Source organism: Pseudomonas sp. B6(2017), from assembly GCF_002112765.1.
GTDB lineage: Bacteria > Pseudomonadota > Gammaproteobacteria > Pseudomonadales > Pseudomonadaceae > Aquipseudomonas > Aquipseudomonas piscis.
Genome location: NZ_NEIQ01000027.1, coordinates 1 through 55,549 on the forward strand (window position 1 = coordinate 1; position 55,549 = coordinate 55,549).

Sequence of the window (55,549 nt, forward strand, 5' to 3'; positions counted from 1 at the left end):
CCGGCGCTCGGCGCCTTCAACCAGTGGGTCAAGGGCACGCCCCTGGAATCCTGGCAGCGGCGGCATGTGGACGAGATCGCCACGAGCTTGATGGAGGCCACGGCGCAGCACTTGCAGGCGCTGCTGATGCTATCCAGCCCTCAGGAAGCCATCCGATGAGCTGAGCGGGACATACCGGCAAAGGCTGTCCGCCACCCATGTCATCTCGCTGTAGCGCAGGAGCCGGCTGGCTCCTGCCAACGGTTTCAGCCGCCGGCCCCGGATCCGAGGCCGGCGCCATCGATCCAGTCATTCGCTCACTGCGCGCCTGTCGCCCGGGTGCTGGCGACGCTGGTCGAGCGCAGGCGAGCACCGGCCAACATTCGACGATCAACATAAAAGCTGCTCCAGCTCATGGCGCTCGAGTGCGCGATTGGCTTCAATAGCGGGCTGCGTCGCCTTGCCGGCTGCATGGCTTGCAAGGGCATGGATGAATAACAAGAACGGAACACTTCGAAAGGACCCTGCATGTTGCTCTCCCGCTATCTGTCCGGCCTGTCCAACTTGCTGCACTACCGCCGTGAATGGTTGCGCGCCGACCTGCGGGCCGGTTTGTCGGTGGCGGCGATCCAGATTCCCATCGCCATCGCCTATGCCCAGATCGTCGGGCTGCCTGCGCAGTACGGGCTCTATGCCTGCGTGCTGCCGATGATCGTCTATGCCCTGGTCGGCAGCTCGCGGCAGTTGATGGTCGGCCCCGATGCCGCCACCTGCGCCATGCTCGGCGGGGCCGTGGCGCCCCTGGCCATGGGCGACCTGCAGCGCACCGTCGAGTTGTCGATGATCGTCACCGTGCTGGTGGGGCTGATGCTGATCGCTGCGGGGATCGCCCGTGCCGGGTTCATCGCCAGCTTCTTCTCGCGGCCGATCCTCATCGGCTACCTGAACGGCATCGGCCTGAGCCTGATCGCCGGGCAAATGGGCAAGGTGGTGGGCTTCAAGATCGAAGGCGAGGGCTTCATCCTCGGGCTGATGGATTTTCTCCAGCGCCTGGGCGAGATCCACTGGCTGACCCTGGCCATCGGCTTGGCCAGCCTGGGCCTGCTGATCGGCTTGCCGCGACGCTATCCACGGGTGCCGGCGGCGCTGGTGACGGTGGCGGTGTTCACCTTGCTGGCCGGGGTCTTCGGTCTCGACCAGTTCGGCGTGGCGGTCTTGGGCCATGTGCCTGCCGGCATCCCCGAGCTGTCCTGGCCCAGCACCACCCTGGAGGAGAGCAAGAGCCTGCTGCGCGACGCCCTGGGTATCGCCACGGTGAGTTTCTGCAGCGCCATGCTCACCGCCCGCAGCTTTGCCGCACGCCATGGCTATGCGATCAATGCCAACCATGAGTTCATCGCCCTGGGCATGAGCAACCTGGCGGCGGGGGCCTCCCAGGGCTTCGCCATCAGCGGCGCGGATTCGCGCACCGCGGTCAACGACATGGTTGGAGGCAAGAGCCAGTTGGTGGGCATCATCGCCGCCGTGGCGATCGCCCTGATCTTGCTGTTCTTCACCGCGCCCATGGCCTGGATCCCGCAGCCGGCCCTGGGCGCGGTCCTGCTGATGGCCGGTTGGGGCCTGATCGATGTGAAATCCCTCGGGCAGATCCACAAGCTCAGCCGCTTCGAGTTCTGGCTGTGCCTGCTGACTACGGTGAGCGTGCTGGGCCTTGGGGTATTGCCGGGGATCATGTTCGCCGTGACCCTGGCCATCCTGCGCCTGCTGTACAGCATCTACCAGCCCACCGACGCGGTGCTGGGCTGGATGCCAGGCATCGAAGGCCAGGTCGATATCAGCAAGTACCCGCAGGCCCGGACTGTGCCCGGGCTGGTGGTGTATCGCTTTGACGACGCGATCCTGTTCTTCAACGCCGACTACTTCAAGATGCGCCTGCTGGAGAACATCGGGCGCGACGGCAAGCCCGAGGTGGTGTTGTTCGATGCCGAGGCGGTCACCAATATCGATGTCAGCGGCATCGCGGTGCTGCGGGAAATCCGCGACACCCTGGCCGCCCAGGGCATTCACTTCGCCATCGCCCGTGCCCGCGGCACCTTCCTGAAGATGCTGGAGCGCTCGGGGATGAGTGCGGAGATGGACGAGCAGCTGCTGTTCGGCTCGGTACGTGCGGGGATCAGGAGCTACCGGATCTGGCGCAACAGCATGCGCGGCAAGCAGTGAGGCGGGGCGGGCGACCCTGGTCATAAGCCCTTCGGCACCAGCCCTGCACTCATTCGCTGCGACTGCGGTCGTGACACTCCGGCCTTCATGGGCGGTTGCATCGCAATCATGAGTGAGCAGTCCCTCTGGGTTACCGAAGTGGTTGACGAGCGCGGCGGTTAACGACTCAATGCGCCCCCGGAGCGTATCGACAGAACATGGACCTGCACCTGATGACCGAGTGGCAACGACTGTACGAAGAACACGAGAGCCAGCTGGATCGCCTCTACGAGGATGTCCTGGAGGGCAGGCTGGAGCGATTGCGGGCCTTTGCCCAACAGTATCCGCAGTTGCTGGAGCTGCCACGCTATGGCTCCGCCGGGGATATCGGCCTGCTGCATATGGCCGCCAGCGAAGGCCAGGCCGAGGTTTGCCAACTACTGCTCGAGCTGGGTCTGGAGGTGGATCGGCCGGTGGAGGTCTGCGGCCAGGAAACGGCGCTGGGGCTGGCGGCCAGCGAAGGGAGCCTGCCGACCTGCACTGTGTTGCTCGACGCCGGCGCCAGTGCCAATGGCCTGCCATTGAGCATCTGCCCGCCACTTTACGCGGCCGCGCTGGCTGGCCATGACCAGGTGGTCGCACTGCTTCTGGCGCGGGGCGCCGCGGTCAACCAATTGCATCGGCGCTTCAACAACACCGCCCTGGATGCCGCGCGCACCTGGGGCCACCCGGCGGTTGCAGGGCTGCTGCAAGCCAATGGCGCACAGAGCATCCTGGATATCGATGTCCAGGACGTCGATGGGCCAGGGCAGGCGATCGCGACCTTCGTCCACAACAGCGCCGGCTGGGTGCTGCCGGCGCTGTTCGGTCCGCCCAGCGCGGACCCTCGGTTTTCGCTGCATATCAGCCTGCTCACCAAGGGTCGCTACAAGCTGTTGTTCACAATTGGCCTGTACCGCACCACTCCCATGACCGAGCTGTTCGTCTGCCTACCCGAGGACTGGGCGCTTCCCCAGCATGGTCTGGCGCAGCAGCCAGCCTGGTGCTTCCCGGTGCAGCTACTGGCTCGCCTGGCGCGCCAGAGCCTGGAACACCAGGCCTTGGGCGAGGGGATGCTGGTGCTGCGTGATGATCCCGGCTACGCAGACCTGGCGTGGCCCGATTCGGTGGATGCGATGCTGGTTGTAGACAAGCCCTGGGACCCGGCATCCGCGGCCGAGGAGATTGCCGACGATGACGGGGTGGAGCTGTTGTTGCTGGTCCCGGTGAAGTTCACTGCCAAGGGCAGGCCCACCGGCGAGGCCCTGGATGCCCTGGTCGCCCGTAAGCGCAAGGCGAGCTGGAAGGTCCTGGCGCTCAAGTCCCCGGCCTGATACCCGGGGGAGGGAAGTGGCAGCCCCCGCCGGCCCATGGGCGCCGACGGGGACAGTAATGGGTCCAGAGGACGTTACTGGGTGATGGTCAGGCTGCCGGTGGCCTGGACCGAGCCATACCGAATGCGCGAATAGACCGGATCGCTGTAGCTGAAGTCCATGACGGTGCCCATGGAGCCAAGGTGTATGGCCTGGCAGCTGAAGTTCACTGCCACTTGCCCGCCATAGGGCGTGACGCCAATGGCGACCTGGGTCGGCCCGGTCCATTGGATACTGCAGCCCAGCGTGCTGCCTCCGGCGCTGGTGTTATAGCCTCGGCAATTCAAGCTGGCGTTGCCGTTGCTGGTGCTGGGCAAGCCAGCCCACTTGGCGATGGCCAGGTTGGCCGAGCAGGAGGTGTTGATGCTGTTGGCCCCCGGAGCAAGCTTGTAGACCCCGGAAGGCGGCGCGAGGGTGGCGGTGACAGGAGTCAGCGGCAGTGGCGAGAACGTTGCGGCGGCCTGGTTTTCAACCACCGTCGTCCTCGACGGAGCAAGCTTGCACACCACTACGGCGCCGACGTCGTCGGACTTCTTCAGTTCACCCAGGGCGGTAATGTCAGAGCCGCCCCTGGACTCGCAGAAGAGTTTTCGCAGCTGGGCTTTTTCTTCGATATCGGCCGTGGATGAGGCCTGGGCCAGGGGGGCGAGTGCCAGGCCGATGACTCCTGCCAGCAACAGGCGTGAAAGATTCATGATCGATTCCTTATCGATGTTAAGACCGGGCGAAGGGTATGCCCGGCCTGTCGCCGATTTAATGACAAAAGCTCGGGTGCGAGCCTGGACTAAGCTGGATCGCAGTTGCGCTGGCGCCTTGAGCCCATCGCTGAAAACCCACCCCACAATGCGAGGAAGGCTACATGCCGCACATCGAGGTAATCCTGGTGGATGACAACGACAGGGAGGTGGGCTTCATGGAGAAGCTGGCCGCCCACAAGGTCGGGGCGCGCCACCGGGCGGTATCGGTCTATGTGTTCAACAGCCGCAATGAACTGCTGCTGCAAAGGCGCGCAGCGCGCAAATATCATTGCGGCGGTCTATGGAGCAACACCTGTTGCGGGCACCCGCTGCCAGGCGAGAGCACCGATCATGCGGCGCAAAGACGCCTGGAAGAGGAGATGGGCTTGACCTGCCCGGTGACCAAGCGCTTCGAGCTCGGTTACTTTCTCCATTTGCCGGGAGGCTTGATCGAGCACGAATACGGGCACCTGTACTTTGCCCGTTGCGATGTTGAGCCCGTCTTGAATCCCGACGAAGCGGACGCCTGTGCATATCGCTCCCTCGAGGACATTCGCCAGGATATCCAGGCACATCCGGACGACTACACGCCCTGGTTCAAGTTCACCTTCCCCGAGGTCATGAACCTCGAGATCTAGTGCCCGCTACTGCTGGCGCAGCGCTTTGTGCGGGCATGGGCACGCCCGCAGATGCCCGCTTCAGCGACAGGGTTGCGCGGTCGTGGCGCGGATCCCGGCCGTGATGAAGGAGATCAGGTAGTTGGTCTTCACCTCGATATCCATGGCCTTGACCTCGCCAGCGGAGATCCGCTCGATGCGCTCGTCGAACACGCTCATGACCAGGGCGCCGACAGCGAAGTGATAGGCCCAATGCGCCGCGGCCGCATCAAGCCAGGTTCCCTACATACAGCTCATTGAAGACCACATCGTCGTCCAGATCGGAAAAGCGATCGAAGTCGTCGATCTCATCCGGCATTGCGTAGTAGGCAAGGTAATTTCTATCCAGGACCAGATAACCGCCCACAAGCTCCTGCCTTTTGGATCGTGCCTTGATTTCGCCTGCCGTTATCCCGGGGTAGAACCTTTTATCAAACCGCCCCGTATAAGGAGGCTCGCAGCATAAGGAGACGATATTGCCGGCCTCGTTGGCGGAAAATGAGATGGCTCCGCCGTCGATCCTGTAGCAGGTGTACTTCATCCCGAAGTTATCGAAATCAAAGGCCTGCACATCGAACTCATCCAGGATGTTCCAGACGATATCGTCTGCGTTGTCTCCCAGGCAGATACCGCCAATCGACTTCCCAGGGACTATCTCGAGATCCAGGCCGATCACCCTGTCACCTTCGCCATTCGCACGCCCGTGAATATCGTACTTAGTCGCCATCGGCCACTAGGACCTCGTCTTCCCTGATGGCGTTCTTCAGCAAGCGCACAAACTCGACAGTCTTGTCTTCACTGCGCCCCTGCAGATGATCAACCAGTATTTGTTGATGGGCGGGGTAGATCTGCGTTGTCCCGTAGGGGTCTATATAGATTCCGGTTTTCTGCTCAAGGTCCAGAAAGGCAGGTTCCAGAAACTTGATGTCCCGGTCATGGATGGACAAAGAGGGTTTGTTGCCTTGGTTATCGACCAAGTATGAAAAATCCAGCACAGGCAGCTCATTCAAAGTGTGGTGGGTAAGGTGCCGAATTGCCGGCTGGGCAAATAGAGCTTTACCCTCTCGGAGGCTCTGGATCGGCCAGTTGATATCGCCGGAGCATGGTAGAATCCGCCGCCCAAAAGTGCGAGCCCCGCGAAATCGGGCGCCCAAAACTGAGGCGACGCGCTAAAGGTTGGCCATGCCGAACCTGGACCGGCAGTGATAAAAATAGCAGTGAGCGCTAGAGCATATGAAAGGACTGCAAGAGCGATGGAGCGACGGCCAGTTGATCGGCCTGGACATCATGTATCGCCAGCCCGGGGTTATCGAGCCCATAGCGATCGACTCGGTTGAAAACACCGAACTTCCCCATACCTATGGCAGGGCCTACAGCCTTTCACGGGAAGCAAGGACCACGCCGGGTGAGTTGCCTGGTGAAGATGACGATGTATGGGCGCAAGTCCAGGTAAACCATAAGTTGTCTTTGAGCAACGGCCAGGTCGTTCTATGCGGCGAGGGCGAAATGGGCAACGAAGGTTTTATCGCCAGGACCGATGCACGCAATCATTTGGAGTGGTTCCTGTTCTCGACCACAGCCAATCCATTCGTGGCGATCAAGCAAGAAGGCGACCTGGTTTACGTTCAGTCCACGCACAACTTTTGTGTCGTCTTGAACCTGTTGGACGATGACGTGCTCATCGTCAACGAAAGCGTTTTTCAAGTTGCCCGATAGCAGTTGCAGGGCCCCAATCACAGTGGCGACTGCAACTGAAAAGGACTTCATACCTGACCGAGGGAAATGCAAAATAAAAATGAAAAGATCATTCATCGCTTCACTGGCTGTTCTAGCGTTGATCCAAGCACCGTTATCCTTCGCCGATAATGCCAACGGCAAAAACCTCTACCTGCAGCGATGTGCCGTGTGCCATGGACCGGATATCAAGGGGACGGGACCGTTGGCCAATAAAAGCAATCCGCCTACCCCGGACCTCACGACATCCGCCTTCAAGAAACGCCTGAACGATTACCCGGGCGTTATCGTTTCCTCGGTGATACTGCGACCAAACGGCGACCTGATCCCAAGAACCTTGCGCGAGAACGGCGTGAAGATTGCGCCCTATGCCTGGAAGGTCCAGGACTTTCGTGATTTGCACCAGTACATGACCGGGGTGATCGCGAAAACTCGCTGACCTGGCCCAGCTCAACGTATCGCAGGGCTTGACCAGGTGCCGCCATCTGCTGTTGAATGCGCGCCCTCAAGCCCCTGCAACCTTTCTCCCAAGTGGTGAAGCCAGTGCCCTACGCCAGCCAACACGCCTGATACCGACGACGGTCCATCGTGCCTGATGGCTGCCCGCGCTTTTGCGCGGCGCCTCCTCATCGCTGTGCCTGCCTGATCCTGTCGTCGGTTTTTCCCTATTCCCAAGGAGAAACCCATGAACATGGATATTCGTGCCGACGCGCACTCCCTAGAACTGCTCAAGTACCCCCGTACCCCCCACCTGGAAAGCTCACGCCTGCAGGATGGCGACACTGACGCCGGACAGGTTCGTTATGCCTCCCTGGCTGGCCAATGGCTGGTGGTGGAAGAAAAACTCGACGGTGCCAACGCCGGCATCAGCTTTACCGAGGGCGGCGAACTGCGCCTGCAATCCCGTGGCCACTACCTCACTGGTGGCGGACGCGAGCGCCAGTTCAATTTGTTCAAGCAGTGGGCCGCGGCCCACGAACACTGGCTGCTGGAGCGCCTGGAAGATCGCTTCGTACTGTACGGCGAGTGGCTGCACAAGAAGCACTCGGTGTTCTACGACCACTTGCCCCATTACTTTTGCGAGTTCGATGTGTGGGATCGCAGCACGGGGTTGTTCTTGTCTACGGCCGCACGCCGCAAGCTGCTCCAGGACGGCCCCGTGCTGTCGGTACCGGTGCTGTACGAAGGCCCGGCACCACGCCGGCAGGCCGAGCTGATGGCGCTGGTTAGCGATTCGCTGGCCAAGACTGCCCATTGGCGCGAGGCATTCGAGCAAGTGGTACGCCGTGAAGGCCTCGACCTGGCCCGGGCCTGGCGCCAGTGCGACCGCTCCAGTCGCATGGAAGGCTTGTACCTGAAGCTCGAGGACGCACAACAAACCCTCGGCCGCTTGAAGTGGGTGCGCCAGGATTTCGTCCAGGCCATCCTCGATGCCGACCAGCACCATGCCAATCAACCGTTCATTCCCAATCAACTGGCCGCCGGCGTCGACCTCTACGCGCCGCGCCTGTCCATGGACTGGTACGGCTCCTGCCGTGGCTACTGAAGGAGCCTTTCGAAATGGATATTCATCCACTGCAACACCTGGTGCCCGAGCCTGGGCACGCCATGGACAGTGCCGCCTGCCTGGCGGCCATCCCGGCCCTGGCGCGCCTGGCCGACACCCCGCAGGACCCGACCTACCACGCCGAGGGCGATGTGTGGATTCACACCCGCATGGTGGTCGAAGCGCTACTGGCCCAGCCGGCCTACCAGCAGGCCAGCGCCGAGCAGCGCTTCGTGCTGTTCTTCGCCACCTTGCTGCATGACATCGCCAAGCCCGATACCACGGTGATCGACCCCGAGACCGGGCGTATCGGCCAACCCGGACACTCGCGTCGGGGAGCGGTGGATGCCCGGCTGCTGTTGTGGCGCGCCGCTGTGCCGTTCGAGCTGCGCGAGCAGATCTGCCGCATCATCGCCGTGCACCAGGTGCCGTTCTTCGCCCTGCAAGGCGATCGCAGCGGGCGCAGCACGGAGTTCCTGCTCCACAAGCTGTCCTGGGAGCTGCCGGTGTGGATGCTCTGCGCGGTGGCCGAGGCCGACATGCAAGGTCGTGATTACGTTGGCAAGGCCGATGTCTTGAGTGCCATTGAACTGTGGCGTGAACTGGCGGCCGAGGAGGGCTGCCTGCAGGGGCCGCGCGCCTTCGCCGACGACTACACGCGCATCCAGTACCTGCGTGGCGCCCGGGTGCACCCCGACTATCCGCTGCATGCACCGCAAGGCTCGCAAGTGCTGATGCTTTCCGGCTTGCCGGCCAGCGGCAAGGACACCTGGGCCGCGCGACATCATCCGGACCTGCCGGTGGTCTCGTTCGACGATGCGCGCCAGGCCCTGGGCCTGCGCCACGGGCAGAACGAAGGCGCCGCCGCGCACTACGCCATCGACCGGGCCAAGGCCTTGTTGCGAGAGCAGCGGCCATTCATATGGAACTCGACGCACCTGTCGGCGCAGATGCGCAATCGCACCCTGGACTTGCTGTACGGCTACGGTGCAGAGGTGGAGATCGTCTACCTGGAAAGCCCGGAGAGCGAGATCATGCGGCGCAACCAGCAGCGCGACACCTCGCTGCGCAACGCGGATATCCGCCGCATGCTATTCAAATGGGAGGTGCCGCTGCCGACCGAGGCGCACCGGGTGAGTTACCAGGCGCTGACCAGGTGATGCCGGAGGAGGGCGGTGGAGGCCAGGGGGATGTAGAGAGTGGCGCCCTTGCATGATTACGCTGGCCAACCCCATGGCCAGGTGGAGCAAGGCAAGGGCGCAGCGGGTTGGCCCAGGTTAGTTCTGCCAGCACTGCGCGTAGCGCTCACACACCCCGTAGCGCTTGTCCAGGTCGGCCATCCGGGTCCAGTGATCGGCCATCGTTTCTTTTTGCAATTGCTCATCGAGCCGACGGTAGTACTGCAACATCGCGTTGTTGGTAGCCAGCGCCTGGGTGACATCGGTGGCCTGGGTGTCTGGCACCAGTGCCTTGATGGCTGGTGTATCCAAGCGCGAGAGGCGTGTGCGGTACTCGGCCTTGTAGTGCTCGAGCGCGCTGGCCTTTACCCCTTGAGCCTGCTTCAGGTAAGTCGCTACGTTCTGCCGAAATTGGCTCCAATAAGCATCCGGCAGGTCCAGGTTCATCTGCCGCTTGCGCTTGTCCACCACCAGGTCGGCGGCTTCGTTCTGGCTGCTCTCGCTCAAGGCCGGCCCGGGCTTCATCTCGCTGATGATGCTCTGCGAGACAATCTGCTCGATCATTTCGTCACGCTCGACGGTGGCCGGCAGGCCCTTTACGGGCGCAGGGAAGAGGGCGTTGGCGCCCAGGCAGCTTGCCAGGCCTTTGTTCACCAGAGGGACAGGGGAGCGCACCACTTGGCCCTGCGCTTGGTGCAGGCGCTTGAGCGATGTCACGCACTGACTGCCGGCACGACTGAAGGTGAGTTCATATTCAGCGCCACTTTGCGGCGTGAAGGTGAAGGCCATGCCACATACCGAGCCGGTGCCCTGGGTATTGAGGTGCAGCATCCGCTCTTTGTTCGGGGCCAAGCGGATTTCCAGGTAGGGCGTCTTCTGGGAGGCAGGAGGTATCGACATGTTCGCTCGCCGGCGAGAATCGGCGAGGAACAAGTTATTGAGAATCCCCGTGGTTTGCCCGTCACAGTTCTGCTCATCGAATACTCCCAGCGTGGCGCTGCTCATGTCGCTGATAAAACGAAGCTTGGCGGCGTCTGCTTCGGTTGCATCCGGATAAGTGCCCGATAAACTGCAGCCGCTCAAGAGCAAGGCGAAGGCCATGGCACCCGATACACGGCCGGTGAAAATACTACTCATAGTGGGGTGTCATCCTTAACGCTTGATTTGAAAGGGGCAGCATCATAATGGGAAAGCCACATTTTGTTTCAATGGATCGAGTATCGAATGCGCAAGACAAGTCAGTTGTTGGTAGTTGGAGTTACAGCCTTGATGAGTGCCTGTTCGGCATTACCGCCTGAAATGGCCCTGGATTCCAAAGTCTATTGCGCCGAAAACGCAGGCCTTGTCCTGGGTGCGCTGATCGAGGGCGGGCCCTACGGCACCTGGATCAGTTTTCGTGACGTGAATAGCGGCAAGACCTACGGCTGGGCTCCCAAGGACTATTACTCGGCATGGTTGCCTGCAGGTACCTATGAAGTGAATGACCTGGGTTCACGCCGCGGCCTCATGGGCCCCTATTCGAAACCCCTGCGTTTTACCGTGGCCAACGGCCAACTCAACTACCTGGGCGAGATGACGTATGGCTGCCCGGTCGCGGCCCACCCAGCTGCCGTCTATGGGGTCAAGAACTGCGGCTTCCTTGCACTGGGAACCTGCACGGTGGACCGTCCCAGCATTGCCATATGTGTAACGGACAGGCAGGAACAGGCCGTTCGAACCTTCGTCAAGCAGCACCCGCAATACTCCCGGCTTCCGGTCAGGCCGACCGTGATGTCGACGCAGCAGCCGTAACGACGGCCAACTCGCTTGGGCATCGATGGCGGGTAGGGCAGGGAGCAGGTCGTGATCTTTTCGGCATTGCTCGCCTTATGCCTTAAGATGCCCGGTTGCCGAAAGAACCGTCATGGCCATAACCGCCATGAAGGGCTTTCATCCTTTACGAACAAGTGTGGTGAAGATGAACAAGCCTTTCATTTCGCTGTGCCCTGAAATCACTCGGGCACATGCGCTGACGTTGAAAGATTGGTTGGAAGATGAGCGCGTTACCTGTTACTTGAGCGATTCACGTGATGTTTCCCGTTCCATCGAACACGTCATCGATCGGACCCAACTGCCGATCCTGACCCATCTATTCAACCGGGACGGCCGGTTCTTCATGGCCTATGACCGCCATGACGCCCCGGTGGGTTTTGTCCGACTCGTCAAGACCGGCTCCAATTGCGAGATAGTCCTGGTCATCGGAGACAGCGACAAATGGGGCCGGAACCTTGGCGCCCGGACCATCCGCGAGGGCATGAAGCTGGCCTTTCTCGATATGCGGGCCGAAAAGCTCATCGCCAAGATCCACCCGGACAACTCGCGCTCACTGAAAGCCTTCGTGCGCAGCGGCTTTGTGCTTGAGAACGAAACGCCGGCATTGAAATCATTTTCCATGACGGCGGGGCGCTATCTGCAGTTCTTGCGCGAGGGGGCCGCTGGCGACTCCACGGGGATCTACATCACCGAAATCGACAAGGCCAGGCTCGAGAGCCTGATCGTCTTCGAGCAGGGCCTGGCCGTGGTTGAACTCGAACATGAGCTTGGACGGGCCATTGTCGTCAAGCCGCAGCATGTGGCGCGCAATGTCGTCACGATGAATTCCAGGGCCTTGCTGCACCTGGATGACGAAGAAATCGAAGTGGCCCTGGTCTACCCTGACGACGCGGACAGCAGCGCCGGCAAGCATTCCGTGTGTTCCGACATCGGCGCCGCCATCCTGGGTTATCAGGAGGGCGATGCCATCGACTGGCGTATTTCTGATCGGACCCGCCGGATCGAGATCAGGAAGGTGCTTTACCAGCCAGAGGCCGCAGGCGATTTCCACCTGTAGTTGCGGCCCAGTGTTCGTCCATCAGGCGCCAAGCCCCTCCATAAAAGAGGCCGCGCCTGATGCTGGCCATCCTTAGCACCCGGGCGAACCAGTACACGAGCGATCTGGAGTCGAGCCTCTTCAGCCAGGCCCGGTGTCGATCAGGCTTCAGAGTTTTTGCAGTGGCTGGATAAGCTGGAAGCGCTGGCGATACTCATCCGTCACCTGGCGCGCCTCGCTGTTGCCGGTGATCACGCGAGGGGTGATGAGCACGATCAGTTCCGACCGGTCGTCATTGCGGATGGTCGTACCGAACAACCACTTCAGCCCCGGCACCTTGCCCAGATACGGCACGCTGCGATCGGCCTCTGCCTGGTTTTGCTTGATCAGGCCTCCCAGCAGGACAGTCTGGCCGCTTTGCACGGCGACTTGGGTAGACACCGCGCGGGTCGAGATGGTGGGGTTGGCCGGTGGCGTCGCCGTGGTCCCGGTTCCGCCGCTGGCGGGAGTCGTGGCGTCGCTGACCTGTTGCTGAATGTCCATGTACACCAAGCCGCCGGGGTTGATGCGTGGCACCACATTGAGGATCACCCCGGTCTGCACGTACTGCACGGAGCTGGTCTGGATGGCGCCGACCCCGGTATTGATGGTGGTCTGGCTGATCGGGATGTTGTTGCCCACCTGGATCCGCGCTTGCTGGTTGTTCATCACCACCAGCGATGGCGCCGACAGCACCTTGGTGTTGCCGCTGGTTTCCAGCGCTCGCAAGGCCACCTGGAAGTTGTTGCTGACAAAGGAGTAGAACAGCGAAGCCGATCTCACCTCGACGCCGCCTCCGCCCAATGCACCCTGGCTGCCCGTGGTGTTCTGCACGCCAGGAGTGGTCGAGTTGCCCGCCAGGTTCCCCAGGTACCATTGCACGCCTTGCTCCAGGGAGCCGGTCAGGCTGACTTCCAGAATGCGTGTTTCGATCTGCACTTGCAGGGGGGGATTGTCCAGACGCTGTATCGCCGACTCGATTTCAGCCCATTGCGCCGGCCGGCTGCGTACCAACAGTTGGTTGCTGCTTTTCTGGGCCGTGATGCGCACTGAATTGTCGAATGTCTCGTTGCTCGTGGCGTTTTCGGCCTGCTCCTGGTCCTCGCTGCTGGCCTCGAACTCTTCTTCCGGCTGTGCCGCGTTGGTGCCTTCGGCGTTGCCGTTACCACCGATCCCATTGATCCCCGATGGCAGGCCTGAAACATTGCCGCTGCCGTCATTGCCAGTGCCGTAACCATTGCTCGACAGGGTGACCGTACGCAGGCCGGGTGCTACCTGGGCGGCCGGCTCGTCGGTGATTTTCGCATTGCCGTAAATCTGTCGCAGGTACTTGGCAAGGTCGGTGGCCTTCATGTTGCGCACGTCGTACACATACATTTGCGGTTCATTGCCGCCGCCCTGGTCAATGGCTTCGATCCAGCGCCCGACATCACTGAGGTACTGCGGCTGAGAAGAGATCACCACGATGGAGTTGGTGCGCTCGATCGGCAGGAAACGCAACATCCCGGCCAGCGGTGTCGCGCTTTGCGCTCCGAACAAATGCTCAAGCTCGGGCATCAACTTGCTGACGTTGGCGTGCTTGAGCCCGAAGACGCTGACGGACATGCCCTTGAGCCAGTTGACATCGAAGGTGTCGATGGTCTGCTGATAGTTGTTCAGTTCATCGGGAGTGCCCGCCATGATCAGCAGGTTGCGGGCGGCGTCGACCTGCACGAAGGCATTTTCCCGGGCCATGGGTTGCAAGAGCTTTTGCATTTGCGGTGCGGAAATATAGTTGAGCAGAAAGAACCGCGCCGTCATGCCGCTGCCAGGTTGTGGCAATGCCAGCTGCGGCGCGAGCCGGCCGGCGAGCGCCGTGTTCGCCGGCAGCACAACGTAGCTGTCGTTCTGCCGGATGATGGCGTTCCTGGTCAGTGCCAACAGGGTTTCCAGGATCGAGAAAGCCTGGCTCTTGTCGACGGGCCTGGAGGTCGAGAAGGTGACGTCGCCCACCACACCCGGGGCGATGCTGTAGTTCTCCTTCAGCACATCACCGAGGATGGTGTTGGCCACGGCCTGGATCGAGACATTGGCGAAGTTGAAGGTGACGCCTGGCTCTTGGGATGCCCTAGCGGCATGGGGCAGCGCTGACGGTTTCTTATTGATGAAGTGCTGGTTGCCCTGGACAACCCGGGTCGTGGTCGGCGGTGTGATGATCGCCAGTGGCGGTGCTTTCGGCGCCGGGATCGGCAGCGGCGCGCGATCAGTACCGGTGCCGGACAAGGCCTCTTTGATCAACCTGTCGTCCCGTGCGCTGTCGGTGGCCGGTGTCGTACAACCACAGAGCGCCATCGCGCCGGCCAAGCCCGTGTAGATGAATCGTTTTCTCACAGATCGCTGTCCTTGGGAGTGTCAGGCAAAGAGGGGAGAGCCGGTGTGTTCTGCGGCACTTTCAATAGCAGCAGCTTCAACGTTTGGGTGTTGGCACCCTGGGTCAACGAGACGTGTGTCGGTTCGATCCGCTCGACTCGCCAGCCATTGGGCAGTTGTTGCTGTTCGAGGGCCGCCAGCTGTTGCCCGTCGCTGGTCTTGAAGAAGGCCTTGCGCAGGGCTCCGGAAGCGATGACGCCGGTCAGGCTCAGGCCATTGAGCGACGCTGGCGCCGTCTCGGTGGCTGGGGAGGGTGACGGGTCAGGCTGCCTATGGGCGTTGAACAGTGGTTTTTTCCAGGTGTATTCATGCGCTGCCAACGCTACGGGCATGGGCTCGGCAGTGCCGGCGGCTTTCACCGGGGCAGCCGATGGATCGAGTGGAGGGAGCCACTGAACCTCGGTGCCAAAGCCGTTGAGCAAGATCAGGAGCAACCCCAGCAGGCCCAGTACGGCTGCACTCAGCCAACGAAGCGAGGGCGGGAAGCGCGTCATGGCGTCGCTCCTTTTGGCGTTGGGTTTTGCAGGTAAGCGCTGATCAGCAGTTGCGCGGCCAAGCGATTTGCGCTGGCAAGCTGGCCCCGGCTTTTCTCGATCCGCAAGGACTCGATGAACAGCGAGACTTTGCCGTTTTCCAGGCGGTGCAGCAGGCCGGCCAATGGCTCGATGGCGCATTCGAGGTTGATCCGCACACTGACTTGCCGATAAGGCCCTTGCTGGGTGACCGGCACCGGAATTCGATTGGCCAGCGTGCAGCCACTGCCCACCGTGGCGAATACCTGCAAATCGGCGGCGATCAACTGCATCAGTTGTGCGGTGGCCGTGCCCATGTCGGAATCGGCCAGCAGGTTTTCATTGCCCACGGATGAGCGCCCGATCTGAGCCAGCGAGTTCTCCAGCGCAGGCCGTTGGCCGGACAATGCCACGTAGCGTTGCTGGTTGTGGCGTAGCAGCGCCATCTCATCGGCAATGGCCAACAAAGGCTGGCTGAACCAAACATGCAAGGTCAGAAAATACCCCCCGACCAGGCTCAAAGCGGCCAAGGCCAGGGCCAGGGCGCGCTGGCTAGCGGGAGTTGGTCGCAGGCGCATGGCTGGCCTCCGCTTTGCGTAGGGTGGCGAGCATGCTGAAGCGGTCCAGGCCGGTGACAAGGTCTGGCTGGATGGCGCCCTGGAAATTGATGCCTTCCAGGCTGCGGCAGGCTTTCATGGCACTGATCAGGGCGCTGGCCTGGCTGCTTTGGCCGGTCAGGCTGACCTGGCCGTCCGGGTTGATATTCAGGGACTCCAGGGTGGTGTTCAGCGGGATGCATTGGCTCAACTCATCGAGCAGCGCCGCCATCGAGGTGGTTTGTGCCCGGCGTTCCACGACATAGCGTTGAGCGTTGAGGGTGTCGTCGATCTGCTGATTGAGCGCCTGGACCTGTTGCGTTTGCCGTTGCAGGGCCTTGACCTGCTGCCGCATGTCTTCAAGGGCCTGCTGACGGTTGTGCAGCCAGAGCTGCAGGCCGGCCAGCGCCAGGACCAGGGCGACCAGCGCAAGGGCCGGAGCTGGCCGCATCAGCGAGCGGCGTCTGCGGGTGCGGCGATGGGGTGCCAGCAAGTCGACGTGCAACCGTGTGCCGTGCTCATCCAGTACATCAACCGCCATGATCGAATGACCAGCCTGTTGCGCCTGATCGAGCAGCGTATCCAGCCGCTCACGCCTGACCACGGCCAGGCGAATGCGAATCAGCGAGTCGTGGGCAGAGGGCAGGCGGACACAGTCGAAATAGACCTGGCTGGCCTTGAACGGGGTGTACTTGTCCATCTCGTACGACAGCATGGAGCTGAGGTCCTGGGCCACCGCCGCCGGCAGGGACACTTCATGGAGCAAGCGCTGGTGCGGCAGCAGGATCAGGACCGCTGCAGCAGATGTCGATGGCGCGAGGGCTGGTTGCAGTTGCTCAACGTCCCCGGTCCAGAAATGGTCGTCCCGGGAAAACAGCAACGGTTGTTTTTTCTCGGGGTTGATCCTGGCTCGCCAGGAGGCGGGCAGGCAGGCCAGGAGCTCTGCCCGCCACCAGGCAAGGAATCCAGGCAGCGGCGACCCTCGCCAGCGCAGCAGTAGCCAGCGGATCAGCGGCTGTAGCCGGTCAGCCAGGGGCTGGATCAGCAGATTCATTCTTTCCAGCGCAGCACCCGATACGGTCGTTGACCGCTTCCTTGTGGTGAAAGAAAAACCACGGCCTCCAGGGAAGCCGAAACCTGATTCTCCAGCGTCGCCAGGACTCGCACATTGACCACCGATTCGGGGCCCCGCTGCAGCGCGACCTTTGGCCGTGACAGTTTGAGCAAGGCCAGCAGTTCGGGGCTGGCTGCATCCACATCCGGCACCGTGAGGCCGGACCAGAGCGTGAGGTGCGGTAGCAAGCGCTCGTACAGGCGCGGCTGCATGCCGGGTAACTGCTGCAACTGTTCGAGCGCTTTGAGGGGGCCGGCACTGCGCTGTTGGCCCAGGCTTTCACTCCATTGCCGAGCCTGCCCGGAGGTTGCGCCGAGGCCATGGGCCAGGCGCGCGAAACTGTCCAGCGCGGCAAAATTCAGATCCAGTTTGCCGCGCTCGCTGCTGACTTGGAGGCTCAGCGTGGCCTGCTCAAAGGGCAATGAGTAAACACGCCCGTCAGCCACCGTGCGCGGCGGATAGGCAAACAACCCTTCGACCGCCAACGCCAGGCCCGCTTGCGCGGCCAGCAGGGCGCGGCTGTGTTGCAGTTCAAAAGCGCTCTGGCGGTTTTCCAGGCGCAGGATCTCGACCAGGCTGCCCATCATCAGTCCCAGCAGGGCGATGGCCCACAAGACCATGATCAATGCGGCGCCGCGCTGGCGGCTCATGGGGTCACCTCGGAATCCAGGCGCAAGGCCACGATTTGCGTGGGCCACAGGTCGGCTTCGCGAGTATCGACGTCGATACGCACGGCCTGGGGCAGCCGGTCCGGCCAGGGCCAGCGCTCCAGCCAGTCGGTCGGCTGGCGGTTGGGGTCCAGGCCTCTGTAGCTCAAGCGCAAGTCCTGAACCTCCTGCACCAGTATCTGGGGATTGCCCCAGGGGTGTAGCCCATCCGGGCGGTCCTGGCTGAAACTGATTTGCAGGCGACTGGTATCAGCCGGGCCGGCCACCGCTTCAAGGGTATGCACCTGGACACCAGCGGCGAGTTGCCCAGGCATTGGAGAAACGAAACGCATGCGTTGTCGCTCTCCTTCGAATACCCGTTCCTGATCCGCCGCGTGGCCAAAATCCTCGGCCAGCGCCTGTTGGAGTGCGCTGCGCAGAAAGTTCTGCGCGGTCCTCACTTGGGTCAGGCGATCGGTGTGTTTTTCGCTGAGCAGCAGCAAGTGGTTACCGGAGCCCAAGGCGGAACCGATCAGCACCATCAGCAAGCCGAGGAAGCTCAGGGCGAGCAGCACTTCCAGCAGCGTAAACCCGCGCTGGCCTTGCCTCATGGCAGGCTCCCCGCTGGATGCTTGATGGCCTTGAGCGTGACGAAGCGTTCATGCCGGCTGCCCTTGACCAGCATGAGTTCTAGCTGGGAGAGCACAATGGCCCCCTCATCCCGAAGCGGGGTGGCGCTCAGGCGCCATTGGATACCGTCGCGGGTACCTTCCAGGTGGGCGCCGCTGCCCAGGCCTTCTCCATATTCGGCCATCAGCGAAGTGGCCATCAGGGCCATTCGGGTTGTCTGCCCATCCCGCACCAGTGCCTGGGTGGCGTAACCCAGGGTGTTGAGTACGACTGCAAACCCAATGCCCAGGACGACGATCGCCGCGAGTAATTCGACCAGGGTAAAGCCACGCTGCTGGCGGGGAGGCAAAGGCGTCATGGCTGTTGCCTATCTCGCCAGTCGACCCGTCCGGTGAGCCAGTCGATATCGATACGCGTCGCTTGGTTGCCGCGCGCCAGGTACAGGTGCCCGCCAGTGGAACCGCCGTTGGGGTAGAAGGTGATCAGCCCGACTGCCCCTTCATCGCTATCGGCAGTGGCCGCCGTCGTCAGGCGCAGGGTCATGCCATCCGGCAATTGGCGCGGTGCCTTGCCGGGCAGCTGATAACTGTTGCGCAGTACATCCAGGCGCAGGGAGGCTGGTTGTCCTGCGCTGATGGCTTGGCTTCGGACCTGGCGCAACGCCAGGCTCAGGTCACGCTTGACCTGGCGCTCCTGGGCGCTCTTGAGCCCCTGGGAGATACCCGAGGCCAACAGGCCGAAACCCACGGCAACCATGAGCAGCACCACCAGCATTTCCAGGAGGGTGAAGCCCTGTTGAACCGGCCGCATGGCAGGCATGGCTATTCCCAACTGCCCAGGTCCTTGCTGTAGCCGTCACCGCCGGGCTGGCCGTCCTGACCGTAGAAAATCAGGTCGAACGAACCGTGCTGGCCGGGTGCGCGATAGCCGAATGCATGGCCGAACGGGTCCTTGAGATCACTGGCCTTGGCATACGGACCGCTCCAACTGGCGGCATTGGCGGGGCGGGCAAGCAGCGCATCGAGGGTGCGCGGCGGTGACCCGACGTCCAGCGCATAGCTTTCGATTTTCATCGACAGGCTGGCCAATTGCGCCTTGCCGGCACCGTACTTGCCCTTGTCGACATTGCCACCCACCTGGCGAACGACGATGGTCGCGACAACGCCGAGCAAGACAATGACCGCCAGCATCTCCAGTAAAGTGAGGCCGCGCTGGCGCTTGGGCAGTGAACGAGCTGTTTTCATTAACGTCTCCGGTCAAAGGTTACTGGTCAGGCTCATCAGCGGCAGCATGATGGCCAGCATGATCACCGCCACCAACACCGCCATGACCACGGTCAGGCTCGGGACCAGCGCGGCCAACAGGCGGTCGATGCTGCGCTTGGCTTCTTCATCGAAAATGCTCGCCACTTTCAACAACATGCCATCGAGTTTCCCGGACTCTTCACCCACTTCGATCATCTGGATCGCGAGGTCTGGCAACAGTTGTTCGGTTTCCAATGCCGTCGACAACCGCTGACCGTCCTTGACCTTGACCGTGGCGTTTGCCACGGCGGCGTTCATCGCCAGGTTACTGGCGACTTGCCGGCTGATGTCGAGGGCATTGATCAGGGGTACGCCCTGGGTCACCAAGGTGCCCAGGGTACGGGCGAACCGTGCGCTTTCCAGGCGTTTCAACAAGCCGCCGGCCAGGCGTGATCGCAGCAGGTATCGATGCCATTTCAAGCGATTTCCGGGCCGGCCCATGTAGCTCAGCGCTGCCCAAGCCAGCCCGAGAAGCAGCGCCAATGCATGCAGGCCATAGCTGGAAAGAAACTGCCCGAGGTCGAGGATCAGCTGGGTCAGCAGCGGGACAGGCACCCCCAGGCCGTCGAAAATCGGCACGAACTGCGGGACCACATAAGCCAGCAGCAACACCAGTGAGCCGAGCACACCCACCACCAGGAAGGCCGGGTAAATCAAGGCGTTGATGACTTCAGTGCGGATGGCCTGGATCCGTTCCAGGTAGCTCGCCAGTTGCCCGAGGCTTTGATCCAGCACCCCCGCGGCTTCACCGGCGTGAACCAGGCTCAAGTACAGCGGGGTAAAGGATTGCCGTTCGACGGCCATGGCCGCTGACAGCGTCTGCCCGGCCTTGACCCGGTCGCGAATGCGTTCGATCAATTGCCGAGCCGCTGGTTTGCCGGGTTGTCGGATCAGGATACCCAGCGCCCGTTCCAGCGGCTGGTCAGCCCCGAGCAACGTCGCGAGTTGCTGGGTAAAACGGCCGAGTTCTTCGCGACTCAAATGGGACGGGCGCAACCAGGAGGGGCGAGGCAAACCCGAGGCGCCGCTGGCGCGTTGTACCCGCAGGACCAGCAGGCCACGCTCTTGCAACTGGCTCGCGGCGGCCTGCGGGTCGCTGGCTTCAAGATGGCCGTTCACGGTGTTGTGGTCGGCGTCCAATGCCTTGTATCGATACTGTTCCATGGTCAGTCATTGCGCGTGATGCGCAATACCTCTTCCAGTGAGGTGATACCCGCCAGGGCCTGGCGCAGGCCTTCTTCATGCAAGGTGCGCAAACCGGCAGCGCGAGCGGCCTGCTCCAGGGTAGCAGCGTCGGCGTGGCGCATCAGCAGCGAGCGGATTTCTTCATTCATCACCAACAATTCGGTGACGGCACTGCGTCCGCTGTAACCGGTTCCCGGTGCATCGGCCCTGGGCCGGTACAGCCGGATCGGACGCTCATCGGTGTAGCGATCCAGCTGGTGCTCGGCGATTAGTTGCGCCGGCGCCTCAAAGGCTTCGCGCCATTGCGGGTCTAGCCGTCGCACCAGGCGTTGAGCAAGGATCCCGGTGACGGTCGAGGCGATCAGGTAGCTCTCCACACCCATGTCCAGCAAGCGGGTAATGCTGGCCGCGGCGCTGTTGGTGTGCAAGGTCGACAACACCAGGTGGCCGGTCAATGACGATTGAATGGCGATCCGGCAGGTTTCCAGATCGCGTATTTCACCGATCATGATCACGTCCGGGTCCTGGCGGACGATCGAGCGCAATGCGCCGGCGAAGTCCAGGCCTATGGCCGGTTTTACCTGAATCTGATTGATCCCGGGCAATTGGTATTCGACAGGGTCCTCGACGGTGATGATTTTCCGTTCGCTGGTATTGAGCCGGGTCAGTGCGGTGTACAGCGTGGTGGTCTTGCCCGAGCCGGTGGGGCCGGTCACCAGCAGAATGCCATGGGGGCGCTCGAGCAAGCCGAGGAGCTGCCGGAGCCGCTGGCCATCGAAGCCCAGGCTGGGAAAATCGAAGGTCACCTGCTCGCGGTCCAGCAGCCGCATGACTACCGATTCGCCGTGACGGGTCGGCACCGTCGAGACCCGCAGGTCCAGCTCCTTGCCTTGAATCCTCAACATCATGCGTCCGTCCTGGGGCAGGCGTCGTTCGGCAATGTCCAGGTGCGCCATGATCTTGATCCGGGAAATCACCGCTGCCGACGAACTGACCGGAGGCGCCTCGCCTTCCTGCAAGGTTCCATCGATGCGGTAACGCACCTTGAGCTGGTTTTCGAAGGGTTCGATATGAATGTCCGAGACGCCCAGTTCGACCGCTCGCTGCAACAACAGGTTCACGATCCGGATCACCGGGGCTTCGGAAGCCAGGTCCTTGAGGTGTTCGATATCGTCGGTCTTGTCGACGCTCTCACCGAGGTTTTCGATCAGCGTGCCCATGGCCGAGCGGCCCTGGCCGTAATAGCGTTCGATCAATTGTTCAATCTCACTGCGCAGGCCAATCGACAGGCGCGCCGTGAGCTGGCTGGCATATTCCAGAGCCAGGATCGGATAACGCTGGGTCGGGTTGCTCACCAGTATGTGCAGTTGCTGGTCGAAGGGCGGCAAAGGCACCACCCCGTAGTGTTTCAGGAACCGTGGCGAGACGTCCGGCAGACCACCTTCCAGCGGCGGCGCGTCGCTGCCATGCAACAAGGGAATGTCGAGCAGGGTCGACCAGGCCGTTGCCAGGTCTTGTTCCGAGAGCCGGCCAAGTCGAATCAGCAGCTCGGGCAGCTCGTGTTGTTGCGCGTCGCCCTCTAGCTGCCTGGCTTGTGCCACTTCGGCCCCTTTCAAGTGCCCCTGTGTTACCAGCCAGTCGATAGCTTGCGTGGTCAGTGTGGGTGAGTCGGCTATGGCCATCAGCGGATTCCGTGGGTGAGCAGACCTTGTCACCCCATGACTGCCGTGCGTCACGGGGTAACAAGGTGCCTTAATGGCTCAGCGGCTGTGGGGCACTGCTGCCGAAGATCTCCAGGCGCAGCGCCTTGAGTTTCTCCTCGATGGCGGCGCGCCGTGCCTCGTCGCCGTCGACGGTCTTGAGTACTTCGTCAATCGCCTGGTTCGCGGCCTGCTGGTAGGTCTCCAGTTGCTGGCGCTGGGCAAGCGAGGGGAGGGCCGGTGGTGTGGAGCGGTCTTTCATGTCCATCCAGATGCTGTAGTTCAGGCGCTCCTGTGACTTGGGGTCGGACTCGATGTTTGGCGTCAGTCGTTCGACCTGGGCATAGGCGGTCTTCAATTCCTCGCCGTTGCTGACCGAGGTTTTCAGCTCGTTGATCAAGCGCTCGGCGGTCTGCCGGCGCTCAGTGGCCGACAAGGTGTTGGCGGTTTGCGAAAACGAGGTGATTTGCTGTTCCAGCGACGCTGGCGCTTGGCTGTCGGCGGCTGGCGCAGGCACGGCCGGCTTGGCATCGCTCACTGGGCGCGAGGCGACGCTGTGCGCTTGTTCCACGACGCTGTCCACCGGCTGGCGAAACAGCACCAGGTAGGCGATCAGCGCCGCACACACCGCTAAAAGAATGGCTTTCATCTTGAAGGTTCCTTTCATCAGGACGGCATGATGTCCAAGAGTGGATCGGTGCGGCTTGGCAAACCGGTTTCAACATGCCCAGCGAGCCGTCGAGAGAAGTTGCTTTCGGTGTTGGTGGCTGTGAGGGTCAGGTCATACCAGCCGGAACTGCTGCGCAGCAACCAGGAATCGCTCAGGCTTTGACCCGGCTTGAGTTCAAGGGTGTGAACCGTATCGCCCTTGTACGCGGGGTTGGATTTCACCGTCACCGTACAGGACAGTACCCCGGTATTTTTGATCGTCAGGACAATCTGCGCCCCCTGGTAGCTGACTGAAACCTCAGGCCGGGCGAGGGTCTTGGCCAACTGGTTATTGCCGGTAAATTCCCGATAGAAGCCATTCGGTGCACGCACTTCAAAGCCGTAGCGACCGTTCGCGTCGATACGGTCCTTGAGGTTTTCAATGAGCGTCTGGCCGCGGCTTCTAAGGTTAGTTGCCGCATGGATATCGTAGCTGGTCACCGTATAGAACGCCGGGGCGCCCCGTTCGTTGGAGTGCACCTGGAAGACCGCAGCCGAACGTGCGTACGGGTTTTCCGGCAGGGCCATGCCCTCGTTTCTCAAGTTGAGCAGCAGGCTGCCATCGCTGGCGGCGACGCTGACCTCGGCATGTAGCTGGTAGGGCACTGCCAGGGCGTCGCGCTGGCCGATTTCCTGGCCCGGCAAGGTCGTAGGGTTGGTGTAATAAGGGTAGGAGCGATAGTACTGCTTGTAGTAGGCGTCATCCTGACGAGCTTTGGTTTCAGTCAGGTTGGTCAGGTTGGCAGGAACGCTGCTATCGGTTTTCCCGGTGAAGTCGAAAAGCGAGGTCAAGTCACCGCAAACCGCCCGGCGCCAGGGGGAAATATTGTCCGCGGTAACGCCGAAGCGTTTTTCGAGGAATCTGAGCACAGAGGTGTGATCGAAGACTTCGGCACTGACCTTTCCGCCCCGGGACCACGGCGATATCGCCAGTACCGGCACGCGCGGGCCCAAGCCAATGGGCAACTGGGTGGCGCTTTCGATTTCGCCTTGGGTGTCGACGGCCGAAAGGCCGGTGCCCGGTTTCCATGGTGGTACGGCAGCGGACACGTGGTCGAAATAACCGTCGCCTTCATCGTAGTTGATGATGAATACGGTCCTGGCCCAGACCTTGGGGTTGCTGGTCAGGGCTTCGAGAATCGTCGATACGTAGTATTCACCGAAGGAGGGACCCCACCAAGGGTGTTCCGAATAACAGTACGGCGGCACGATCCACGACACTTGCGCCAAGGTGTTGTTTTGCACGTCTTCGCGCAACTTGGTCACTCCGCGAGCGACCATGGCTCGTTGCCATAAATCGGAGTCGGGTTTTGATTCCTTGAAGCGTTTAAACCAGGCCAGGGCATTGCAGTCGTAATTGTTGTCGGCCTGTATGAGCCACTTCCATTTGAGATCGAGGTAGAGCCACCAGAGTGAAGACGACTGGTAGCCGCCTTCCTGGTAAATACGCCAATCGATATTGGCTTCGCTCAGGCGTTCGGGGTAGGTGGTCCAGTCCACAGAACCACTTACACCCATGGTGCCGTCGCCCATGCTGTTGGTGTATTGGACATTCTTGCCATCGCCGGTAGGCGCAGTGCGGCCGGTCATGTGATACAGGCGATTGGGGTTGGTGGGGCCCATGATCGATTGGTGATAGGCCTCGCCCAGGGTGAAGGCGTCTGCCAGGGCATAGTAGTACGGGATGTCATCCCGCTTGAAATGGCCCATGGCGGTGTAGTCCTGGATCGCCGTCCACCGGTCGTTGCGGCCTTCGTTCCAGGTCCCGTGAAACGCCGACCATTCGTGGTTCTGCGAACCTAACCATTGGGCGTGCACGTTCTTTGTATCGAAGTGATAAGGCAGGTATTCGGTGGTTTTGTAGGTTTGATGCATCACCGACTTGCCATCGGCGCGCTTGAGAACCCGAGGGTCGTTGAATCCACGAACGCCATTGAGGTGGCCGAAGTAATGATCAAACGAGCGGTTTTCCTGCATCAGGATGACCACATGGTCGACATCCTGCAGGGTGCCGCTGCGCACATCCGGCTCAATGGCCAGTGCGCGTCGTATGGTTTCGGGAAAAAGTCCGGACATTCCGGCCAGCGCTGCAGCTTGTGCACTGCCTTTCAAAAAAGTACGACGATGAAACTTTGGGGCGTCTGTCATCGATAAGCTTCCTGTAAGGTGCGTTGGGGAAGCGCCCTCATAAAAGGTCGACCTTATTGTTCTTTCTTGATGTTTTTATTAAATGGAGCGCTATTTTCTCGACGTTTCAGGCGCACGCGCCAGAGTCATGCTCTGCTGCAAATTTAAGTTCTGGCATTTCAGATGCGACAGTCACTCATAGTAAAGACGATACCCAGGCAGCTATTCAAGGCATAAGTTTCAGCAAAGGATAAGATGCACTTTTATGGGGCATGGCTATTTTTTGACCAAATAAGCGCTTTCCTGCAAGAGGCTCCTATCGCTTCTAATCTGAGGGCTACGACGCAAATACCACCAGGGCATTAAAGGACAAAAAGCGGACTTTGAAAGACAGATATTTGATTTTTAAATAGTCGACGCCATGCTACCTGCCGTTTATTGCAACAGAAACTGAGGTTCTTCCATGCCAAAGATCTGCTTACGCAGTGCGCTGAGCCTTTCTTCGATAAGGCTGTGCTGTTGCTCTTCGTCTTCAACGCTACCGAGCACCTCGTCAATCACCTGTTCAGAGGCTTTCGCGTAGAGGCCGATCTGCTCGCGCTGAAGGGAGGAGGGCAGCGGCGGCGGGGTATGGCTGTCCTTGAGTTCCATCCAGAGCTTGTAGTTCAAGGCCTCCAGAGGCTTGGGCTGGGGCTCGATGTAGGGCGTCAGTTCCTGAACGTGGGTGTAGGCCTGGTTCAGGTTCGCCCCTTTGGCGACGGCGCTTTTAATCTCATCTACCAAGTTTTCCGCGCGTTGCTTGCGCTCCGCCTCCGATAGCGTGCTGGCAGATTGAGAAAACCTGGTGATGTTGGCAACGAGCACTTTGATGTCGATCATGGTCGGTCCCTGAAGAAAGAGCGCGTGTGTTGTCGAACTTGAGCCAAAAGCCCCTATACGTAGTGGCCGGTAGAGTAGGGTACAAATATTACAAAACAACTCATCAATATACAGGCTTCCGGGTAAGACCATCACTTACCGATAATGACCGATGGGTCAGAATGACAACGAATCAAGAGAGGCCCGCAAGTAGGGTGGCGTTATCTTGGGTGGCGATATTGCAGAGGTCATTTTGAAAGCGACGGTTATTGATAATAAATACGATGCGAATATCAAGTGCAGGCCAGGGCCAGCACTTGAATTATCCCTGATGAGCAAGAACGAACCCTGCCAGAAGTAACTTGTCACCAACCGAGGGTCAATCAGCCACTACTTCAAATTTTCTAGTAGTTCCTGTAAAGGCGCTGATCGTTCCCCAGACATTCTTCTGATCACCGCCATGGCTGATGTAGTAGTAGCCGGGTTTGGCATCCTGTGGAATATCCCAGGAAATAGTCGCCTTCGATGCAGAAACTCCGACCCGTTCCCAGCGGTATTTGGTTTCCCAGTCGTTGTCGGTCGCCACACGTATGGCCGGTTTCTCACGGGCGGGGTCGGCTGAGGTGTAGTAAACGCTCAGGAAGGTATCTTCGGTATGCAAGTTGTTCTTCGGGTGCCCGGTGACGAAGGCCACCGTCACGGTTTGCCCCCGGTGGTAGATCTTTTCCGGTTGCTGCAGCACATCGCCAAACGAGGTGCCGATGTACGGGGCATCGGTGACGACACCGGTCTGGAAGTTCAACAGGCAGCAGGACAGGTCAGGTGGCTGGGCGGTACTGGCGACCGGCTGATGGTCACGCATGGCGCTGGCCATGTCGGTGAACAGCTGTTGATAGGCGGCCTGGGTCCAGGGGCCGAAGATCGTCGAGCCGCCTTCATACTCCTGGGCACCGTATTCTTCGCGGGTGGTGACATAACTGGAGTAGGCGTTGGCATAACCATTGAAGATCACATGGTTGATGCCCATGGGTGCGACTATGGCTTGTACCGCCCGGCGAATGCGCACACCGGACATCACCGTAAACTCGGCCGGTGCGCCCAGCACGGCGAGCTGGCCGATGCGGAACATCTGGATCGGCAGCACATTGGGAGTCCAGGGGAAGGGTTTCTTGTTGCCAGTGTCGGCCAGTATCTGTTTTTCAGCCTGGCACTTCTTCAGCTCCTTGGACGGCGCACCGGTCAGCAAGCCGCCGAGGAAAGACAGCAGCGGATTATTGCTTTCACTGATGCCCAGCGGACCAGGGCCATCTTCCGTACTGCCGGCTGCCAGACTGCTGCCCAAGGCGGCAATACACAGCGTCTTCGGTGTGCCATCCGTGTAGTCAGGGCGTACGGTCAGGCCGTGGAAGTCGACAAACTGAAAGCGGTTGTCTAGCCCACCGGTCACTTCCTCGGTCGGCCCGGTGGCCAGTTCATAGGCTTTGTTGAACTGCCTCAAGCCGATTTCCTTGGTATTGGCGAACTCGTCCTCAGTCGGCCCGGAGCCTGGACGCAAGTTCAGGTTGGGCGACAAGTTGCCGGCATTGGTCTGGGCAAAGGCGGCGATAAACCCTGGTTTTTTACTGATGTCATGTTCCCAGTGGTAAGACGCATAGCCTTTGTTATCTGAAGAAATCAGATGGTTGTTATTGGTCATGGATGTGCCGTGCACAGGGAACCAGCTGATGACTCCGGCAAGCTCGCCCTGTTGGTCGACGAACTTCAATACCGTCATTTCCGGGTCGATACCGTCTATGTAGCCGGCGACATCCGGATTGCGCTGGTGGGACAGCAGCGACCTGTTCTTGCTGGCGTTGGTGAGATCACCCTTGGCATAAAACAATCGACCAGGTTGCATCTGTCGATGGGCCTGGTCAATTGAACGCACGATGCCATCGACAATCACGTTAAAGGTCTTTTCCTGAAAGCCCAGTACCGACAAGTCGTAGATTGTGTAGTGAGAAAAGCCACCAGGACCTGAGTGGGTGTGAGTAGCCGCCAGCATCACATTGTTTTCGTTATAGACCCCTGGGTATGTCTTCTCCAACTTGCGCAAGACACTTTGCTGCACCGCTTGGAAAATCATGCCCAGGTCGGTGTTGACGTACACCAGCCGCTTGCCCGTGGCTGCATCTTCAATGATGAAAGCCCTCGACCATTGCCGCGTATGAATACCAGCGGTCTTCTGGTCGGTGGAGGAGTACCCCATCATCCCGACTTCCGCTGCCTCGCCGGTAACATCGGCTTTGCCCAAGCCAAATCGATAAGGTTGTTCGCCAGCAAAGCCGGTTGAACATAACAAGCAGGTGATGACAACGAGAACAGAACGATACAGTCGGATACTCATTTGAATCTCCCTGTTTATTGTTTTGTGTGCAAAAGATAACCCCGTGTTGCCAGGCTCGTCGGAAGCGAGCCTGCACTGAAGACCAGGCTGCTGGTCAGAGGCTGGTAGAAACTAGAACAGTCCGGTTCAGAGGGATGGGGTATTTACGGACATAAACGGGACTCTCAGGGACAACGGTTGAGCCCCCGTAGAGCGAGGCCTCAGGAAGAGGCCACGCCTGATGCGGACCAAACGGATTTTGTGCAGCACCCGGGGTGAATCAGTGCACGAGTGATCTGGAATCGAAGTCAGGCTCTGGTTACGAGTGTGGTCTGGTCGAGCATGGACGGGATGGCGTTCAGACAATGACTTATCTGAATACGGGGTGTGGTCCGTCGAGAGGAAGGACGTTAGAAGCGGGTAAGCGGGATCAGCGCTTCAAGCCATATACATAATTTAACATAATATACATTATGCGCATTTATATGCCAGGACATCAGGGCCAGTGCAGACCAGATTTCAGAGCCTGCTTCTGTGAATGTTAGGTAAAAATGGGAACTGTCAGTCAAAAAATATCCTTTTCAAATCAAAGAAATAGAAAATCGCGTCAAATCGCTCAAATCCATTTCAAAGCCAGGCATTGCCCTAACCTATTGTTTTATCTTAAGAAAAATATTGGCTTTAGGTGGCGCAACAAAAAACACACTTAACATTTGAAAATGGAACTGACTGTGGGAAAAACAGGGAAATTAAGCGGATTTTCAAGTTTTGCTCCCTTCAGATCGTAAGGGAATCCATTTTCCTGAAGAAATTTCCCGGTCAACATTTTTCCCTTTTTAACAGTTAAATATGTACCACCACACAGCTCTATCTCGGGCTCTCTAGGTGTTTTTGATCCTCTATTTCCTGCAATTTTCACCATGAATACTACAGAGTCGATGCTATCGCGTACCGACAATCAATCAGCCAAAGTCCTGAGTATGAAAGCCTTGACCTTACTCCAGTTCCTACACTGAAGAAAACGGTGAGCTTAGTAAATGGAGTTATATGCTAGATACCTCTGCAATATCCGATAACTACCAGACCCGGATATTGCATAACTCTCTTGGTACACGCAAGCTAGCTTCACTCCAGAGCCATGTTGGTCCATTAAATGTCACGCCTCCCACAGCCGCTGTTCGACACCTTCGAATGCTTCCATAAACTCAATTTCCTCCAGTTGAGCAACGAGCGCTCTGCTGTCCAACAGTATTTGAAAGGTTTTGATGACAGTAGCTGCGCCATTGACAGTTATCTGGTTGTGCGGAGTTTCTTGAAGTCCTACGCCGGCAACCAGGCAACCTTCAACTCCTTTAGAACACACGTAGAACGCTTGCTGCTGTGGGCATTGATTGTGGCTCGTAAACCTCTCCTGGATCTGCGCCGCTCTGATGCAGAGCAATTTATGGAGTTCTGTCTTAATCCGCCCGCGGACTGGGTCGGCCCAATGATCAAATCTCGGTTCAAACGCATCGGTGGCCGCAAGCGACTTGAATCAGATGAGTACGTAGTGAATTCTGACTGGCGGCCATTCAGTTGCACCGTTTCTAAACGTGAACGCAAACTGGCAACTGAGACGATGAGTGATCTTTCCTCGCGTACTTATCATATGGCCCAGGGTTCTGTGGCTCAGACCTTCGCTGTCTGCGGCAGCTTCTTTCAACACGCGATGGATGAAGGTCTTACGGAAGCAAATCCATTCAGAGCCATCAAGCAGAAGTCGACCTACAAGCAGCGCAATACGCTGGATGTAACATCTCGGTCTTTGACTGAGTTGCAATGGAGCTTCGTGATCGATACTGCAGAACAGATGGCCGATGATGACCCAGCCCATGAACGTACTCTGTTTCTCGTGGCAACACTCTTTGCAATGTACCTTCGCGTATCTGATCTCGTTGGGCGCGACAACTGGCGTCCAACGATGGGAGATTTGCGACGGGATACTACGGGCAACTGGTGGTTCCATGTTGTCGGTAAAGGTAACAAAGCTGCCAAAATCAGCGTAAGAGATGAGTACGTCGAACGCTATCTTGTACGGTATCGCCATTTTCTAAAGCTGTCTCCCCTACCCTCACCTCAGGAGAACACGCCACTGATTAGCACTCTCAAGGGACGCAGCGGGCTGTCAGACAGGCATGTACGGCTGCTTCTTCAAACAGTCTTTGATCGCGCCTTAGAGCGAATGAGTTGTGAGGGCTGGAGTGATGATGAGGTTGACCAACTCCGCTCTGCCTCGCTTCATTGGCTACGGCACACAGCCGCGACGTTCGATGCCCCCTTTCGCGATATGAAAGATCTTCAAGCAGATTTGCGTCATAACAGTCTGAGCACAACGCAAAATACCTATTACAACAGCTTAGACGAACAGCGAGCTAGATCAATAAAGGGATTGAAGATACAGAAATGATCCCCGCAATAGCTATTAAGGCTCCTCTGCATCTTCAGGAAAATTCACCGCATTCACTATGCGAGCAATGACGGTCGACAGCCACTTCTGTTGAGCGAGCAACTCGGAAGTATCTGTGCAGCAGACCTCACAGAGTGACCGCCATTCAAGGATGTCAGATGGAGCGATCTTAGCGTTATCTCTAAAGACAGAGTCTGACACGAGACGATATGCGTATGTGTCGATGTCAGATGTATCTGAATTCAGGAGTTTAATCCGCGCAAAATCAACGATGGTTTCAGCGGTCCATCGTGAAGTGCCGTTCAGTTCCGGATGGATTGCTAATTGAGCACTCACGATAGTGCTTTCTGAATCAGGACGGTCGATCTCATGAAAGAGATCAATCAGATCTTGCCCTGAGGAGCGTTTGACTATCCCTACTCCTTTCTCCGGCTGAGAGACGTTAGCAATTGCTACAAAGATCATCGTTGAGGGGCCGTGTTCGCCGCTCGTCGTGGATGCTTGGCGGGTCTTACTCTGAGACTCAGGCATGAAGCTCTCCTCAAAATGAACACTATAGATTGTAGTCCTATAGGTTTCAAAAAGGCTTCATCGTTCCTTTTGTGGATAAGCACAATGGAACTCAGGGAAGCATTCGCCATCGCCTTACGTAAATCACGAGTACGTTGTGGCTTGACCCAAGAGGATTTCGGGATAATCAGTAGCAGAACATACCTAAGCACGCTTGAGCGAGGCCTCAAAAACGTGAGCTTAGAAAAAGCTGCCGAGCTCGCCCAAAGGATGGATATGCATCCCCTTACCCTCTTCGTTGAGAGCTTCTTGCTTCTCGATCCACATACAGATTTAGACTCTCTGTTTGAACGTATTCGACATGAGATCGATACGAATCAGAATCCTTAGCTCGATAAGCTTTCAGCTACGATGCCTATCGTAAAGGCTCGATCCACTGAGAGGTGCACCAGGGCTGCGTCCTCAGTACTCTCCAAATTATTACGGTGCTTACATCAGAGACCTCGACGGCAACAAGATATGTTGTGTATGTCACAGAGCAAACTGACCTTCGACTTCTGGTTGCCGACCCAGCAGGTTCTGAGTCACTGTGCAGACGCTTACCTTGAACAGGCTATCAGAGAGCAAGCACAATAGGAGCACAAGCCGTTAAGCTATAGGCTTGTGTAGTAACCTCTGGATTGAATATGGCCTCGGCCCAAGCAGTGCTCTCAAGGTGCCAAGCGTTCGTTGGCTTGAAAGCTTGTCTACGTATCACTCAGAAATGGCGAGCCACTCCCAGCCAAGCTTGTCGGATTTTACGCATATCCCCCCATACCTATCGACGAGTGCTTGGCGGTAATGGTGACTCGTTGAGACTCGACGTAGACCAGCTGTACCGCATGAGTTTGGTGCTTAACATACATGCTGCGCTGAAAATGACCTTCGGCAACGATCTCAATGTCTATAGATTTCCCTCTCTGAGTAATCACAATGATTTCTTCAATGGCCGAACTCCTTTGGAGATAATGATTCAGGGTGATTTCATTTCATTATACGAAACTTGTCGACGCATCGAGTTACTGCCGCTGATTAGCTTTTTTGATGTACGAAACGGGCGACGGCAATCATGAAAGGTATTGGCATAAGCTTGCGACGGCGACTAACGGATCATGTCTGCGCGAAGTGTCCTTATGAGCCGAGTAAACTCCATCTCAACGTGCATCTCTTCACGCTCGTCATCCGGTGAAATAGCGCGTATCGCCTCCCGATACTGCTCAAGTCCGCTTGCGGCCTGAGATATCAGATGTCGAGTCCATGCATCAGGGGGCGATGGCAATTCCAGGCCGCCTCTCTCATCCAGTGTCACTTGCAAGTCATAGGGAAGGTGCATGTTCAAATTTCACTCCTGCGGGGGGGAATGGCCACTGAAGAATGCTACCAAACGTGATTATGTGAACAGTGACTCAAGACACGGCCAGTGCGCTGGCACAGTGTGTACAGCTACGCAGGCGGTCGCATGTCTTGGATCGCCTTGAGCTTTTCTATGTCTCGTCCAATTATTTTCTTCGCACAGTCTAGGCAGTAGTGATCCCAGCTCCGGCCGTTTCTGACCTTCAGGCGCACATCACCCTTCTCTATACGGTGCTTGGCACTGGCTTGGCAGTTATGGGCCTTGCCAGCGGTGTCTATTTCAACATGGGTAACGAGCGACTTAATTGCCACCGAACACCTCCGTTACGGCTGCCGCAAGGATGCCGTCGAATCCTTGATCAATCCGCTCGTGCATCGCGCGCGAGAACTCGTGCCTTTGCCCCGTTCCCATACCAACAAAGGTATTTACCTGATTGTTGATGGCAGCAATCATCACGATCAAGTTCATCCTACCGAGACGTCGCGTGTCGAGCTCGCGGCCATTCGGGTTGATGCCCCGCTCGCCTAGAATCCGCCCAGCTGCTGTTCGAACTCGAATCGGAAGTCCGTCTCGCATCGCCTGCCTCTCACGTACACGAGTTGTCGTCAGTGGCTGCAAGGTCTGGTAAGCAGCCGTAACGTCGTCCGCGGTATAGCCGCGCTCCTGCAGCACGCGAAGGGCCGCCAGTGCTTCATCATCCAGCAGAAGCGGGATTTCCTCGACGTGCACATCGGACTGGCTGCGCACCTCTACGACGTTCAAGTCATGGGGAACCGGCTCCATCTGTCGCTCGGCGGGAGCATGATCTGGGTAGACTTCCTCCACCGGCAGTAACTGGTCGAAATAGTCGCGGTCGGCTTCGCTGAACTCCTGGAAATCGGCCCAGCGTCTGGCGATGTTTGCGCCGGCATGGAACACGACGACGCCTTGGTTGAGGACGTGGCCGGGAGCGTTCTGCAGAATGACTCGCATGATGCGGCCAACGAACTGAACGAACGGGGATAGATTGCTGAAAATGCTGAACACGGCAGCCACGGACAGGTAGGGATGATCGAACCCTTCGCCGAGCTTGCGTACCTGGACGATCACGTCGAGCTCGTGGTTTTCCAGCCGCTGCATCACTCTATGGTTCGCTGGCGCGTTCTCTCGCGAATGCACGTAGCTAGCGCGTAGACCCCGTGCGACGTAGGCTTCGACAACTTGCCGGCAGTGCTCGTAGTTGAGGGCCGAGGCGATAATCTTCAGTCGGACCTCGCCAGTTTCATCGCGCAGCCTGCGTAGCTCACGGATGGAAGCGTCCGCGATGGTATTTAGCGTTTCGGTAGAAGTTACGATGCTGCGCCGGAAGTCGGCGTCCTCCTCGCCCAGCCTGCGTACCTCGGCAAGTCCCACCTCAATCTCCTGACCGTCTTCGCGGCGCACGTAACGGAGTGTGCGCGGGTTCAGTTGCACGGCCTTAAGGCGTTTAACGTAGCCTTCGCGGATGGCTTCAAAGATAGGATACGTGTAGATAACGCGCCCCTCCATGAGCTGGCCATCGGCGCGCATCGGTGTCGCGCTGAAGTTGACGATCTGCGCTTCGGGGAACTGCGCCTTGAGGGCCTGCCAGCTCTCGGCTACGCCGTGGTGGCCTTCGTCGACCAGAATCAGATCAAAGTAGTCAGCCGGTAGTTGACGCAGCCAGCGGTTTGAGTCGCCGCCCTGGAGTTGCTGAATATTCGTAATAACGACGTGCGCCTCGTCCAAGTCTGCCCGGTTAGTCGTCGTCCCTCGGATTTCGACAGGTTCAGGATAGGGGGCGCCGGCGAGCACCGCGCACTTCTGTAGAACATATTGGGATTGGAAGGGTCGAAATCACTGACCAACTGCTGAGCGATGGCGACACCTGGCGCGACGACCAGCGTTCGTCGCGAACGGAAGGCAAAGGGCGATATCGTGATGCTCCCGGACTTGCCACATCCAACCGGCAGTATGACCGCGAATTCACGCTCCTCGCCACCCGCCGCGAAAAGTTCGTTCAGGGCGAGGAAAACGCCCTTCTGGGGCGCACGGATACGTTCGTTGTTCTCGATGAGTGGCTTGCGGTCCTGAAATGGGTTTGTCATAAGGGTCCTTCCTTTAGGGGTGAGAGCGCTGTGTTACAACGGCCGAGCTGATCACACAAGATATGCTCAAAATGGCATTTTCAAGAACCCTGAAGCTACAGACCAGTCGCTCAATGCTATCCGACGCAGAGCGTGATAGCCTATTCGTTCTGGTCTGGTCGCAGAACTTTTAGTATCACGCCAAGACACGCGCAATCATTGACCTGGGTTTGATTTTCGTCGATTCAACTATCTTTCAAACCTTCCTCAGTCTTTATCACGTATCCGTCAGGAGCAAAAGCGTCAAGAGAGCTCGGTAGCCTCTCGAGATCTAAAAGCCTAGCCGCCTTGATGATGTCGTACTCTCCCCCACTGCTTAGTTTGTAGACCTCACGGGCCTTTTTTACGCGCTCGAGCAGTGGCACGACCACACCAGATGCCATTTCAAGAAAGTCGTTAATATCAGCCCTAGTTTGGGGGATTTTGTAACCTTTGGACGTGCTCGTAATAATAACTTCAGCGTCCCGCAGCTTAGCAATACCACTTGACCTAACCCGTTGTTCCGTTAAATCACCAAATCCTCTTTCACCTAAATGAGTCAGGATGCTGGCTGTTGGGATGTAGTCCTTCGTAACAAACTCACTTTGGAACCTCAAATAGTCCAGAATACTGAGTTGCAGGCGTTCGTCCTCGTCCGGGCATTGTCCGGCCCGCTCAATGAAACGATCTGCCTGACGGAGAGCTTCCTGATGCACTTGGTAATCAGCGTAACTGGACTCATCCATGGGTGGAGGAAGAAGTAAGTTGAATTTGGGTGGCCATTCCAGTAGACCCAAGGTCTGCTCGCGGAGAATCTTTTTGTAGATCTGAGCGGCCTCGCTAGAAGCCTTCTGCTCATAGATCTGAGCAACAGATCCCGCGAAAAAATCAGCGACTTGAATCAGGACGTCATCCTTACTGGATTTCGTCTGAAACGCATGGTCGTCTCCAAAAAGGTCATCGACATAGCGATCTTGGACGTAGGCCTTTAAACTTTCTTGAAACTCAACCCCGCCATGCTCATCCACGGTCATTTGGAGGTTGCGGCAATTTCTGAAAAGTCGACCATAGAGCAATCCATTTATGTGCTTTATGAACGAAGTTTTGAATTGTAGGCCTCCGTCTTTGTAGATGCGTTGCTTGTCCACGACCACGAAATAAAGTTTGATCGGCAGCTCTGCAAGGTCGGTCAGGATACGGCCCCTTCGGTCAGCGTCTTTCACTCGCACTTTGCTGGACTTTATCTCGCCGGTCTGAAAGTGTTGTCGACGAAGCTCATCGGCACGTTGATAGACTGCTTGTAAGTCTTTCTCAGTGACAAGGATGGAGCACACCACGAAGAAGCCAGAGCTACCCGCCTTGGATGTGTCTAGATCAGAGTTACCCGACTCATCAACGTAGGCATACGTTCTGTCCAATCTAGGAGTTCTCCCTCATCAGTAGTCGGCTGTGCTGCTACCTGGTGCGAGGCCTTCACTGAAGGTGTAATTGATGACCACATCATTGCGAATTAGGACATCCAGGGTCTTCTGTGTACCGACAGTGGTGACCTTCATTGTCACCACATAGCTCTGGGCATGGGCAGAGCCACTTGTGTAAGTATAGATCCACTTCTCATCGGTCTCGCTCACCGCACTTTTCGTGTACGGCTCACCGAACATCGCTTTCAGTTCGGTGGTAGTGGTTTTTCCTTTGCTAATGCTTGCGACGCTCGCCGATGGAAAGTCGCGCCCTGCGGTATAGTGGGACGTGGCGCAAGCACCGAGCAATAAACACCCCCCAATAACAACAGTGAACCTATTCATAGTCTTCCTTGAAAATCGGTGAAGCTCGAGCTTATCTCACAGGAAGGCCAAGTGCCACCAGTCCATCTTTTCAGTCAGCATGTCAACGCTGTATAAACGCTCGCCTTTTGCTAATTGCATCTCCGGCGATAAGCACCTATCACCATGAAGTGTATGAACGCGAGCGTTCTGCACTCACTCCTTACTCTTGGGACTGGCCAGGTCACTTCTTATCCGAACAACGTAAAGAGCGTCCGCAATGGATCGCCCGGCTGTCAAGCTCGGTAGATAGTGGCCAGTAGCAGCTGCTAGAGAGATCGCGCGCGAGTTCGATCGGCACACCTAGCCCATTTGGAAATGCAGATTCGGAAAGATCAATCCGGCGAAGTGTGCGGGCAAACCGGCTTCCACCGTGCGGGATCTGGGAGTATTACCGATCACTATCCCTGCTTCGATCAAGCGGCCCAGTTCTTCCGTTGCAAGCCGATCCTTCAAACCTGTGAACATCTTAAACTCCGCACGCGGCATCGCACCCTGGGTGAGCAAAGCCACCACTGCAGCTGCACTGGTGGGCCTAATGCCGGAACGGTGTAGCTCAGGATCTGTTGAGAACACATGAACAAGTCGCTCGCGAAGCCTGGCTGGATTTAGGGAGGTCGTCATGTACTCAATCTGGTCGTGGCAGACATCCAGCATGAATTCGATGAAGTTGAAGTAGTGACGCTGTGAGAGCTGGCCACGTCCGTCATAATCACCTTCACGAGGGCGATCAGCTAAAGCTAAGAAGCGATAGTACTCATCCTGTCTCCGAGCTAAGCCTCTAGACAGTGACCAGAGGAAAGGTTTTAGCCCGAGATGAGCTAGCTGTAGGTGGGTGAGCATCCGAATCACCCGGCCATTGCCATCAAGGAAGGGGTGGACCAGGGCTAACCGATGATGGCCTGCCAAAGCAGCAATCAGCTGGCGCCGTGAATCCCTTAATCTTCCAAAGTGCAACTGCAGGTGCTGAAGCATGGGCAATACAACGCTGGCAGCAGGAGCGATATGCCCGCCAACCTGGACCTGCTCATTCTCTTCAGTTCGCAGTCTGCCTGGTTCCATTATGCGACCATCATCCAAGGTCAACTCCTCTCTGGAGGCGGCCCTGAACAGTCCGCGATGGATAGCAGCAATTAACTTAGGATTGAATACGGCGGAGAAGCTATCCACTGGCCGCATGCGAAGCAGCCGCTCCATAACCTCTTGTTGCGTCATATGCTGGACGGCAAGGTCTTTGAACCCCTTTCTTTCCTGACTCGTTGCTGTGCGAGCAGCCTGGAGGTCGGCGATCTCAGTTCGATGCCCTTCAATTAGGTTCGAGAAGTAGGTATTGGTGATGTGCAACAATCCTACTAGTTGCTTCGATGTCTCATCAGCGAGCCGCCCAGCAAGAAATTCTGCCTTGCGCGGTAATAGATCTGCCGCCTGGATGATTGAGTCGGGCAGATTTTCAGGTAGTACTGGGTCAAGGTACGTTTTCGAGGTAATCATCGTTTTGCTTCCAGCGAACATAAACTACTGTCTTTTCGACGGTAGCTGCGGAAATTCTACGATTGATTCAGCGTCTACACGTGTGCGAATACATACTGTGCCATCACCCGATGAGGGTACAGCAATGGCTGATCACCAGATGGCGATTTGCATGCAAAGATACAGTGGACGGAAATGGGCCCACGCTGCCCTTAAGTAATGTTGACCGCCTTTCGTTCTAGGTATCTTTTCGGGTCGACTTTCGAGCGGATCGACTGCGCCCTTCAGGGGCGTGGCCGGTAGTAGCCCCCGCAAGTTGTTGGTCAAGAAGTTCTGCGAGCGCTCGTGAGGCAGCAGCCTGCTCGCGCAACTCGGCTAGCTCGCGCTGAGTCAAGTGTTGTTGCTGTTGCAGTACTTGTTGCTGCTCGCACGCTGTAGTGTACGCCTGCAGGGCCTGATCACGCTCGCGCTGTAAGGCTTCACATTGCGTCTGAGCAACACCGCGCTGCTCACGCACCTCTGCCAATGCTGCCTGACTCGCCTGCAGGTCCTGCTGCAGCGTTTGTTGCCGGCCGCCAGCCTCCTTCAGTTGTGCCGCTAGCGCTTTGGCTTCCTCGCGCGCACGGTCGATTTCACGATAGGCCCGATCCTCGACGTTGCGTGTATAGCGCTGTTGCTCCACACGCGCTTGTTCGGCCTGTTCACGGGTTTCGTGCAAGTGTTGACGCACCTCGGCTAGCTGTGTGTGCGCTTCGTCGCGCTGCGCCTGGAGTTCGTCACGCTGGGCACGCAGTTCGTCGATCTGTACCTGGCGCTGGATCAACAGCTGCTCCAGGTCGGTCAGTCGGGTCTCTGCACCCTGCCGCGCGGCGGCGGCCTCCGCCACCTGCTGACGTGCCTGGGCCACATCCAGCCGGGCGCGGGCTTCCAGTGCGCTCAATGCTTCCCGCTCCTCCGCCAACACTTGACGCTGGCCGGCCAGTGACTGCTCCACGACACCCTGCGCCAGGGTGGTCGCCTGCTGCCAGATGGCTATAAAGGCCTGTGTCACCTCCGCCGGCAGCCCCGGTAAGCGGGTTTCGCCGCGCAGGCGCCCGGCCAACTGTTCCCACCACTGGTCGAGCAGCGCGCCGACCCGTGCTGGACTGCCGCGCCCGAGCTCCAGGCGCACGCGCTCTACCGTCGGCCGTTCGCCACGGGCCAGCACTGCGTCCGCTGCCGCGAACACGTCAGTTTCTGGTACGCCTACCGCCACGCCCTGCCCTCCGCCGAATTAGGTCTGATAATTAAATCTTATCCGATCTTATAGATTAAGAATCTAATTTTTAATACGTTCATCGTATAAAATTATACACAATGTAAAGTCTCTTGGTGCGGTGCTGATCGTCCAGTGACAACCGAGGTAGTCCGATGCTCCTCTTTTCCACCACGCGGGCGGTCAGGAAGACACTGCTTCATGTCATTAATGCCGCATGCTCCGCAAACACTGGCTTGCCGCACTCGCTTTGGGGGCTATCGCGATAGAACCCGTTTTGAACTGCTGACCTCCTGCTCGGCGGAGTACTTCTGGGAATCGCTTGGGCCAGGCAGACTGAGTTCAAATACCTCGATATCGTTGTCGGCCTCACTCACCGAGCTTCTACAACCTCATGCGCCAGCCCGTTTAAGTGAGCTCTTTGCCCGGGTACACCCGGATGATTGCGCCGCTGTAGAAGCCTTGGTTTACGGCAAGGTGGGCAGCCTGTCCCAAGTGTTTGAATGCCGTATCCGCACCAGAATGGATGAGTACGCGCGGCTCAAAGGCTACCTGGGCGCAAGCAATGTCTCATCGCTTTCATCCCATGTGATCTGTGTTGCGCTGGCGGCCAGCGAGCTGCGCTTCGAGCTTTCGCTTGAAGTCATCCGTGACGCCCTCTGGGAGATGCAGGTAGTGGAAGGTGACCTCCTCAATCCCAGAAACACGTTGTGGTGGTCACCTCAGTTCATTGGTCTGCTGGGTTTCGAAAACGTTGAGGAGTTTCCCGAACGGCTGGAGAGCTGAGCATCCCGTCTGCATCCGGATGACCAGCAAAACAGCTTCGAGACATTTGCTGCTTACATGGCGGATCTCAATGTGTCCGCCCCACTCGACCTGTTTTATCGACTGAAATTGAAAAATGGTGATTACCGATGGTTTCGCGCACGAGGTCTGGCCCAGCGCAACAGCAGCGGTGTACTTCTACGTGTGGTGGGGTCGCTGGTTGATGCGCAAGATGAGTACGAAGAGTCCGAGCTTCGACGACTGCAAGCGCTTCAGCATGAATCACTACAGGGCAGCCTGCAGAAGATAAACACGATTGTCAGCTCGATCGAGGGCATCGCGACTCAGACCAACCATCCTGGATCGCTCCTCTGGCGGTAACCGCCAGACGCTGAAATATTGAAATCAGTATAAGGACGAAGGGCAAGTCTACTTTGCCTATTCCGACTGGAGACTTGCTTGATCTGTTGGATTTTTGGTAAGCCTTTCCTACGCAGCTCAAACTGAGCAAGGCTGCTTCGATACTGCGCTATAGGAAGGGGGAAATATTTTTGCCTAAATCGGCAAAATAAGCCTGCGCGCTGGTCCGCCTAGCTTTACTGCAAATGCTTGCGCAGGAACGGCATGGCCTGTGCCAAGGGCTCAGGTTTGTTATACAAGTCGTAATGCGACCAGCCTTCAGCAACGTAAATCTGCTTATCGGCCGAGGCTGCCCGACCGTAGATTTCCCAGCCATCCCGGTAGGCCCCATAAGCGCCCGTCTTATCACCGATGACCAACAGCAGCGGCTGGGTCAACAGCACCTCGGCATGCAGGAACGCATCCCAGCCGAATGCGGCGCTGTTGAACGAAAACAGGCCACTGGTGGCGCCGTTGGGCTGTTGTCCACGCGCAGTCTTGTAGTAATCGGTCGCTTCGAGCACATCGATATCGGTGATGCCCGCATTGCGTCCCTCCTCGACCGAAGCTGGCAGATAGTTGATGACATGCCGGACGCCTCCCTGAGCTTCAGCGGTGCGCTGGGCAGCCATGGCTTGAAGAGCTGCGACCGGATCGAAATTGCTGAAGCCTTCGGATCAGACGCCCGAAGTTGCCCCCGGTGATCGAGACCAGCGCTTTGATCCGGTGGTCGGTGATAGCAGCGTGCACGGTATAAGCGCCCCCACCGCAGATGCCGATAGCACCTATCCGCGCAGGGTCGACATAGGGCAATGTGACCAAATAGTCGATGACAAAACGGATATCGGACACACGGATCGACGGGGCTTCGACAAAGCGCGGCTCACCGCCACTCGCGCCCTGGAAGCTGGCATCGAAGGCAATCACTACGAAGCCCTCCCTGGCCAGGCCCGCGCCGTAGACATTGCCCGAGGTCTGTTCTTTGCAACTGCCGATCGGGTGGGAGCTGACAATCGCCGGGTATTGCTTGGAGGCGTCGAAACCTGGTGGCAGGTACAGGTCTGCCGCGGTTTCCCAGCCCAGATTCTGGTATCGAAGGTGCTTGATTGTGATATCGCTCATGGGATTCTCCGCTTGGTTCGTATGCACAGGGGCAGTGATTTACATGAACGCGGGCTTGTCGCCGTCGCTTCCCGGCTTGTTGACACCTACGTTGTCACGCAACAACCAGTTGGGCGTCTCGATAATATGGACGATCAGCGCCGCGACACTCTTGCGCGAAATCTCGGTACCACGGAAAGGCTCATGCCGGCCGGTGGTCTCGTAATCTAGTTCATCATGGTCGCTGAGCCAGGCCGCACGCAGAATGGTGTAGTCCAGGTCGCTGGCTTCGATCAGGTCGGCCGACCGCCGGTATGGGCTAAGATACTGGCCGATTTCACGATGATTCCACTCGCCGAACTTGCCAGGAATTTCGTCATAGATGCCCAGGGAATTGACGAAGATGAGGCGGCTGGGCCCTGCTGCGTGCATGGCGCCGATGATACGGTCAGTCTGATCATCGATTTCACCTGCCAGGTTGGCGTAGACAATGCTCTGAAAATGCTGACGGTCATGATCGGCAGCAGGTTGGCCGGGATGTAGAGCAACATGGCGCTGATCAGCAAGGCCCAGGTCCGCCTGATGCTGTCCGGGCGGCGCACATGCAAGAGCGCCCGGCAACGACTGCAACGCGCGGGTTGCTGGCCGTCGATGGGATTGAGTTGATGACATTCGCCGCAGACCTGGATGCCGGCATCGATTGCACGCATCGTTACCTTCCTCGAGCGTCGCCCGCCGGGCTTGCTCCGGCGGGCGGCGGTCACTCATTCAGGGGCGGTCCTGGCGTTGCGCCAGTTGCTGGTCCTGATTGTCCTTCCAGCCACCACCCAGGGAGCGGAACAGATCCACCAGGGCGATCTGCCGTTGAGTGCTGACTTCGATGAACGCCGTCTCGTTGGCGAAGTTGTTGCGCTGGGCGTCCAGGTAACGCAGGTGGCTATCGATACCGCCTTCATAACGGGCCTTGGCCAGCTTCAGCGATTCGTTGCTGGTGTTGGCCAGGGCCCGGCGTGCCTGCTCCTCGCGGCGCAGGGTATCGGTGGCCGCCAGGGCGTCCGCCACTTCACGGAACGCGGTCTGGATCGTGCCCTCGTAGGCCGCCACCGCCGAGTCCTTGCGCGCCTCGGCCAGGCTCAACCCGGCGCGGTTGCGTCCGCCATCGAAGATCGGCAGCGACAGGGTCGGAATGAAGCTCCAGGAGCGCGAGCCGCCATCGAACAGACCGGACATTTGCGCGCTGGAAGTGCCGAAGCTGCCGGTCAAGGTGATCCGCGGGAAGAACGCTGCCCGCGCAGCGCCGATATCGGCATTGCGCGCTTGCAGGCGATGTTCGGCGGCGAGGATGTCCGGACGGCGCTCGATCAGCGACGACGGTGAGCCCGCGGCGATGTCTTGCACCAGTAGCGGCTGCTCCGACGGCTTATCGGGAATCGACTTGGTGGCATCGGCGGTGCCCAGCAACAGCACCAGGGCATTGAACGCCTGTTGCTTCTGGCGCAGGGCGGCCTCCTCGTCGGCCCGGGACTGTTCCACCAGGCCCAGGGCTTCCTGGTAGTCCAGCGCGGTGGCGTTACCTACCGCACGGTGCCGGCTGATCAGGGCGAAGGAGTATTCGCGACTGACCAGGGTCTGCTGGGTCAGGGCCAGGCGGCGCTGGGCGCCGTCATGGGCCAGGTAGGCCTGGGTGACCTCGGCGATCAGTGCAATGCGTGCCGAGCGCCCGGCCTCCTCGGTGGCCAGGTACTGCTGCAATGCGGCATCGCTGAGGCTCTTGACCCGTCCGAACAGGTCGACTTCGTATTCCGGCAACGACAGGCCGACCTGATAGGTACTGGCCACGCCGGCCCGGCCACCGCTGGACAGGTCCGACGGCAGGCGCTGGCGGTTGCCCGAGGCCCCGGCGTTCAACCCGGGGATCCGGTCCGCCCGCTGGATGCGGTACTGCGCCCGGGCTTGTTCGATGTCCAGCAAGGTCTGGCGCAACGAACGGTTATTGTCCAGGGCGGTGCCAACCAGGCGGCGCAGCTCGGGATCGACGATGAACGCCTGCCAGTCCAGTTCGCTGGCCTGGCGTCCCTGCTGGGCGGGCGAGTCGCTCCAGCTGTCGGCTACGGGCGCCGTCGGACGCTCGTAGGTCGGAGCCATGGAGCAGCCACCCAGGGCCAGGGCGATCAGCAGCGCCGATACGGTAAAAGCTGGGGTACGCATGCTGATCACTCCTGGGCCAGGGTTGGCTGTTCGGTGGCAGGCCGCTTGGTACGCAGCAACGACAGCAACCAGACGAAACAGATCGGCACGAAAATCACCCCCAGTAAGGTGGCGCTGAGCATCCCGCCGATCACCCCGGTACCGATGGCGCGCTGGCTGGCCGCACCGGCGCCGGTGGCGATGGCCAGGGGGACCACGCCGAGGATGAAGGCCATGGACGTCATGATGATCGGGCGAAAGCGCAGGCGAGCGGCCTCGATAGCGGCATCACGCAGGCTATACCCCTTCTCCCACAATTCCTTGGCGAACTCGACGATCAGGATCGCGTTCTTCGCCGACAGGCCAATGATGGTAATCAGGCCGACCTTGAAGTACACGTCGTTGGGCATGCCCACGACCATTACCGCCAGTACCGCACCCACCGCGCCGATCGGTACGATCAGCATCACCGACAGCGGGATCGACCAGCTCTCGTAGAGGGCCACCAGCAACAGGAACACCACCAGGATCGCCAGGGCGAACAAGCCCGATGCCTGGCCGGCAGAGACCTTCTCCTGGTAGGACAGGCCGGTCCACTCGTAGCCGATGCCCTTGGGCAGTTGCGATGCCAGTTGCTCCAGCTCGGCCATGGCCTGGCCAGTGCTGTAGCCTGGACCTGCGTCACCGACGATACGGATCGACGGATAGCCGTTGTAGCGCACCAGTTGCACCGGCCCCTCTTCCCACTTGCTGCTGACGAAGGCGCTGAGCGGCACCTGGTCGCCCTTGTTGTTGGGCACGTACAGTTTGAGCACGCTTTCCGGAGTCATCCGCGCGCCCTGCTCGGCCTGGATCACCACCCGTTGCTGGCGACCGGCGTTGGTGAAGTCATTGACCACGTTGGAACCGAAGGCCGAGGACAGGGTGGAGCTAATGCTCTCGAAGTTGACGCCTTGGGCCCGGGCTTTTTCGCGGTCGATCACCAGGCGCAACTGCGGTGCCTCGGACAGGCCCTCCATCATCCCGTAGAGGAATTTCGGATTGCCGTTGATTTGGCCCAGCAGCGTATCCCGTGCCTGCAACAAGGCCTCGCGGCCCAAACCGCCACGGTCCATCAAGCGCAGGGCGAAACCACCGGAATTGCCCAAGCCATTGATCGGTGGTGGCGAGACCGCCATGACGGTACCGTCGTCGGAGATGGCGAAATGCTCGTTCAGTGCCGCTACTTCAGCCATAGCCGATTGATGCGCATCGCGTTCGGACCAATCCCTAAATGTCGGGAAAGCCAACGCCGCATTATCACCTTGACCAGAAAAGCTGAAGCCCGAAATCACGAATGCCGAGGAGACGGCCTCACGGGACTTGAGATAGGTTTCCAGCTGTTCACCGGTGGCGTTTGTGCGCGCACGGCTGGCGCCGGGTGGCAGTTGCACATCAACCAACATGTAACCCAGATCTTCAGTGGGCACAAAAGCTTCCGGTAATCGAAGGTAACTGTAGCCGAGCAGAGCGACAATACCGCCGTAGATCAGCATAAAACGCCCGGCACGTTTGACCAACGCACCGTTGAGCACCGAGTAGCGCTCGGTCACGCGGGTAAAACCACGGTTGAAGGCACCGAAGAAACCACGTTTTTCGTGATGCCCTTCGGGGACCGGCTTGAGAAGCGTGGCGCACAGCGCCGGGGTGAAGGTCAGGGCCAGGAAGCCGGAGAACAGGATCGAGATCGCCAGGGATACCGAGAACTGCTGGTAGATGACGCCCACCGAACCGCTCATGAAGGCCAGCGGCATGAACACCGCGGACAGTACCAGGGTGATACCGACGATGGCGCCGGATACCTGCTTCATCGCCTTGATCGTCGCGTCGGTCGGGGACAGCCCCTCCTCGGCCATGATCCGCTCGACGTTCTCCACCACCACGATGGCGTCGTCCACCAGGATGCCGATGGCCAGCACCATGCCGAACATGGTCATCATGTTCACCGAGAAGCCCAGCAGGTACATCACGGCCAGGGTACCGAGCAGGCACACGGGCACTACGATGGATGGAATCAGGGTATAGCGCACGTTCTGCAGGAACAGGAACATCACCAGGAACACCAAGACCATGGCTTCGATCAGGGTGTGGATCACCTTCTCGATGGCCACGTCGACGAAACGCGAGGTGTCGTAGGGTACGGAGTACTGCACATCACTAGGGAAAAACTGCGACAGTTCGGCCAGGCGCTCCTTGACCAGCGTCGCGGTCTGGATGGCGTTGGCGCCCGGCGATAATTGAATCGCTCCACCGACTGCCGGAGTACCATCCAGACGTGAGGAAATGTTGTAATTTTCCTGGCCTAACTCCAGACGTGCGACGTCGGCAAGCTTGACCATGGAGCCGTCCTGATTGGCCCGCAGGATAATCTCACCAAACTCCTGCGGATTGTCCAGAACCCCCTTGACCGCCAAGGTTGCAGTCAATTCCTGGGCACTGTTGCCCGGTGTGCTGCCGAAGGCGCCGGCCGGAACCTGCACGTTCTGTCCACGGATGGCGCTGCTCACGTCTTCGATGGACAGACCATAGCCCACCAGCTTCTGCGGATCGATCCAGACCCGCATCGCCGCTTCAGAAGAGAAGAACTGCAACTTGCCAACGCCGGGCAAGCGGCGCAGTTCATTGTTGATGTTACGCGCGGCGTAATCACCGAGAGCAATGGTATCGCCGCGCTCGGCACCTTCCTTGTAATTCAGGGCGTAGATCAACAGGAAGCCGGCGCTGGTCTGTTCGACCTGCAAGCCCTGGGTGAGTACGGCCTGGGGCATGCGCGCCTCGGCTTTCTTCAGGCGGTTCTGCACATCAACCTGGGCCAGGTCAGGATCGGTACCAGGTTCAAATGTAACGACGATCTCAGCGGTACCGTTGGAGTTGTTGGTCGATTCGAAATAGAGCAAACCCTTAGTGCCGTTGAGTGACTCCTCAAGAATGCTGGTCACCGACTCAACCAGTACCTTTGCCGAAGCACCCGGATACGTGGCTGTAACTGTGATCTGCGGTGGTGCAACGTTAGGGTATTGGGCCACCGGTAACTTGGAGATAACTAGCAACCCGAACAGTGAGATAAACAGCGCGACCACCCAAGCAAAGTTAGGACGCCTGATGAAAAAATTCGACATCGAAAAATCCTCGCGGCAACTACGCCCTTACTTCTGCGGCTCTGGGGGGGTGGCAGTGACACTCTTGGGCTCGACCTTGGCTCCAGGCTGCAGGCCAGCCAAGCCACTAGTGATCACCCGGTCACCGGCTTTCAAGCCATCACGAATCTGCCAGCGTGCTCCCTGCATAACACCGGTCTGCACTTGACGTGACTGAGCACGGCCGTCGTCGCCCATCAACAACACGAAGGCACTGCCATCCGGACTACGTTGCACAGCCCGCTGCGGCACTAAAACAGCCTGGCTATCGGTCCCCTGTGGAGTGTTGACACGTACATACATACCTGGCAGCAGATTACCGTCGCGGTTATCAAACTGACCGCGTAGAGTCACTTGACCCGTACCAGGGTCCACCGCAACATCTGTGAAAAGCAGCTTCCCTCTACGCTCATACGAAGTGCCTTCAATTCTTACAGACAGGCTCTGCTGCGGATCAGTGGCCAAGGTCCCATTCTTAAGGGCTTCACGTAGACGCAACGCATCGGCGGCGGTCTGGGTGAAATCTGCGTAGATCGGGTCCAACTGCTGGATGCGCGCCATCAGGGTCGCTTCGCCCTGGCCAACCAGGGCGCCTTCGGTTACCAGTGCACGTCCGACTCGGCCAGAGATCGGCGCGATGACCGAGGTGTACCCCAGGTTCAGGCGCGCGGTTTCCAGGTCTGCCTGGGCCGAGCGGGTCGCTGCCTGGGCGCTGTGCAAGTCGGCACTGGCTTTGTCGTAGTCCTGCTGGCTGACCGCTTCGATCTTCACCAGTGTCTCATAGCGTTTGACCCGCGCCTGGGCCTCCTTCATCCCGGCCTGGGCCCGGGCCAGGTCGCCCTCGGCACGGGACACCGCTGCCTTGAGCGGCGCGGGATCGATCTGGAACAACAGATCGCCGGCCTTGACGTCGGCGCCTTCCTCGAAGCGCTTCTTCAGCACGATCCCCGCCACCCGTGCCCGCACCTCGGCTACACGCATTGGCTCAACTCGCCCCGGCAATTCCGAAATAAGTGCTAAAGGCTCGCTTACCACCGCCAGCACTTCCACAGGACGCGCCGTTTCCACAACAGGGCTCTGCTCGCTCGCCGGACCACACCCTGCCAATGCGATGGCTACTGCCAATGCCCCTGCCGTTCTTACTGCACGAAAATTGCCCATGACTCACCTAAGGCTTGATTGAAAACGGCCGGGATGGTACTTTTCAATCCACTTTGAGTCAATATTGATTCATATGATCAAAATAAGACCCAGCCTTCATCCTTCCGGAAACCAATCGGCCCTATGCAAGCATCTGGAAAGTTCACTCAAGAAAGGGCAACTCCCTTGTCCCCACAGGAGGAGCGCCTGTTACGCCTGCTAACCACCGCGATAGTTCATCACCCAAGAGCTTCCATGTCCGAACTGGCGCAGGTAGTTGGGGTGAGCAGAGCCACTCTGCATCGCTTCTGTGGCACTCGGGACAACCTTTTGAAAAAACTAGAAAGCCGTGCTAAGGAGGTACTTACGAAGATCATCGGCAATGCTCGTTTGCAGCAAGATGAATTTCTCTCTGCCCTTGAGCGCTTAATCAACGAGCACCTGGCACACCGCGAACTGCTAGCATTTTTAGTAGTTCAATATCGGCCCGATTTCCTCGATGAAAGCCCTAACGCCGCGCCTTGGTACTCCTACTTGTATGCTTTGGATACTTTCTTTCTCCGTGGCCAGCAGCAAGGCGTACTACGTATTGATATCACCGCATCGATTCTTACCGAAATGTTCATCAGTCTGGTGTATGGCATGGTCGATGCTGAGCAACGAGGTCGCGCAGCCAGCGCCAACACCGCCCATATCCTGCCGCAGATATTCCTTTACGGCGCAGGCTCTCATATTCGGATGGAAACCTAGACTAGGCTCCCTCAGGCCCTATTAAATGCCTAATACCAACTTCAACAATCTGGCGGCCCTTCCCTTAGAGGCATTAGTTGCTTGCGCTGCTGGCCGCGCATCACCAGCAATGGCAACGCCGCTGCTTCGCATTGGTGCTAATTGCCCTGCTGCTCTACCTCTCGGCCGATTTCTCGCCGATCATGCACCTCACTCTGCTCAGCCAAACCCGCAACGAAACGGTCTGGAGTGATTTAAAAGCGACATGCCAGGGGTAGCAGTAGTGGTTCTGCTCAGCAGCATGGCGATTCCGCTGCTCAAGCCGCTGAGCCAGTTATTGGTGTTATTGAGCCTGCGGTTTAAGGTGGCGCGCCGCAGCGGCGCGGTGCTTTACCGCAGTTATCACCATCTGCGCGAATGGGGCATGCTCGAGGTCTACCTGTTCGGAATTCTGGTATCCATTTTCAAGCTAATAGACATCACTGATCTGAGCCTGGACGTCGGCTTAGCCTGCTTCGTAGCTCTGCTGCTGACCCAGATTTGGCTTGAAATGAGCATGCCAGCGCAACAAGCTTGGGAAGCATTGTCAGATGAGTATGAGCCGCCCCAGGCTCCGTAGGCACTTCCATGTCCTAAAATCATGTCCTAAAATGGGCCCCATCCTATGGACGGTACACACCGCAAGGCAATTTACGCGAGCTCTAGATCCAGCATCTGTTACCTCGCGGCCTCCATCCCCAAGCCTTTTTGCTCAGAAAGCGAGTTTCTCCGAGGCTGTTGATGTACTTGCCCATAGTGCTCACAGCATAGCTTCCTGGGGCCATTACAACCTGCCGAGGCGCTGCGGTCACCACAACTCCACTCACCCGCGTCACCTGCATGCGGCCGCACGCCGCCGCCCCCATCGGAGTGGGCCAATGCGCACATATCGTGCTCGATCATCACTAGGTTATTGCAAGCATCAACCAGACACAGCAACTGCACCAGCAAACGATCGGATTAGATTGAAGGAGAACCGCCCGACGTCAAAGCGATTACGACGCGCGTTCGGTGCGCTTCAATAACGCTGCCCTAATGTCACAAAGCTGGAAAGACCGCTTTTTGGCCGAAAGCGGTCATCCATGGCACCTGTCTTGGCCGTTAAGTGCCCTTCAACGCAGGCAGTTATCGTCGAAGAGTTGCCTCTCACTGGTTGCCACGACCAACCAGTTATCACCTGAGAAACACTCGTCAGGTTATGTGGACTGCACTGAGTAACTCTACATATATGAGTAAATCAGAGCACCCCCTGTAACTAGTCGACCAGAGATCTAAGGTCGCTATCAATATCCTCTAGCGACTTCTTGGAGATCAGCCCGCCAGAGTATTTCGCCGCGGTCGCTAAGGCAAAGCCACGGGCCATGGCGATTTGCGGATGCTTGTTGATACCAGGCAAGTGCTTTTCAATAATTTGGCTTGTCTTGCTATTGTCCAGCAATTCGCCAACTTTCGTTTCAATTGAGTACGGCATCTGTTACTTCCTCGGTTGCGCCTTAGCAGGCAGAAATTTAATACTCAGCCCCGGAGACTGCCTGGCCTACTTCTCAGGCACCTGTGCAGCGCCAACGGCCTATTCCGTATCGTCGTTTAATGGTGTGCTCCAAATCACCAACTCAAGAGCCGCGGCGATTTGAATACGATGGTCGGCAAGTTGCACGGGCAACAGATCCTGAGCTCGCTCCAGCCGACGCAGTAACGTGTTGCGATGCATGCCAAGTTCTTCGGCGGTCTGGGTGATGTTGCAGCCGTTGGCCAGGAAGGCGTGCAACGAATGCTGAAGAACCATGGGCTCCGTAGCCAGCCGCCCCAACATGCTCAAGACAAACTCTCTGGCGGCGCGGAGGTCCTGGGTCATCAGTGAAACCATCCTGACTTGATCAATCGTGGCGACGGCGGGAGCACCTGCCAAGCGCCCCAGCAATCGTTGGGTGGTCAAGGCCTCCAGGTGTGACCGGCGGAAGCCATTTACCCCCATCCCCGGGGAACCGATTGCCGCACGATTTTTTGGAAACTGGTGAGCGACGCCTTGCAGTGCATTCAGGTCCAACGGTTTTGCCGCACTCATCCAAAGCCATAGAGTTGCCGGGGCCGCGAATACGATCAGTGGCGCTACCGTGCCAGTAAGGTGCGCTAGAGTGCGTGCCATATCCTCCAGGGGCTGGATTTCTGCATCCGGGATTTCACTCCAGACGAGACAGGCATGGTGCTTCTGGAAAAGGCTGTAACCCAGTCGCCTAGCGAACTGTTCGGTGTCCACATCTCTGCCATCGAGCAAACGACTGACCAACGTACGTTTGTCGATATGATCGTCATGGGTCAGGGCGTTCTTTTCCTCCAGGATTATCTGGGTCACAACACGCATGTTGTTGTCGATGAATTCCGAGATAGAGCGCGACGAGACCTCCAGGAATTCCTCGAGTACCACTGAATCCTGCGTCAGGCTAAATGCCATCTTCATCCAAAGTTCCCAAGCGGTGTTCTGCGCCGACCTCGCGACATTCATCAATAGTTCAGACAGCCCCCTGCGGGCCAGCTCCTTGGCCGTGTCCACCATATCGGCAGACACGTAGGGCTCAACCGGCTCTCCAGGGCGCTGCAGATTGGCGCTCGCCCAGTGCAGTAACTCTGCCCGATTGGCGCGCCGGCACGCCGCCAGGATGACCGGGTCCTCCAATAGTTTTGCATCTTCTGGTGAAGAGAAAAGCGACTGGTTCAGGCGCTCAATCCACTCCGGTGGCAACGTCTGTGCGAGCTCGGCGCCTTTGCGCATGAGCTCACGAACGGCTTCAGAGGGGCGTGGCCAGAGGGACGGCGTACTGGTCATGGAAAGTGCACATCACTCAAAGATATCGGGGGAAATTGTGCAATTTGTACCTTGGCGACAGCTAAGGGGGAGACCTGGAAAAGCCGCCACGAGAGGCGTTAAAGAGCTAGGCCTTCGGCCCGACATAGAGCCGCTTCATGGCTGCTCGGGATGGTCAGAAGCCCTTTCCCGGCTCGGAGAACGTGGACATCTCCAGGAGCTCGTGCGGGTCTCGCATCTGGCCATCGACTTCCACCCAGCCCAGCAGCGTGGAGCTGACACTCCAGCCCAGCAGGCGTTGCATCTCTGCCGGCAGCTGGCGAACGCGCTCAACGGGAAGGGAAAGGAAGTGATTCTCTTCGAGGCGCAGGAAGGCCAGGTCGTAGGCCATTGTCAGGCCGGTACGAGGAGTCGAGGAGGTATTGGCGCCACCGCCGTGATAGACCGACCCCATCCATAGCAGCGCGGAGCCTGCCTTCATTTCAGCGGCAACGGTCTCCTCCTGGGTCGGCATGCGCTCGTCATCCCATTGATGGCTACCGGGAATGACGCGTGTCGCCCCGTTCTCTTCGGTGAAATCCGAGATGGCCAGCATGAGTTGCAGGCGGGCTTCACGTCCGTACTGGGGGTGCCTCCATAACGAAGTGGCATCATCACGGTGCAGGGGTTGCAGGCCTTGGCCCGGCCCAATCTGGATGGCTTGGGTAATGCTGAGTTGAATGTCAGGCTCGATCTCGATGCGGTCGCTACCCACCCAGACATGGGTAGGTGTCTGCAGGATTTTCCTCGCCGCCCCGATGAACAATGGGCTCAGGGCCACATCCACGGCCGTGTCGCTTCGCCCGATGATGCGGCCGACACGTCGGGTTTGCGTACCGGCAAAATAGGGATCCATTCCGCAAGGCGTGACATCCAAGTAGGCGTCCAGTTCTTCAGTGAGGGACTTCAGCGTTGCGGGCGAGACAAAATCGGAAATGATGACCCCGCCGTCACGCAGGATGATCTCCACCACCTGTTCGACCGATGCATCGCTGCTGACTGTCGAGAGTTTTCGTGTATCCATCTGCTTTCTACCTGTCTGGTTTTGTCATTGTTCTATCCAGTGAGCCGGGGCAGCCTGACTCACCCCATGTTGCCTATCACTGCAACGCCCTCTTGCTTCCACTCTCAGCGAGAGAACTCTATACTTACCGAATATAGTCATATGATCAAGTCAGTTGATTATGATTTTTATGCCTTTCCAGCACCACCGTTAGAACTGTGAATTCCGATGTCCGGCTAGGGGGGCGCTGACTTTCGCCATCGGCAATGCATCGACTCACCTCATGGATTGGGGAATGACCTTGCGATAGGATTCGTCACCGTCAACCCTGGACCAAAGGTTGCTGGCAACACCGAAAAAGGAGAACGCTCAATGGCTCGGATAGGCGCTGAAGAGCGCAGACAGGATTTTATTGAAGCCACCATCAAGGTGATCGCGGAGTACGGCATAGCCGACGCCACGACACGGCGTATCGCGGCGGCAGCAGATTCTCCGCTGGCCTCGCTGCATTATGTTTTCCACACCAAGGACGAGTTGTTCTGTGCGGTCTACGAGTCCTTGATCAGCATGCCGCAGCAATCACTGCAGTACGTGCCGAAAGGCTCCACGACAGCGGAATCGATTGGGGAAATGTTGCGCCAACTAGTCAAGTGGTTCACCTTGCACCCCGAACGGGCTAGCACACAGTTCGAGCTGTTCTTCTGGAACCTGCGCAACAACCCGGAAATGGCGACGAAGATTTATGCCGTTTCCATTGAAGCGACCCAGCAGGCCATTCGAAAGATGACCGACGATGGGTTGGATCAGACCGCGTTAACCACCATCAGCCGCCTGCTGATCAATCTCTTCGATGGCTTGCTCCTTGCCTGGTCTGCCCATGCTGACCTCGAACGCTTGGAGACCGAGACCGAGACAGCCTGCCAAGCGCTGAAACTGCTGGTGAACAGCTACTAAGACGCTATGCGGATGCGCCATGCTCTTATGGCACGGCTATCTTGGCACAAGGCGCTGTCCTCCTCCTGCCCCTAACCGTTATCTTCGCTGGATAAATGTCATTGAACAAAAAGTGTCATATCAGAAATGACACCCCAGTCAGCAGCAAACCAAGAATCAGCAGGACTGTTGTCAGTCGCGTGCTCACTCTAAGAACAGGTTGATGCTCGACAATTTTACCGATGGCGAAATACAACCGATCGACTATTTGCTGCTCGTCGAGCTCTTTTGACTGAAAGATAGAGTCAATTACGGAACCGGCATTCGGGAATGGATCACGCAAGAATGGTGCTACGTCAAAAGCGCTTTGCTGCAGCGCTCGAGCCGAGAGCAAAGCGGACGTGACAAGTGCACCAAGTGCCATGACAGCACTTGTTGCCTCTAACAGAGTGATCATGTCAAGACTGGCGGAAACACTAAAGCGGAGTATGGCGCCATACAGGGTTACCACCCCAGCCAAAGCACCAAGTGACAAGGTAAACATCAAGCGTAGATAGACTGTAACCAGCCCTCTTGAAACCGAAACTTGCTCAAGGTAAATCTTTACAAGCGTTTCTATTGCCAAGCGACGTGCCTCGAATGCAAAACGACGCTCTTCTGCTGGAGTTACAGGCAGCATTCAAGATTCCTCACAATAAATTGCCGATATCTATGGTCGGAAAGCCCACTGCGGGCGAACTCTTGCGCATGGGCTTGGGAACGACTCCGAAGCGCCTGCCCTGGGGGATGGAGGCTGTCCATTCAAGGTGCAAATCAACCCAAAATACAACTAATACAAGTGCACTTTGTATCTTGGCTAAAAGCCCTGGAAAAAATAGCATGAACTCACTGCCTGAGCAAAAAAAATATAAGGAGGCACGATGTTTCTCCAAGTTAGTTTTGCGTTTGGTGCAGTAACGATCGTAACCATGGGCGGGTTCAGTGATGCACGCTGATTTGTCACTACCAATGAACTCGCCTGCACCCGAAGTGTTCCTGTTATTTGGAGTTTTCAATGTCTAGCCAACAAGGTTTCGTCACAAGTTTGCCCGTTGCAAGCAGATCGACTTCAGCGCAGGAGATTGTTTCGCTGAGTGATCAGGCCGGAGCGGTGATCATTCGAAACTTCATGACTGCCGAGCAAGTGGTACGAATCAACGACGAACTGGAAGCGCCGCTTGCTGCGCTGGATGCAGGTTCCAAACATGAACATGAGTTGATTGCAGAGTTTCATGGCCAACAAACAAAGAGACTGACCAACCTCATCACCTACAGCAAGACCTTTCGTAAGGAAATCCTCGATGACGATCTCTTCCACGAGATGGGACGAGTACTTTTCGAGCAAGAGTGTGGCGACTGGTGGCTGACAACGGCTCAACTGATAGAAATCGGTCCCGGCAATAAAGCACAAATGCTGCATCGAGACATGGCCCAATATTACCCATTCGTTGCCATGAACAAGAATGCACCCCGCGCTATCACCAACCTGATGTTGGCGCTGACGGACTTCACTGAGGAAAATGGCGCTACGCGGGTGATTCCAGGAAGCCAGAACTGGGATAACTTCGAAGATGTGGGGTCGCCCGAGATGACCATTCCGGTCGAGTTGAAAGCCGGTGACGCGGTGCTGTTTGGCGGAAAAGTCGTTCACGGGGGTGGGGCTAACCTAACAACCGACCAATACCGCCGCGGG

54 protein-coding genes and 3 pseudogenes (1 of these 57 cut by a window edge) are annotated in these 55,549 nt (G+C 58.2%); 19 read left to right on the forward strand and 38 right to left on the reverse strand.

From position 1 onward, the window contains the following. Positions 1–507: 507 nt before the first annotated feature. Both CAG11_RS30870 and CAG11_RS30875 read left to right on the forward strand, forming a co-directional pair. Positions 508–2,199, forward strand: a complete 1,692-nt coding sequence (locus tag CAG11_RS30870; protein ID WP_085600152.1) for a SulP family inorganic anion transporter — start codon at positions 508–510, stop codon at positions 2,197–2,199. 197 nt (positions 2,200–2,396) lie between these two features. Beyond that, positions 2,397–3,551, forward strand: a complete 1,155-nt coding sequence (locus tag CAG11_RS30875) for an ankyrin repeat domain-containing protein (protein ID WP_085600154.1) — start codon at positions 2,397–2,399, stop codon at positions 3,549–3,551. 74 nt (positions 3,552–3,625) lie between these two features. Here CAG11_RS30875 and CAG11_RS30880 read toward each other — a convergent pair whose 3' ends face one another. Beyond that, complete coding sequence (locus CAG11_RS30880; RefSeq protein ID WP_085600156.1) at positions 3,626–4,285, reverse strand: hypothetical protein; 660 nt, start codon at positions 4,283–4,285, stop codon at positions 3,626–3,628. A 164-nt stretch (positions 4,286–4,449) separates the two neighbouring features. Here CAG11_RS30880 and idi point away from each other — a divergent pair, with 164 nt between their 5' ends. Continuing rightward, the gene (gene idi / locus CAG11_RS30885; RefSeq protein WP_022644453.1) at positions 4,450–4,965 is read left to right on the forward strand and encodes an isopentenyl-diphosphate Delta-isomerase; all 516 of its coding nucleotides are present in this window, start codon (positions 4,450–4,452) and stop codon (positions 4,963–4,965) included. 60 nt (positions 4,966–5,025) lie between these two features. On the opposite strand, the gene CAG11_RS33480 is transcribed toward idi, so the two are convergent. Genes CAG11_RS33480 through CAG11_RS30895 form a run of 3 tightly spaced genes read right to left on the reverse strand, consistent with a single transcriptional unit; the run spans position 5,026 to position 5,960 of the window. Beyond that, entirely contained in the window at positions 5,026–5,163 is a 138-nt protein-coding gene (locus CAG11_RS33480) for a hypothetical protein (RefSeq protein WP_256578802.1), read from the reverse strand. Positions 5,164–5,212: 49 nt separating this feature from the next. Beyond that, positions 5,213–5,710: a hypothetical protein gene (locus CAG11_RS30890; protein WP_085600158.1), complete on the reverse strand. Its 498-nt coding sequence runs from the start codon at positions 5,708–5,710 to the stop codon at positions 5,213–5,215. After that, positions 5,700–5,960, reverse strand: a complete 261-nt coding sequence (locus tag CAG11_RS30895) for a hypothetical protein (protein WP_256578803.1) — start codon at positions 5,958–5,960, stop codon at positions 5,700–5,702. Before CAG11_RS30895 ends, CAG11_RS30890 begins: the two co-directional genes overlap by 11 nt. A gap of 256 nt (positions 5,961–6,216) precedes the next feature. Here CAG11_RS30895 and CAG11_RS30900 point away from each other — a divergent pair, with 256 nt between their 5' ends. The 4 genes from CAG11_RS30900 to CAG11_RS30915 all read left to right on the forward strand — a co-directional run bounded on the left by CAG11_RS30900 (position 6,217) and on the right by CAG11_RS30915 (position 9,423). Further along, entirely contained in the window at positions 6,217–6,699 is a 483-nt protein-coding gene (locus tag CAG11_RS30900; protein ID WP_085600162.1) for a hypothetical protein, read from the forward strand. Between the two features lie 79 nt (positions 6,700–6,778). Further along, complete coding sequence (locus CAG11_RS30905; protein WP_103326329.1) at positions 6,779–7,156, forward strand: cytochrome c; 378 nt, start codon at positions 6,779–6,781, stop codon at positions 7,154–7,156. 246 nt (positions 7,157–7,402) lie between these two features. After that, positions 7,403–8,263 carry an RNA ligase family protein gene (locus tag CAG11_RS30910; protein ID WP_085600164.1) on the forward strand — a complete coding sequence of 287 codons (861 nt, stop codon included), beginning with the start codon at positions 7,403–7,405 and terminating at the stop codon, positions 8,261–8,263. A gap of 14 nt (positions 8,264–8,277) precedes the next feature. Next, positions 8,278–9,423, forward strand: coding sequence for an AAA family ATPase (locus CAG11_RS30915; RefSeq protein ID WP_085600166.1), 1,146 nt, complete (start codon positions 8,278–8,280; stop codon positions 9,421–9,423). Between the two features lie 117 nt (positions 9,424–9,540). On the opposite strand, the gene CAG11_RS30920 is transcribed toward CAG11_RS30915, so the two are convergent. Continuing rightward, complete coding sequence (locus CAG11_RS30920) at positions 9,541–10,542, reverse strand: hypothetical protein (protein WP_256578804.1); 1,002 nt, start codon at positions 10,540–10,542, stop codon at positions 9,541–9,543. A 123-nt stretch (positions 10,543–10,665) separates the two neighbouring features. Between CAG11_RS30920 and CAG11_RS30925 the strand changes: the two genes are divergently transcribed. Together CAG11_RS30925 and CAG11_RS30930 are read left to right on the forward strand one after the other, a co-directional pair. Continuing rightward, positions 10,666–11,232, forward strand: a complete 567-nt coding sequence (locus tag CAG11_RS30925; RefSeq protein ID WP_085600169.1) for a hypothetical protein — start codon at positions 10,666–10,668, stop codon at positions 11,230–11,232. 112 nt (positions 11,233–11,344) lie between these two features. Further along, the gene (locus CAG11_RS30930; RefSeq protein WP_085600171.1) at positions 11,345–12,310 is read left to right on the forward strand and encodes a bifunctional GNAT family N-acetyltransferase/nucleoside diphosphate kinase regulator; all 966 of its coding nucleotides are present in this window, start codon (positions 11,345–11,347) and stop codon (positions 12,308–12,310) included. A 147-nt stretch (positions 12,311–12,457) separates the two neighbouring features. On the opposite strand, the gene gspD is transcribed toward CAG11_RS30930, so the two are convergent. The 15 genes from gspD to CAG11_RS31005 form a co-directional block, all read right to left on the reverse strand. After that, a complete protein-coding gene (gene gspD / locus CAG11_RS30935; protein WP_085600271.1) occupies positions 12,458–14,659 on the reverse strand; it encodes a type II secretion system secretin GspD in 2,202 nt (733 codons plus the stop codon). Between the two features lie 35 nt (positions 14,660–14,694). Then, positions 14,695–15,231 (reverse strand): DNA utilization family protein, encoded by a 537-nt coding sequence (locus tag CAG11_RS30940; RefSeq protein WP_085600173.1) that lies wholly within the window; start codon positions 15,229–15,231, stop codon positions 14,695–14,697. Further along, the gene (gene gspM / locus CAG11_RS30945) at positions 15,228–15,827 is read right to left on the reverse strand and encodes a type II secretion system protein GspM (RefSeq protein WP_085600175.1); all 600 of its coding nucleotides are present in this window, start codon (positions 15,825–15,827) and stop codon (positions 15,228–15,230) included. Before gspM ends, CAG11_RS30940 begins: the two co-directional genes overlap by 4 nt. Next, on the reverse strand, positions 15,802–16,899 hold the full coding sequence (locus CAG11_RS30950; protein WP_085600177.1) for a PilN domain-containing protein: 1,098 nt from the start codon (positions 16,897–16,899) through the stop codon (positions 15,802–15,804). Before CAG11_RS30950 ends, gspM begins: the two co-directional genes overlap by 26 nt. Then, positions 16,896–17,609 (reverse strand): type II secretion system protein GspK, encoded by a 714-nt coding sequence (locus tag CAG11_RS30955; protein ID WP_085600179.1) that lies wholly within the window; start codon positions 17,607–17,609, stop codon positions 16,896–16,898. The genes CAG11_RS30950 and CAG11_RS30955 overlap by 4 nt, the downstream gene beginning before the upstream one ends. After that, positions 17,606–18,217 carry a prepilin-type N-terminal cleavage/methylation domain-containing protein gene (locus tag CAG11_RS30960; RefSeq protein WP_085600181.1) on the reverse strand — a complete coding sequence of 204 codons (612 nt, stop codon included), beginning with the start codon at positions 18,215–18,217 and terminating at the stop codon, positions 17,606–17,608. The genes CAG11_RS30955 and CAG11_RS30960 overlap by 4 nt, the downstream gene beginning before the upstream one ends. After that, positions 18,214–18,594, reverse strand: a complete 381-nt coding sequence (locus CAG11_RS30965; RefSeq protein WP_085600183.1) for a type II secretion system protein — start codon at positions 18,592–18,594, stop codon at positions 18,214–18,216. The genes CAG11_RS30960 and CAG11_RS30965 overlap by 4 nt, the downstream gene beginning before the upstream one ends. Next, positions 18,591–19,055, reverse strand: coding sequence for a GspH/FimT family protein (locus CAG11_RS30970; RefSeq protein ID WP_085600185.1), 465 nt, complete (start codon positions 19,053–19,055; stop codon positions 18,591–18,593). The genes CAG11_RS30965 and CAG11_RS30970 overlap by 4 nt, the downstream gene beginning before the upstream one ends. A gap of 2 nt (positions 19,056–19,057) precedes the next feature. Beyond that, on the reverse strand, positions 19,058–19,480 hold the full coding sequence (gspG, locus tag CAG11_RS30975) for a type II secretion system major pseudopilin GspG (RefSeq protein ID WP_053129952.1): 423 nt from the start codon (positions 19,478–19,480) through the stop codon (positions 19,058–19,060). Between the two features lie 12 nt (positions 19,481–19,492). Continuing rightward, on the reverse strand, positions 19,493–20,704 hold the full coding sequence (gene gspF / locus CAG11_RS30980; RefSeq protein ID WP_085600187.1) for a type II secretion system inner membrane protein GspF: 1,212 nt from the start codon (positions 20,702–20,704) through the stop codon (positions 19,493–19,495). A gap of 2 nt (positions 20,705–20,706) precedes the next feature. Next, a complete protein-coding gene (gene gspE, locus CAG11_RS30985; RefSeq protein WP_085600189.1) occupies positions 20,707–22,407 on the reverse strand; it encodes a type II secretion system ATPase GspE in 1,701 nt (566 codons plus the stop codon). A 70-nt stretch (positions 22,408–22,477) separates the two neighbouring features. Then, positions 22,478–23,074 carry a phospholipase C accessory protein PlcR gene (gene plcR / locus CAG11_RS30990; RefSeq protein WP_085600191.1) on the reverse strand — a complete coding sequence of 199 codons (597 nt, stop codon included), beginning with the start codon at positions 23,072–23,074 and terminating at the stop codon, positions 22,478–22,480. Positions 23,075–23,091: 17 nt separating this feature from the next. Then, a complete protein-coding gene (locus CAG11_RS30995; protein WP_085600193.1) occupies positions 23,092–25,281 on the reverse strand; it encodes a phosphocholine-specific phospholipase C in 2,190 nt (729 codons plus the stop codon). Positions 25,282–25,695: 414 nt separating this feature from the next. Beyond that, positions 25,696–26,139, reverse strand: a complete 444-nt coding sequence (gene plcR, locus CAG11_RS31000) for a phospholipase C accessory protein PlcR (protein WP_158091452.1) — start codon at positions 26,137–26,139, stop codon at positions 25,696–25,698. 358 nt (positions 26,140–26,497) lie between these two features. Next, entirely contained in the window at positions 26,498–28,504 is a 2,007-nt protein-coding gene (locus tag CAG11_RS31005; RefSeq protein ID WP_085600197.1) for a neutral/alkaline ceramidase, read from the reverse strand. Positions 28,505–29,636: 1,132 nt separating this feature from the next. Between CAG11_RS31005 and CAG11_RS31010 the strand changes: the two genes are divergently transcribed. Next, entirely contained in the window at positions 29,637–30,929 is a 1,293-nt protein-coding gene (locus CAG11_RS31010; RefSeq protein ID WP_177409203.1) for a site-specific integrase, read from the forward strand. Between the two features lie 15 nt (positions 30,930–30,944). On the opposite strand, the gene CAG11_RS31015 is transcribed toward CAG11_RS31010, so the two are convergent. Then, positions 30,945–31,460 carry a hypothetical protein gene (locus CAG11_RS31015; protein ID WP_085600199.1) on the reverse strand — a complete coding sequence of 172 codons (516 nt, stop codon included), beginning with the start codon at positions 31,458–31,460 and terminating at the stop codon, positions 30,945–30,947. Between the two features lie 84 nt (positions 31,461–31,544). On the opposite strand from CAG11_RS31015, the gene CAG11_RS34275 reads away from it, so the two are divergent. The 3 genes and pseudogenes from CAG11_RS34275 (at position 31,545) to CAG11_RS34285 (ending at position 32,551) form a co-directional block, all read left to right on the forward strand. Further along, positions 31,545–31,829, forward strand: coding sequence for a helix-turn-helix domain-containing protein (locus tag CAG11_RS34275; RefSeq protein ID WP_085600201.1), 285 nt, complete (start codon positions 31,545–31,547; stop codon positions 31,827–31,829). 52 nt (positions 31,830–31,881) lie between these two features. Then, positions 31,882–31,986: pseudogene (locus CAG11_RS34280) on the forward strand (VOC family protein); the annotation flags it as partial. A gap of 139 nt (positions 31,987–32,125) precedes the next feature. After that, positions 32,126–32,551 (forward strand): antitoxin Xre-like helix-turn-helix domain-containing protein, encoded by a 426-nt coding sequence (locus tag CAG11_RS34285; protein WP_085600203.1) that lies wholly within the window; start codon positions 32,126–32,128, stop codon positions 32,549–32,551. 581 nt (positions 32,552–33,132) lie between these two features. Here CAG11_RS34285 and CAG11_RS31040 read toward each other — a convergent pair. The 6 genes from CAG11_RS31040 to CAG11_RS31060 form a co-directional block, all read right to left on the reverse strand. Further along, entirely contained in the window at positions 33,133–34,578 is a 1,446-nt protein-coding gene (locus tag CAG11_RS31040) for a DEAD/DEAH box helicase (protein ID WP_218191793.1), read from the reverse strand. Continuing rightward, entirely contained in the window at positions 34,479–34,937 is a 459-nt protein-coding gene (locus CAG11_RS33945; RefSeq protein ID WP_218191794.1) for a hypothetical protein, read from the reverse strand. Before CAG11_RS33945 ends, CAG11_RS31040 begins: the two co-directional genes overlap by 100 nt. 224 nt (positions 34,938–35,161) lie before the next feature. Further along, positions 35,162–36,373, reverse strand: a complete 1,212-nt coding sequence (locus CAG11_RS31045) for a DUF3800 domain-containing protein (RefSeq protein WP_085600206.1) — start codon at positions 36,371–36,373, stop codon at positions 35,162–35,164. Between the two features lie 18 nt (positions 36,374–36,391). Beyond that, positions 36,392–36,760 carry a hypothetical protein gene (locus tag CAG11_RS31050; protein WP_085600208.1) on the reverse strand — a complete coding sequence of 123 codons (369 nt, stop codon included), beginning with the start codon at positions 36,758–36,760 and terminating at the stop codon, positions 36,392–36,394. Positions 36,761–37,081: 321 nt separating this feature from the next. Further along, complete coding sequence (locus tag CAG11_RS31055) at positions 37,082–38,269, reverse strand: Fic family protein (RefSeq protein ID WP_085600210.1); 1,188 nt, start codon at positions 38,267–38,269, stop codon at positions 37,082–37,084. 217 nt (positions 38,270–38,486) lie between these two features. Further along, positions 38,487–39,503, reverse strand: a complete 1,017-nt coding sequence (locus CAG11_RS31060) for a DNA-binding protein (RefSeq protein WP_085600212.1) — start codon at positions 39,501–39,503, stop codon at positions 38,487–38,489. A 201-nt stretch (positions 39,504–39,704) separates the two neighbouring features. Here CAG11_RS31060 and CAG11_RS33485 point away from each other — a divergent pair, with 201 nt between their 5' ends. Both CAG11_RS33485 and CAG11_RS31070 read left to right on the forward strand, forming a co-directional pair. Next, complete coding sequence (locus tag CAG11_RS33485; RefSeq protein WP_143494838.1) at positions 39,705–40,289, forward strand: hypothetical protein; 585 nt, start codon at positions 39,705–39,707, stop codon at positions 40,287–40,289. A gap of 9 nt (positions 40,290–40,298) precedes the next feature. Then, complete coding sequence (locus CAG11_RS31070; RefSeq protein WP_085600215.1) at positions 40,299–40,649, forward strand: PAS domain-containing protein; 351 nt, start codon at positions 40,299–40,301, stop codon at positions 40,647–40,649. Between the two features lie 215 nt (positions 40,650–40,864). Here the strand turns inward: CAG11_RS31070 and CAG11_RS34290 are convergent, their stop codons facing one another. From CAG11_RS34290 to CAG11_RS31095, 7 genes and pseudogenes are all read right to left on the reverse strand, one after another. Further along, on the reverse strand, positions 40,865–41,299 hold the full coding sequence (locus CAG11_RS34290; RefSeq protein WP_256578805.1) for an alpha/beta hydrolase: 435 nt from the start codon (positions 41,297–41,299) through the stop codon (positions 40,865–40,867). Continuing rightward, the gene (locus CAG11_RS34295; protein WP_256578806.1) at positions 41,277–41,789 is read right to left on the reverse strand and encodes an alpha/beta hydrolase; all 513 of its coding nucleotides are present in this window, start codon (positions 41,787–41,789) and stop codon (positions 41,277–41,279) included. The genes CAG11_RS34290 and CAG11_RS34295 overlap by 23 nt, the downstream gene beginning before the upstream one ends. Positions 41,790–41,828: 39 nt before the next feature. Beyond that, positions 41,829–42,341 (reverse strand): NAD(P)H-binding protein, encoded by a 513-nt coding sequence (locus CAG11_RS34300; RefSeq protein WP_256578810.1) that lies wholly within the window; start codon positions 42,339–42,341, stop codon positions 41,829–41,831. After that, positions 42,272–42,478, reverse strand: a pseudogene (locus tag CAG11_RS34305) (paraquat-inducible protein A); the annotation flags it as partial. The pseudogene CAG11_RS34305 and the gene CAG11_RS34300, both read right to left, overlap by 70 nt. 58 nt (positions 42,479–42,536) lie before the next feature. Then, positions 42,537–43,976, reverse strand: a complete 1,440-nt coding sequence (locus tag CAG11_RS31085) for an efflux transporter outer membrane subunit (RefSeq protein WP_085600219.1) — start codon at positions 43,974–43,976, stop codon at positions 42,537–42,539. 5 nt (positions 43,977–43,981) lie between these two features. Next, positions 43,982–47,113 carry an efflux RND transporter permease subunit gene (locus CAG11_RS31090; RefSeq protein WP_085600221.1) on the reverse strand — a complete coding sequence of 1,044 codons (3,132 nt, stop codon included), beginning with the start codon at positions 47,111–47,113 and terminating at the stop codon, positions 43,982–43,984. A 27-nt stretch (positions 47,114–47,140) separates the two neighbouring features. Further along, entirely contained in the window at positions 47,141–48,292 is a 1,152-nt protein-coding gene (locus tag CAG11_RS31095; RefSeq protein ID WP_085600223.1) for a MexC family multidrug efflux RND transporter periplasmic adaptor subunit, read from the reverse strand. A gap of 123 nt (positions 48,293–48,415) precedes the next feature. Between CAG11_RS31095 and CAG11_RS31100 the strand changes: the two genes are divergently transcribed. Further along, complete coding sequence (locus CAG11_RS31100) at positions 48,416–49,021, forward strand: TetR/AcrR family transcriptional regulator (protein ID WP_085600225.1); 606 nt, start codon at positions 48,416–48,418, stop codon at positions 49,019–49,021. A 77-nt stretch (positions 49,022–49,098) separates the two neighbouring features. Further along, positions 49,099–49,619: pseudogene (locus CAG11_RS31105) on the forward strand (paraquat-inducible protein A). Between the two features lie 675 nt (positions 49,620–50,294). Here the strand turns inward: CAG11_RS31105 and CAG11_RS31110 are convergent. The 3 genes from CAG11_RS31110 to CAG11_RS31120 all read right to left on the reverse strand — a co-directional run bounded on the left by CAG11_RS31110 (position 50,295) and on the right by CAG11_RS31120 (position 52,905). Then, the gene (locus tag CAG11_RS31110; protein WP_085600227.1) at positions 50,295–50,510 is read right to left on the reverse strand and encodes a hypothetical protein; all 216 of its coding nucleotides are present in this window, start codon (positions 50,508–50,510) and stop codon (positions 50,295–50,297) included. Between the two features lie 99 nt (positions 50,511–50,609). Further along, positions 50,610–51,863: a CdaR family transcriptional regulator gene (locus tag CAG11_RS31115; protein WP_207245211.1), complete on the reverse strand. Its 1,254-nt coding sequence runs from the start codon at positions 51,861–51,863 to the stop codon at positions 50,610–50,612. A 154-nt stretch (positions 51,864–52,017) separates the two neighbouring features. Continuing rightward, a complete protein-coding gene (locus CAG11_RS31120) occupies positions 52,018–52,905 on the reverse strand; it encodes a phytanoyl-CoA dioxygenase family protein (protein ID WP_085600231.1) in 888 nt (295 codons plus the stop codon). A gap of 351 nt (positions 52,906–53,256) precedes the next feature. Between CAG11_RS31120 and CAG11_RS31125 the strand changes: the two genes are divergently transcribed. Then, positions 53,257–53,838: a TetR/AcrR family transcriptional regulator gene (locus tag CAG11_RS31125; RefSeq protein WP_085600233.1), complete on the forward strand. Its 582-nt coding sequence runs from the start codon at positions 53,257–53,259 to the stop codon at positions 53,836–53,838. 115 nt (positions 53,839–53,953) lie between these two features. Here CAG11_RS31125 and CAG11_RS31130 read toward each other — a convergent pair whose 3' ends face one another. Continuing rightward, entirely contained in the window at positions 53,954–54,496 is a 543-nt protein-coding gene (locus CAG11_RS31130) for a hypothetical protein (RefSeq protein ID WP_085600236.1), read from the reverse strand. Positions 54,497–54,871: 375 nt separating this feature from the next. On the opposite strand from CAG11_RS31130, the gene CAG11_RS31135 reads away from it, so the two are divergent. Next, positions 54,872–55,549: the 5' portion of a phytanoyl-CoA dioxygenase family protein gene (locus tag CAG11_RS31135; protein WP_085600238.1), read on the forward strand. Its footprint extends 192 nt past the window's final position; only the first 678 of its 870 coding nucleotides appear in the window; its start codon is at positions 54,872–54,874; its stop codon lies off the right edge, out of view.

What these genes read in the sequence shown, in the direction of transcription:
- CAG11_RS30870 (WP_085600152.1), top strand. Translation starts at nt 508, where the DNA reads ATGTTGCTCTCCCGCTATCTGTCCGGCCTGTCCAACTTGCTGCACTAC.
- CAG11_RS30875 (WP_085600154.1), top strand. Translation starts at nt 2,397, where the DNA reads ATGGACCTGCACCTGATGACCGAGTGGCAACGACTGTACGAAGAACAC.
- CAG11_RS30880 (WP_085600156.1), bottom strand. Translation starts at nt 4,285, where the DNA reads ATGAATCTTTCACGCCTGTTGCTGGCAGGAGTCATCGGCCTGGCACTC.
- idi (WP_022644453.1), top strand. Translation starts at nt 4,450, where the DNA reads ATGCCGCACATCGAGGTAATCCTGGTGGATGACAACGACAGGGAGGTG.
- CAG11_RS33480 (WP_256578802.1), bottom strand. Translation starts at nt 5,163, where the DNA reads ATGAGCGTGTTCGACGAGCGCATCGAGCGGATCTCCGCTGGCGAGGTC.
- CAG11_RS30890 (WP_085600158.1), bottom strand. Translation starts at nt 5,710, where the DNA reads ATGGCGACTAAGTACGATATTCACGGGCGTGCGAATGGCGAAGGTGAC.
- CAG11_RS30900 (WP_085600162.1), top strand. Translation starts at nt 6,217, where the DNA reads ATGAAAGGACTGCAAGAGCGATGGAGCGACGGCCAGTTGATCGGCCTG.
- CAG11_RS30905 (WP_103326329.1), top strand. Translation starts at nt 6,779, where the DNA reads ATGAAAAGATCATTCATCGCTTCACTGGCTGTTCTAGCGTTGATCCAA.
- CAG11_RS30910 (WP_085600164.1), top strand. Translation starts at nt 7,403, where the DNA reads ATGAACATGGATATTCGTGCCGACGCGCACTCCCTAGAACTGCTCAAG.
- CAG11_RS30915 (WP_085600166.1), top strand. Translation starts at nt 8,278, where the DNA reads ATGGATATTCATCCACTGCAACACCTGGTGCCCGAGCCTGGGCACGCC.
- CAG11_RS30920 (WP_256578804.1), bottom strand. Translation starts at nt 10,542, where the DNA reads ATGGCCTTCGCCTTGCTCTTGAGCGGCTGCAGTTTATCGGGCACTTAT.
- CAG11_RS30925 (WP_085600169.1), top strand. Translation starts at nt 10,666, where the DNA reads ATGCGCAAGACAAGTCAGTTGTTGGTAGTTGGAGTTACAGCCTTGATG.
- CAG11_RS30930 (WP_085600171.1), top strand. Translation starts at nt 11,345, where the DNA reads ATGGCCATAACCGCCATGAAGGGCTTTCATCCTTTACGAACAAGTGTG.
- gspD (WP_085600271.1), bottom strand. Translation starts at nt 14,659, where the DNA reads ATGGCGCTCTGTGGTTGTACGACACCGGCCACCGACAGCGCACGGGAC.
- CAG11_RS30940 (WP_085600173.1), bottom strand. Translation starts at nt 15,231, where the DNA reads ATGACGCGCTTCCCGCCCTCGCTTCGTTGGCTGAGTGCAGCCGTACTG.
- gspM (WP_085600175.1), bottom strand. Translation starts at nt 15,827, where the DNA reads ATGCGCCTGCGACCAACTCCCGCTAGCCAGCGCGCCCTGGCCCTGGCC.
- CAG11_RS30950 (WP_085600177.1), bottom strand. Translation starts at nt 16,899, where the DNA reads ATGAATCTGCTGATCCAGCCCCTGGCTGACCGGCTACAGCCGCTGATC.
- CAG11_RS30955 (WP_085600179.1), bottom strand. Translation starts at nt 17,609, where the DNA reads ATGAGCCGCCAGCGCGGCGCCGCATTGATCATGGTCTTGTGGGCCATC.
- CAG11_RS30960 (WP_085600181.1), bottom strand. Translation starts at nt 18,217, where the DNA reads ATGAGGCAAGGCCAGCGCGGGTTTACGCTGCTGGAAGTGCTGCTCGCC.
- CAG11_RS30965 (WP_085600183.1), bottom strand. Translation starts at nt 18,594, where the DNA reads ATGACGCCTTTGCCTCCCCGCCAGCAGCGTGGCTTTACCCTGGTCGAA.
- CAG11_RS30970 (WP_085600185.1), bottom strand. Translation starts at nt 19,055, where the DNA reads ATGCCTGCCATGCGGCCGGTTCAACAGGGCTTCACCCTCCTGGAAATG.
- gspG (WP_053129952.1), bottom strand. Translation starts at nt 19,480, where the DNA reads ATGAAAACAGCTCGTTCACTGCCCAAGCGCCAGCGCGGCCTCACTTTA.
- gspF (WP_085600187.1), bottom strand. Translation starts at nt 20,704, where the DNA reads ATGGAACAGTATCGATACAAGGCATTGGACGCCGACCACAACACCGTG.
- gspE (WP_085600189.1), bottom strand. Translation starts at nt 22,407, where the DNA reads ATGGCCATAGCCGACTCACCCACACTGACCACGCAAGCTATCGACTGG.
- plcR (WP_085600191.1), bottom strand. Translation starts at nt 23,074, where the DNA reads ATGAAAGCCATTCTTTTAGCGGTGTGTGCGGCGCTGATCGCCTACCTG.
- CAG11_RS30995 (WP_085600193.1), bottom strand. Translation starts at nt 25,281, where the DNA reads ATGACAGACGCCCCAAAGTTTCATCGTCGTACTTTTTTGAAAGGCAGT.
- plcR (WP_158091452.1), bottom strand. Translation starts at nt 26,139, where the DNA reads ATGATCGACATCAAAGTGCTCGTTGCCAACATCACCAGGTTTTCTCAA.
- CAG11_RS31005 (WP_085600197.1), bottom strand. Translation starts at nt 28,504, where the DNA reads ATGAGTATCCGACTGTATCGTTCTGTTCTCGTTGTCATCACCTGCTTG.
- CAG11_RS31010 (WP_177409203.1), top strand. Translation starts at nt 29,637, where the DNA reads ATGTCACGCCTCCCACAGCCGCTGTTCGACACCTTCGAATGCTTCCAT.
- CAG11_RS31015 (WP_085600199.1), bottom strand. Translation starts at nt 31,460, where the DNA reads ATGCCTGAGTCTCAGAGTAAGACCCGCCAAGCATCCACGACGAGCGGC.
- CAG11_RS34275 (WP_085600201.1), top strand. Translation starts at nt 31,545, where the DNA reads ATGGAACTCAGGGAAGCATTCGCCATCGCCTTACGTAAATCACGAGTA.
- CAG11_RS34285 (WP_085600203.1), top strand. Translation starts at nt 32,126, where the DNA reads ATGGCCTCGGCCCAAGCAGTGCTCTCAAGGTGCCAAGCGTTCGTTGGC.
- CAG11_RS33945 (WP_218191794.1), bottom strand. Translation starts at nt 34,937, where the DNA reads ATGACAAACCCATTTCAGGACCGCAAGCCACTCATCGAGAACAACGAA.
- CAG11_RS31050 (WP_085600208.1), bottom strand. Translation starts at nt 36,760, where the DNA reads ATGAATAGGTTCACTGTTGTTATTGGGGGGTGTTTATTGCTCGGTGCT.
- CAG11_RS31055 (WP_085600210.1), bottom strand. Translation starts at nt 38,269, where the DNA reads ATGATTACCTCGAAAACGTACCTTGACCCAGTACTACCTGAAAATCTG.
- CAG11_RS33485 (WP_143494838.1), top strand. Translation starts at nt 39,705, where the DNA reads ATGTCATTAATGCCGCATGCTCCGCAAACACTGGCTTGCCGCACTCGC.
- CAG11_RS34290 (WP_256578805.1), bottom strand. Translation starts at nt 41,299, where the DNA reads ATGGCTGCCCAGCGCACCGCTGAAGCTCAGGGAGGCGTCCGGCATGTC.
- CAG11_RS34295 (WP_256578806.1), bottom strand. Translation starts at nt 41,789, where the DNA reads ATGAGCGATATCACAATCAAGCACCTTCGATACCAGAATCTGGGCTGG.
- CAG11_RS31085 (WP_085600219.1), bottom strand. Translation starts at nt 43,976, where the DNA reads ATGCGTACCCCAGCTTTTACCGTATCGGCGCTGCTGATCGCCCTGGCC.
- CAG11_RS31090 (WP_085600221.1), bottom strand. Translation starts at nt 47,113, where the DNA reads ATGTCGAATTTTTTCATCAGGCGTCCTAACTTTGCTTGGGTGGTCGCG.
- CAG11_RS31095 (WP_085600223.1), bottom strand. Translation starts at nt 48,292, where the DNA reads ATGGGCAATTTTCGTGCAGTAAGAACGGCAGGGGCATTGGCAGTAGCC.
- CAG11_RS31100 (WP_085600225.1), top strand. Translation starts at nt 48,416, where the DNA reads ATGCAAGCATCTGGAAAGTTCACTCAAGAAAGGGCAACTCCCTTGTCC.
- CAG11_RS31110 (WP_085600227.1), bottom strand. Translation starts at nt 50,510, where the DNA reads ATGCCGTACTCAATTGAAACGAAAGTTGGCGAATTGCTGGACAATAGC.
- CAG11_RS31115 (WP_207245211.1), bottom strand. Translation starts at nt 51,863, where the DNA reads ATGACCAGTACGCCGTCCCTCTGGCCACGCCCCTCTGAAGCCGTTCGT.
- CAG11_RS31120 (WP_085600231.1), bottom strand. Translation starts at nt 52,905, where the DNA reads ATGGATACACGAAAACTCTCGACAGTCAGCAGCGATGCATCGGTCGAA.
- CAG11_RS31125 (WP_085600233.1), top strand. Translation starts at nt 53,257, where the DNA reads ATGGCTCGGATAGGCGCTGAAGAGCGCAGACAGGATTTTATTGAAGCC.
- CAG11_RS31130 (WP_085600236.1), bottom strand. Translation starts at nt 54,496, where the DNA reads ATGCTGCCTGTAACTCCAGCAGAAGAGCGTCGTTTTGCATTCGAGGCA.